This is a genomic window from Salinivibrio sp. SS2 (assembly GCF_001722075.1).
GTDB classification, from domain to species: Bacteria; Pseudomonadota; Gammaproteobacteria; order Enterobacterales; family Vibrionaceae; genus Salinivibrio; species Salinivibrio proteolyticus.
In genome coordinates, this window is the sequence record NZ_MEBP01000107.1 from 1 (window position 1) to 57,671 (window position 57,671).

The window sequence follows — 57,671 nt, forward strand, 5'->3', positions numbered from 1 at the left end:
TATTATCTGAATTCAGGATTGGCTAAGTTCTTTGCACCAAGGGAAAGGGATTGTGAGTCAAGCCGTGGCTAAGCTCATTGAGCTGGCGTTTACCCAGTTTGGTATGGAAAAAGTACAGATATCGGCGGCAACGGAAAACACGCCAAGCCGAAAGGTCTGTGAGCGTTTAGGGTTCACACTCGAAGGCGTAATACGTCGTGCTGAAAATTTAAACGGACGCATTGTCGACCATACCATTTATGGCTTAGACCGTACAACGTGGCTCACACAATAAGTTATGTTTCCGCTTCTAGGATATGAGTGGAGTGAATGGTTTGTTATTATCAAGAAGTGAAATGTAGTTGAATTTCTACGTGTCTATATAAAACCAGTTTTATATCTTGATATGCGCTATTGGGAATGATGTAAATAATATGAATATAAAAATTTTGTCAGTTGCCTTTTTGGGATTTGTTCTAGCTGCCTGCTCTTCAACAACCAGCAAACCAATAGATAGAGACTTGTTTGTTGGTACTTGGCACTGCGCTAGCCCGACTCATGCCGATGAACTAAATTTTGATGGAAAAACGACCTATTGGACTGATGGTTTATTGGATGGGACCGCTATTTTTGATGGACAGATGCCTGATGTTGACGGCCGATTCTTGTTTGAAGTCAATATTCAGGGCACTTGGGAACTGAAGCATAATAAAGTTTATGAGTACATCGAAAGTGTATCGGTTGAACCATTGAACGAGCTGTCTAAGTCGTTTAAACCTATGTTCACTAAAGCAATTGAGAGTAATGACGAATCTGTTTCAACCGTGTTATCGGTGGACTCAGAGTACCTGTTTTGGCATAGCCAAGGAAATGCTAGTGTTGACCGTTGCGAGAGAGTATTAAACTAACGGTATAACGTTTATAATATTATAGGCAATAATCGATGGGTTAATAGATATATTTATTGGCCTATCAATATTTGTTTAGCACTACTCCAACTCACCGCCTACTTTTAAGTTAATTAGGCGATTTGAGCCGCTCGAATATATTCTTTTTTAGAAAACCTACAGGGACAAATATACAGCGTCTCATTTTGGAGCCTCGCTGGTGTGGTGTCACTAATCAAGGATCATGATGAATACAGAACAACAGGCATTTTTAAACGCCTACCTTGCCACCTTAAGTGAAGCAGAACGTCAGGCTGTGCCTGAAACAATTGCTGAGTACTTTTGCGCGGATGAATACAATGCTAACGAATGCGCCCGTTTGATTGATCAAGGCATAAAACGCGCATCGTGCAGCTTAAAAGCTTGCTACGAGATCGAAAACGAACCTTACCCGCAAGTCGGACGTTTAACCGTGGTGCTTAACTGGGCGCAGCAGCCGGTTTGTATTATTAAGGTGACTGAAGTGAGCGAGTGTCCATTTGATCAAGTGACTGCTGAATTTGCCGCTGCGGAAGGTGAAGGCGATAAGAGCTATGCGTGGTGGCGGCAGGCGCATCTGGCATTTTTTGAGCAAGAGGGGCAAGCACTTGGCGTGCCGTTTACAACTCAATCCCCTTTGGTATTAGAGCGTTTTAAGAAAGTCTATCCGCTTGATCACCATGAAACTGAGCAGGGAAGCGCATGATAAAACAAGTCGGTCAAACATCCATCCAACCCGAACACTTGGCCCGCTGTCATTGCGGGACGGTTGTGTTAGCTCTCGCGTTACCCAATGGCATTGAAAACCCCAGACGCTGCGATTGCTCGATGTGTCGACGCCGTGGCGCCATTGTTGGCTCAGTCAAGCTTGCACAATTGCGTGTCGTTGCTGGCAGTGAACAACTCAGTGTGTATTCCTTTAATACTCACACTGCTAAGCACTACTTCTGCTCACGCTGTGGCATTTACACCCATCACCAACGTCGCTCCAATCCGAGTGAGTTTGGATTCAATATCGCTTGTTTAGATGGCGTCAATCCGTTTGAGTTGGAGAATATTCCTGTGATGGATGGGGTTCATCATCCAGCTGATCGCTAGGATGTCGCGGATATCGTTTTGAGGAGTGGCTATGACGAAATTGGCATTTGTATCGGGTGGTTCGAAAGGAATCGGTTTAGGCTGTGTTCTGCGGCTAGTTGAGGCAGGTTATAAAGTGATCACGTGCTCGCGCAACCTAGATGTGTGGCAGGCAGCTGTTACTGAATACCCTGTACTTAAAGCTGTTGATTATCAACAAGCTAATTTAGCCGATCAGGCTTCGCTAGAGCAGCTTTTCCGTTATATCCGCGAGCAATATGGTCAGTTAGATATTGCAATCAATAATGCCTCACCGGCGTTAGGTTCTGGTGGTCTTTATCATCAAGTTGATATGTTTGCGTTGAAAGAAACGCTAAATAATGACTTCTGGGGACACGCTCAATGCTTGCAGTATCAAATTAAGTTAATGGAGACAGGTGGAGCCATTGTCAATGTCAGCTCAATCAATGGCTTGCGACCAACGCCAAATGCAGCGATGTACAGTGCGGCAAAGCATGCCCTCGAAGGGCTAACACAATCCGTCGCGCTAGAAGCAATCAGAAATAATATCCGTATTAACGCTGTGGCGCCGGGCGTAACGTGGACACCAAGGTGGGACGAGCGACAGACACATCAACCGACAATAAAACTCGATGTTGAAGAGCAAGTGCCCGCCAATCGGTTTGCACGCGTGGAGGAAGTTGTTGATGCCATTGAGTTCTTGCTCTCGGATAAAGCCAGTTATATCGTCGGCCATACACTCGTCGTTGATGGTGGCCTCTCTTTGGTGTAGGCCATTTACATAGGAATAGGATTAAGAGAATTATATTAATATGCAAACGCTAGATTAGTGTATTGCCCATCCATCCAACCCGAACACTTGGCCCGCTGTCACTGCGGGGCGGTTGTGCTCAGCGAACAACCACTAGACATGTTCTCTAAGTTGTACATGTCTGGTGTGTTGCTCTATACTTCGATGGTGTACGAATAGGAGCAATCCGATGAAAATCATTTCGTTTACTGAAGCGAGAAATGGCCTCAAAACGGTATTAGATGGTGTGGTTGATGACGCTGATACCGCTATCATCACCCGACGTGATGCGGAAGACGCGGTGGTGATGTCGCTTGACTACTACAACAGCCTTATGGAAACTGTTCATCTGTTGCGCTCACCCGCCAATGCTGAGCACCTAAATCGGTCTATTACTCAGTACAAGATGGGGAAAGCGATGGAGCACGCGTTAGTCGATGACGATGAGTAGTCGCTTACTTTGCTGGACGGATGATGCGTGGCGTGACTACGTGTACTGGCAAAGCCAGGATAGAAAAACACTCAAGCGAATCAACAAGCTCATCCTCGATGTAAAACGAACGCCATTCGAGGGAATAGGTAAGCCCGAAGCACTAAAAGAAAACCTGACCGGCTTTTGGTCGCGGCGTATTGATGATACCAATCGGCTGGTTTACGCCGTGGATGATACGTCTATTACGATCTTATCTTGCCGATATCACTATTAATCAGCTAGCGCCTACGGTGCATAATGGCACAATGAAGGCGCGAGGCGTCATGCTCTCCACCCTCAATACAAAACCACTCCTTATAACGCCTCTGGATAAAATCACCGTCGCCACTGAATAATGGCGATGGGTGAGGTCAGTGCACTGACCGAAAAAGCTGCCAGCAGGGTTAAGCGTAGTAAGCACGTGTATAAATAGTTAACAAGGGGCGCGTAAAATGTTCAGTGTTGTAGGTCACGTTTGCGTTTAGCCCTGCTCGCCCTGTTGACAAAAATAGACATAATAAGCGCCGCAGTGGGATGAGCCCTGTAAAGTGTGAGTCAATAACGCATCTTAGTATGGAAATAAAAATGAGAAAGTCAGTGGTAATAAAGCAAACGCCAACCCATTTATGTGTGAATGATGATTGTTATTCAATGCGCAATATTGTTGACGCCAGCGTTGAAGAACTTACATGGAAAGATCACCTGCTGAGGATGTTAGGGTTAGGGATACTAACCGCGAGCATTTTATTTTTTATGTTAGTGGGTGAACTGCCCTACGCGGAGTATTTACCTGCCGTGGGGTTTGTTGCAGGCGCGTTGTTGGCTTTGCTGACCAGCGCAAAATACGTGCTTCGTATTGAGTATAACCATCAAGACGATACGGGCGTACAGTGGCTGGCTATCGCCAAAAGTGGAAAGAAAACGGATAAATTGCTTTTTGAGCAGCACGTCGCGCAATTAAAGCAGTTGTTGGTCTCGTAGCAACGCTATTGATAGGGCGGATATACAAAGGGCCTGAGATTTAACAGGCCCTTTGTGGTGATTAAACACGTTATTTTTTGATCGGACGCGGCCGGCCGCTTTCATCAATGGCAACATAGTTAAATACGGCATCGCTCACCTTGTAGCGTTCGCCGACACCGTCATGCTTAACCGGCTTTACCCATACTTCGAGCGCGACACTCATCGAGGTATTACCAATGCGACTGCATGTACCATAGCAGCAGACTACATCACCCACGCTAACGGGCGCTTTGAAGGTGATTTCGTTCACTGAAACAGTCACGACACGTCCGCCAGAGATTTCTTTGGCGAGGATCGCGCCGGCTAAATCGAGCTGAGACATGATCCAGCCGCCAAAGATATCGCCATTGGCGTTAGTATCGGCTGGCATCGCAAGTGTACGCAGCAACAGTTGGCCGCGTGGGCAGTTGTTTTTATTGTCAGACATGGCTCTCTTCACATCTTATTCAAAAGGGGCTGGCCCCTTTTTTCAGGATAAGATTAGAATTGTGACCTCTGACACAGCATTTGGGCAAGTTTTTATTGGTCCGAGTTGCTCTCTTTGGGCATATGGCGGTAGATGTAGATACCTGTCGCGATGAGATATAAGAACGTTAAGATCATGGTGCCAAACACTTTAAAGTTCACCCAAACATCAAGCGGCATGCTGTATGCGACGTAAATATTGACCCCGGCTAATACCGAGAAAAAACTCACCCACGCCCAGTTAATGGTGCGCCATACGCGATCGGGTAAGTCCAGTTCATTGCTGAGCATGTTTTTGATTAAGGGTTTACCCATCAGCTCAGAGGTTACCAAGCCCACCGCAAACAACACATAGACGATGGTCACTTTCCATTTAATGAAGTTGTCGTCATGGAAGAAGAGTGTCATTCCCCCAAACACCGCCACTAAAGCTGCAGTGACAACCTGCATTTTCTCCACTTTTCTATAAAGCGCCCACACTAAGGCGACTTGGATTAGGGTCGCGATGATCAATGCGCCTGTGGCGACATAAATATCGTAAAACTTATACAGCGCGAAGAAGATAATGAGTGGAATAAAATCAATCAGTTGTTTCATAAAACGACACGATGCCTTGTGGGCGGATTGAATAAATGTATTGGCAGTGTAACCAATTGCGGCGAGGGGAGGAAATACGAAATGGCTCGAAAAGGGGGAAGAGAAGATACCGCTCAGCACATAACACGTCATGTACTGAGCGGTGCGCGGTTAGATCCAGTCCCAACCGAAGACCAAGATCATTAAGATAGGGCAAATCACCCGCACATAACCCGGCCAGATCTTCCAAAACCAGGTTTCGCCAAGTTCAGGGCTACCTTGCACCAGCTCTTTCAAGATTTCGTTACGGTGCCACAACCAACCGGCGACCAAAGCAAATAGCAGGCCGAGAATAGGCTGTGCGTATTCGGTCGTCACGGTAACCACCAAGCCGAACAGATCGCCAAAGTTATACACAATGGTGGCAGAGGCTAGGGTGATCAAACCACCAATCCACCAAACGGCTTTCTCGCGAGACTGACGCAGTTCTTCGGTTGCACAAGCTACGGGCACTTCAAGCATTGAAATGGCCGATGTAAGAGCCGCAATGACCATCAGTAAGAAGAAAGCGAAGCCGATAAACAAGCCAGCACTGCCCATGGTATCGAACATGGCAGGCAAGACGCTGAACACCAGCGTATCGCTGCTGAGTAGATCCCCGCTTTCACTGTAAATCGCCACCCCGTTATGCTGAGCAACGAACATCGCTGGCATAATCAATAGTCCGGCAATAAAGGCGATACCGGTATCGAGCAGTGCCACTTGGGCGGCAGTTTTGGGAATACTGGCTGACTTTGATAAGTAAGAGCCATAGACCATCATTACGCACACACCGAGGGAGAGCGAGAAGAAAGCCTGCCCCATTGCACTTACCACCAGACTTGGCGAGAGATGAGAAGGATCGGGGATCAGGTACATTTTTAACCCCTCAATCGCGCCAGGTTGGAACAAGATGTACACCACCATCACTACGAAGAGTAAAAACAGTACTGGCATTAAGCGAGACGACCAACGCTCGATCCCGTTAGCAATGCCGTTACGAACCACCAAAATGGTCGGTACCATAAAGCACAGCATGAGGGCGAGGTTACGGGTTTCGCTGAATGACTCTAACCAGTTCGCCGCATTAACAAAACCCAGCGCGGTGAGCAGTGGTGACACCATAAAGCCGACCAGCCAACCGGCGACAATGGCATAGAAGCTAAGGATACCAGTTGCTCCGAGCATACCGACTAAGCCGAGCAAGCGACCCAACCACTTTTGTCCACCTGCCACTGAGGATAAAGACCGAACCGGGTTAGCATTGCCGTAGCGTCCAATAGTGAGTTCTGCTATTAAAAGGGGATACGCTAGGACAAAAACCATGATCAAATAAATGAACAGAAAAACAGCGCCGCCGTTTGAAGCTGTTTGAGTCGGGAACCCCCAAATATTGCCCAGCCCAATCGCTGAGCCGGCTGCCGCCAAGATAAACCCTAATCGGGATGAAAATTGTGCGCGTTGTGTGTTTGCCATATCTACTCGTCAGTTTATGCGACATACCCGTCTGACTCTACGCGAATGCGTCCAGCTGCTTGGGTATAGATGATTGATACTGCTCATAATGCCCATCGCTGATGCGTGAGCGACACCTTATGGTGTGTAAAGTTATAATTACAGAGTGAAGCTAGTGATTCGTTCCTCTAAGGCTCGTAAGTAAAACAGTTTATGCGTAAAATTTGAAGATCTTGCCGCATGTAATACCCCCAAACGAGCCAACTTCCCGATATTCTTTCCGCGTCTGCTTACTTATTCACCGATAGCGAGTGCGATTCACTGTCTATAGTCAGTACCACAGTGGCTTTCTCTGTCGCAATTATTGATTTAACACAATGTTAACAAGGTGATGGTGCGTCACGTATTTATGTGTCGGTTATTCATCTATGACATTTCTACTGTGGGCCACTTCACTTTTGGTGACTTGTGTTGTCATAAATCTAGACAAAACACTGCTTGCACCCAGTGGCAAGCTAGGCAGAATAGGGGAAGACCATGTGGTTGATAACCTGTCGATTCCAACAATAAGGTGTGCGCAAACAAGCATGGAAAAAGTCTACGAGATCCTGACTCTTATTTTGTTACTCGCGTATTGGCTAACGATCGCGGCGGTCACTATTCGTGTGGTCTTTAAGCGTCGTGCGCTCGGGGTGTCGATCGCATGGTTGATGATTATTTACATCCTGCCGATTGTCGGTGTCATCGCCTACCTGCTATTCGGCGAGCTCAATCTCGGGAAGACGCGTGCGGTACGTGCCAAAGCGATGTTTGAACCGTATCGGCAATGGTTGCTCAGCTTACAGGCGTGTCCGGCGCATCGTCCTCAGCACGTGCGCGAGCAATCTCATCATGTTAACCAATTATGCCAAGCGCGGATTGGTGTCCCTGAATTAACGGGCAACCAACTCCACTTGCAAACCGATCCGGCAGATATCCTCAAATCCATTGCCTTTGATATTCGTCACGCCACGCAAAGCGTAAACATGGTGTTTTATATTTGGCATCCTGGCGGCCATGCCGATGAGGTTGCCCAAGCAGCGTGTGATACCGCGAAGCGGGGCATTCCGGTTCGTATCATGCTCGATTCTGCGGGAAGTAAGACGTTTTTCCGCAGCAAATGGCCGAGTGTGATGCGAGAAGCGGGGATAGAGCTGATTGAAGCACTGGCCGTCAATCCGTTTCGGATGTTCTTCCGTCGCCTTGATATTCGCCAGCACCGTAAGGTGGTGATCATCGACAATCATCTGGCATACACGGGCTCGATGAACATGGTCGATCCGCGCTTTTTTAAGCAAAACGCGGGCGTGGGTCAATGGGTTGACGTGATGGTGCGTGTTACCGGCCCCACCGTTCCTGTGCTCAGCAGCATCTTTTCTTGGGATTGGGAAGTAGAAACGGGACTGCGAAATTTACCCGCACAACCCGAATGCTCACTTATTGAAGATCACCAACATGCCAATCACGCTGTGCAAGCCATTCCATCAGGACCGGGTTTGCCGGATGGTATGATCCAACAGGTGTTAACCTTGGCTATCCACCAAGCCCATGACAGCATTACCATTACCACGCCGTACTTGGTGCCGAGTGAAGGGCTACTGTTTAGCTTACAAACGGCAGCGCAACGAGGCGTGAAAGTGACAGTGATTGTGCCGGAAAAAAACGATTCCTTAATGGTTGAGTGGGCCAGTCGGTCCTTCTTTGCCGATTTAATGGCGTCAGGTATTGAGATCTACCGTTTTGGCGGTGGCTTACTGCACACCAAATCTGTGTTGGTTGATGAAAAGTACTGTTTGATTGGCACCGTAAACCTCGACATGCGCAGCTTATGGTTGAACTTTGAGTTAACGCTCACGGTCGACGATCCGGACTTTTGTGCCAGCGTGAACGCGCTACACCAGCGCTATCTCACTCAATCTTTGCGTGTGGAACCCAAAACGTGGCAACAACGACCGGTTTATCACAAGCCGATTGAACAGTTTTTCTATATGTTCAGTCCGTTGTTATGACCGGCGCGCGAACTTGATTGAACATGCATATAGTGGGGTTGGTTATGCTATACCGTATAGGGGGCGTTATCCTAATCGCTTGTCAGCATTAAGATTATTAAGTGCCTCACAATTGGTAACCATTTATTCCCTTATATCCTAAAAATCCGGCGCCTTTCGCTGCCGTTTGAGGACAGAGTTACTACACTTATTAATGCCCCATATCGAGTGACAGGAGGTAGACATGTCTATCCGTTCACGCAGTTATACATTGAACACCACGCCCGCGCGAAAGGCGCACGTGCGGGTTGTGCCAAATGGCAATGTGTTGATTCAGATTGCCAACGAGAAAAAACCGCACCTCGCGGAATTTGACGAGGTGAAGTTTGAGCGTAAGGGAAAAATCACCCAGCTGGTTGCAGAGCATGTCGAGCCGGGAAGACGAGAAAATTGGGCACTGCCAATGCATCATGATGATGCAAACGAGCTGGCGTCCTTGATTGATCAGGCTCAGGAAGAGCTTGAAATATTAATGCGCGATCTTAGCTAATCAGCGTTGTTTGCCTGTCGGTACACAGAGTATCGGCAGGCTTTTTTGTTTATGGCCTATTGCCCCGTCTGCTTTCTAGCCCCTGACTTTTTTTGTGCTGCGAGTTTATCTCAATTGTGAGATTTGTTAATAAATGCTGGCCCAAGCACTATAAATCGTTAACCCCTTTCAAGCACACTAGTCCCAACAGCGTCACATCTTTGACGTAATACAGACACGTGACTTACATTTGTGAGGCCAGCCTCAAGCCCCTTGCTGCTGACCGACAAGTCTCCGGTTGTCGTTGTGATGTAACTGGTGAAAAATGAAAGAAAAACCTCGCACAGCCTTTCTTGCAGCACCCATTGTATTGCTGCGTGGTTTCGTTCAAGCCCCCAATGTCGCGATGGTGGTGATTGGCGTTTTGATTACCTTCAGCGCCGTTGCCGCCTTGCGCGTGCCGATCAATCTCACCGTCAGTGTTACTCCAGAGCACAGTGTGCGATTCAATCGACAGGCGCTCGAGGCCTTACCTTCGGCACAAATCATCACTCAAACCCCATTTACCCAAGGTGAGCAACGTTTTGAGGGTGTGGCGCTATCAAGCGTTTTGGACGCTGCGGGAATGGGGGAATGTGCTGACTTAAAACTGAGCGCGATGAATCGATACCAAGCGATGCTCAGTGCAGACATGGTGGCACGTTATCAGCCAGTGATTGCGATGAAACGCAACGGGCAAGCGATGACACTCAGAACACTTGGTCCACTTTGGTTAGTGTTTCCTCTCGACCAATATCCGGCCATTCAGAATGACCGATTTTATTCGGCAATGGTGTGGCAGCTGACTGACATAGCGTGCCAGCCCTAAGGAGTGACGAATGATGAGAAATGCCCAACTGAAGGTGATGCCGATTAAACGCACTATTTTAGTGGTATGTATTGCGATTATGGCAATCGGTGTGGTGTTAACCACCAATAAGATCACCGCGTTATCAGAGCGCCTAACCAACGGCCAAAGCAAGCTTGTGTGGTATATGCTCAGCTTGTCCAAAGAGTACGATGCGCTGATTACCTTGCTGGAACGCTACCAAGGTGGAAAGAGCAGCTTTGATCAGTTGGCGATTCAGCACGAGATCTTATGGAGCCGCTTTCCGGTTGCGATCACGATGGCGAACCGTGGTGATGCGGAACAAGGGCATCCGACGGCGCTACTAAAAACCCTGTTCACTGATCTTAAAGCGTATGAAAGCCGCTTCTATGCCTTGCGCTTTTCTAGTCAGGGCATGAGCCAGCTGATTGCGCATTATCGCCAGCAGCGTCAATTACTCGATGGCTTTTTTCAGCAATCGTTAGCCATGCCGGGTCATGGTTATCGCGAGCATACGCGGTTACTTAACCAGCTCGGACAACTGACCACCGTGATGACGTTAGGGATGATAGCCGTGGGCGCGACAGTATTGATGCTGCTTGCATTGGATGCCAAACGCTATTATCGCTTAGCGCGCGAAGACCAACTGACAGGATTGCATAATCGCCATTGGCTGTTTGATACGTTAAACGGTCGCTATGTATTCAACACTCATAGTATGGCGATATTGGTAATTGACCTTGATGGCTTTAAGGCGATTAATGATAACTTTGGCCACGATGTGGGCGATCTTTTTCTGTCTGCGTTGGCAGAAAAGCTAGCGATGGCACTCCCGCCGCATGCGGTCATTGCGCGGTTAGGTGGTGACGAATTTGCAGTGGTGATGCCTTATCAGCGCGACGATGAGTCGAGAGTGCTTGCGCGTGTTCTTGTCGACGTGGCGCATCAACCGATCCCAATTGACACATACCTCTGCCAAGTGTCGGCCAGCGTGGGTATCGCGCATGGAAAGGACAAACTGAGCGGGGAGCGTTTACTGACTCATGCGGACACGGCAATGTACGCGGCAAAGCGGGCAGGGAAGAACCAATATCGCATGTATCATGACACTATGCAGCCTCCCAATGGAAAACGACACAGTCGTGAGGAACCGCGGTTTGATGAAGCCACACATCGGTTCAGTGGCCGTTCGCAAGGCGATGCTGAACAGACATCGCCCAACGCTTAGTATTATCAAACTCAGTATTATCAAGCTCAGTGTTATCCAGCTTGATATTATTGGCGTGCTGTCGCCGCTTTCATGGCTTTGACGAAGTCCGTTAATGCCGCCAGCATCGCGGGCACATCATGTTGATGTTGCTCGATGATTTTCACCACCGCCGAGCCAGAGATGGCGCCTGCCGCCCCGGCGCTGATCGCCGCTTTGACTTGCTCAGGGGTTGAGATGCCAAAGCCAAGCAGCGGGCGCGGTGCCTCATGATGATGTAAGGTGCCGAGCAGGTGTTCAACTGGTGCCCCTGCTTTAGCCTCTGCCCCTGTGACGCCGGCGCGCGATACCAAATAAGTATAGCCACGGCCCAGCTCCGCCACTTGGGCTAAGGTTGCATCGTCTGCGTTGGGTGGAGCAATAAAAATCGGGTCAATGCCCTGCGCCAAGGCTTGTTCACGAAATGGCGCAGATTCAGCAATCGGCACATCTGCCACCAGCACCGAATCGACGCCGACATCCGCACACCGGCGGTAAAAAGTGTCAATACCGCGGGCGTAGACTAAGTTGGCATACATCAGCAACCCAATCGGAATGGTTGGATGCTTGGCGCGAATGGCTGCCAACATGTCGAAACAGGTATCGGGTGTGGTGCCAGCGGCCCGCGCGCGTAAGGTTGCGTCTTGAATGGTGGGCCCATCAGCCAATGGGTCGGAAAACGGCATACCGAGTTCCAGTGCGTCGGCACCGCCTTCAACCAAGGCATCGACCACGGCGAGTGATTGTTCTGGGTTTGGATCCCCCAAGGTGACAAAAGGAACAAAGGCACCTTGCTGTTTGGCATCCAGGTTTGCGAACATCGCTTGATATCGAGTTGATGGTGCCGTCATTACAGCTCTCCTTTGCCTTCTAATATGTCATATACAGTGAAGATATCTTTATCACCACGTCCGGATAGGTTGACCACCAAAAGCTGCTCTTTTTCAGGATCAGCGGCAATCATTTTTTGCGCCTGAGCCAGTGCATGGGCAGATTCTAACGCGGGAATAATGCCTTCGTTGCGCGCAAGCGATTGAAACGCTTCTAAGGCCTCATCGTCAGTGACTGCCGGGTATTCGGCACGACCAATGGCGTTAAGGTGCGCATGCTGTGGCCCCACCGACGGGAAGTCCAATCCGGCTGATACAGAATACGACTCTTCGACTTGGCCATATTCATCTTGCATCAATGGGGATTTCATACCAAAGAAAATACCGGGCTTGCCATGCTTTAAGGGCGCGCCGTGTTGATCGGTATCGAGTCCTTTGCCCGCGGGCTCAACACCAATTAAACGCACATCTTTGTCATCGATAAAGTCAGCAAACATGCCAATCGCGTTTGAGCCGCCACCCACACAGGCGATTACCGCATCCGGCAAGCGACCTTCTACCTGCTGAATTTGCGCACGGGTTTCCTCACCAATAATGCGTTGAAACTCGCGCACAATGGTCGGGAAGGGGTGCGGGCCTGCCGCAGTGCCGAGCAAATAGTGGGCGGTATCATAGTTGGCTGACCAGTCGCGCATCGCTTCGTTACACGCATCTTTTAACGTCGCAGAGCCCGCATGCACTGGGATCACAGTGGCACCCATCAGCTTCATCCGAAACACATTAGGACTTTGACGCTCAACGTCTTTGGCCCCCATGTAGATGCGACACTTTAGCCCCAATAGCGCACACGCCAGTGCGGTCGCCACACCGTGTTGGCCGGCTCCGGTTTCGGCAATAATCTCTGATTTGCCCATACGCTGGGCAAGCATCGCTTGACCCAGTACTTGGTTGGTCTTGTGCGCCCCGCCGTGCAGCAAGTCCTCGCGCTTAAGATACAGCTTGGTGTTCGTCCCCTTGGTGAGGTTACGACAAAGCGTCAACGCGGTGGGTCGTCCGGCATACTCTTGCAGCAGGCGGATAAAATCGTCTTTAAAGTTCGGGTCGTCTTGGGCATCAATAAACGCCTGTTCGAGCTGATCAAGCGCAGGCACCAGAATTTGGGGCACGTACTGACCACCAAATTCGCCAAAATACGGGTTAAGCTTGCTCATAATTATCCTTTTACGTCTTTAACTGGGGCCGAGATACGTTGACTGTCTTGGCGACATCTATCCTCTCAGCTAAATTATCTCGGGAAATCAACCATCTCGGAAAATCAACTATCTCGAAAAATCAATAGCGGCGAAGGGCGCGGAACGCCGCGTTTAACTTGTTGGCATCTTTCACCCCGGGCGCATGCTCGACACCGGAGTTAAAATCCAGCCCAAGGCAGCCTTGTTCGGCCGCTTTGGCGGCATTCTCGGGGGTGAGCCCGCCGGCAATCATGACTTTGTCTTTGGCAGTTTTAGGGATCAGGTGCCAATCAAAGGTTTTACCCGTGCCGCCAGATTGTTGGCCGACTCGGCTGTCGATAAGGTGGCGGTCAGCATTCACGCCGTCTAGAGCCGGTGCGACATCAGAGACACCGTGCGCTTTCCAAATTTCACAGTTCTCAGGGAGCTTCTCACGCAATGCTTGTAGATACGCTGCGTCTTCATCCCCATGCAGTTGCACCGCGTGAAGGCTGAGCTGTTGTGCGTACTCAGCCACGGTGTCTAGCGCATGATTTTGGAACACGCCCACATAGCGAAGCGGCGCACCTTGCTGGACGCGCTCGGCTACGGCGGGTGTGACAGCACGCGGAGAGTGCTCAACAAAAATGAGTCCACCGTAGACAGCGCCAGCGTTGAAGGCTGCGAGGGCATCGTCGGCGGTGGTGAGCCCGCAGACTTTATTCTCTCCTAAGATCACTTTACGTAGTGCGAGGGTGAGATCGGGTTCTGCCATTAATGCACTGCCAATCAAAAAGCCATCCGCATGGCGGGCAAGATCGCGCACATGACGGTGGCTATGAATGCCACTTTCTGAAATCACGATCGCTTTTTCGCCCACTTGTGGTGCTAAGCGTTTGGTGCGATCGCGATCGATGCTTAAATCGCGCAAATTCCGGTTATTAATCCCAATCACCACCGCTCCTAGGGCATTGGCACGCGCGAGCTCGTCTTCGGTGCTCACTTCGGTAAGCACGCCCAGCTTTAGCGACTCGGCTAAATCGGCCAGCTCGCGATATTCGGCGTCGTCGAGTACCGACAGCATCAATAAGATTGCATCGGCTTGATAATGACGTGCGAGGTAAACCTGATACGGGTCGATAATAAAATCTTTACAAAGCACAGGCGCATCGACCTGTGCGCGCACGATCGGTAAGAAGTCAAAACTGCCCTGAAAGTGGTCCTCGTCCGTCAGGACTGAAATGGCCGCGGCAAAGGGTTGGTAAGCACGGGCGATACTGGCTGGATCGAAGTCTTCTCGGATCAACCCTTTTGAAGGTGAGGCTTTTTTGCACTCCAAGATAAACTGTGACCCCGGCGCGGCCAGTGCAGCACGAAAATCGCGATCACTGAGCGTCAGTTGGTCGATAAAGCTATCCAGCGGCTGAGCACTTTTGCGCGCGGCTACCCAGCGTTTTTTGTCATCGACAATGCGGCCTAAAATGGTGTCGTTGAGGGCTGAGGTGGTCATACTGCGCTCCTTTGTGCTAACGCTTGCATGATGGTGTAAGGTTTGCCCGACGCCATCACGTCCAAGGCCTGTTGTGTGTTTGCTTTCAAGTCTTCTTGTCCGAATAAGCGTAGCAATAGTGCCACATTGACAGCCACCGCCGCTTGCTGGGCGTCTGTGCCTTTACCTTGCAAAATCGCGCTGATCATCGCGCAGTTTTGCTCCGGTGTGCCCCCAGCAATACTGTCCAGCGGGTATTCGGATACACCAAAGTCGCTGGGGGTTAAGGTGTAATGCTCAATGTGGGTCGGGGTGATTTCTGCCACCGTTGTGGGGCCGTGGATAGCCACTTCATCCAGACCGTCTCCATGAACCACGGCTGCGCGCGTCATGTTGAGGTTTTGCATGGTTTGTGCAATCGGCGCAACTAGGGCTTGGTCGTACACGCCCATCAGCTCAATGCTAGGTTTCGCTGGGTTAATTAACGGCCCAAGCAGATTAAAGATGGTGCGTGTTTTCATTGCTTGGCGCACGGGCATCGCGTGTCGTACGCCGGTGTGGTATTGCGGGGCGAATAAAAAGCAAACGCCCAGATTATCCAAGGCCTCGCGGGCGTGATCGGCAGGCATCGCCAAATCAATGCCAAAGGCAGCGAGTAAATCCGATGAGCCCGATTTGCTCGACACCCCGCGGTTACCGTGTTTGGCCACTTTCACGCCACAGGCGGCGGCGACAAAGGCGGCCGTGGTTGAAATATTAATGGTGTTCGCGCCATCGCCTCCCGTGCCAACGATATCGGCAAACGGATAACTGGGGCGGGGGAAAGGTTCGGCGTTGTCAGTCAGTGCTTTTGCTGCCCCTGCGATTTCTTCAGGCGTTTCCCCTTTAATCTTTAATGCGGTTAATGCGGCCGCTAATCGCGCTGGCTCGAGCTCGCCCTGAATGATTGCACTAAACAGCTGCTCGCTTTGCGCTTGGCTGAGTGACTGTTGTTGGTAGAGCGTCTCTAGTAGTTGATCCATCACTGTACTTAACCTCGGTATTTGTCTGTTCGAGCTCCGTGCTTATCTGGCACGTGTTGTTGTAAGCGCTAATGTTGTTAGCGCTGATAATAGCCACTTGCCCAATCGATGGTGTGGGTGAGCAGGGCAGCACCTTGTGCGGTCAAAATAGATTCTGGGTGGAATTGATAACCGACCACGTAGTCGGTATTACTCACCACGGCCATCACTTTTTGCGCGTCACCATCCAAGGTCGTGGCGATGACATCCAAGCTTGCAGGTACCTCAGTCGCCACCAGCGAGTGGTAACGGGCCACGGTGAGTGGGGATGCCAATGGGCCAAATACCGCATGTTGCTGGTGGTGCATGGCTGAGGCTTTGCCGTGCATGATGGTGCCAGCTCCGGCGACTGTGCCGCCGTAGGCTTCGACGATCGCTTGCTGACCCAGGCAAATCCCCAGCATCGGCACTTGGCCGCGCAGCCTCTCAATCAACGCTGGCATACAGCCGGCATCAGCCGGTGCACCCGGGCCAGGGGAGAGCACCAGTAACGGCTGGGGCAGGGAGCGAATATGACGAACAATCGCCTCGGCCTCTAAATGATTGCGAAACACCGTGACTGGGTAACCAAGTGCGCGAAATTGATCCACCAAGTTGTAGGTAAAGGAGTCCATGTTATCGAGCAGCACGATGTCCATTTGCGGGGTACTCATGATTGGCCTCCTTGGTGGGCAGTTTGAATCGCATGGATCACCGCTTGAGCTTTGCCGCGGGTTTCGTCCGCTTCGGCTTGAGGGTCAGAATCAAACACCACGCCTGCACCGGCTTGCACGGTGGCAAGGCCGTTTTCAACGTAGGCAGAGCGGATCACAATGCAGGTATCCATTTCGCCTGATCCAGTAAAATAGCCCACGGCCCCGCCATAACTGCCACGACGGCACTGTTCAGTATCACGGATGAGCTGCATCGCGCGAAGCTTAGGCGCACCGGTGAGCGTACCCATATTCATACAGGCTTGGTACGCATGCAGCGCGTCTAGATCGGGTTTCAGCTGACCCACTACCCGAGAAACTAAATGCATCACGTGGCTATAGCGGTCGACTTTGAGCAAGTCGGCGACATGGCGGCTGCCGGGTGTGCTAATTCGCGCTACATCGTTGCGAGCCAAATCGACCAGCATCATGTGCTCGGCGTTTTCTTTTTCATCATTGCGCAGTTCAAGCTCGATGCGGCTATCCAAGTCGTAATCAATGTCGCCTTGGGCAGTTTTCCCGCGTCGGCGCGTACCCGCGATGGGATAAATCTCAACCTGATTAGTCGCTTGAGTATATTTAAGGGCGCTTTCTGGCGAGGCGCCAAACAAGCTAAATTGGCTATCACGCAGATAAAACATATACGGGCTAGGGTTGCCACGCTTCAACGCTCGATAAGCATTGAGCGGCGAGGGACATGCGAGGGTAAAGCGGCGCGATGGCACCACTTGAAACACATCACCGGCAATCACGTGCTTTTTCAGCGCGTCGACTTGCTGACAAAAGTCTGAATCAGAGACAGAAACCGCGACGCTGTGATCGGTGACCACGGGCGCTTCTGGAAGCGGCGCAGGCGATAAGCAGGCTTCTTTGATGCTTTGCAAACGACGCGATAAATCCACATAGTGGGCGCGGGCGTTATCACCGCCAAATAAGGTGCCTTGTAAGCGCGCTTGGCGGTGCTGGTGGTCAATCACCAGCAAGCTTTCTGCAACATAAAAAAGGTAGTCGGGGCAGTGCTCGGTGCCCTCCACCGCTGGCAGCGTTTCAGTGCTGGCCACCAAATCATAGGCAAAAAGGCCACCGATAAAGAGCGCGTCGTCAGGTTGGTTATTCAACGCGACACTTTGTTTGATAACACGCAGGGCATCAAACACCGACGCTTGGCGTAGACGGGCGTCTTCATCTAACAGCGCACCATTGTCGTTAGGATGGCGGAACGTCAACGTTAGGGCGGGGAAGTCTCCTTCGTTGGCCTGCGCTACCTCACAGGCGAGGGCTTTCAGCGCTGCGCTCTGGGCGATGCTCTCCAGCAAATGACTGCCATTATGAGTAAGCGCTTGTAAGGTGACGCGCTGCCCGCGGCATTCAATGCGCACGGCGGCATCGATCAGCATCAGGCTTTTAAGGTTGCGTTTGGAGTCAATCTCTGCCGACTCCAACAGCATGCTATAAGGCTTATCTTGGCACACGGCGGCATACAACTCGGTCGGGTCAGCTACATAAGGCACCGAGAGTTGGAGCGTATCAAGCTCGCCATGTTGGGGATCATGAGTGTTCACAGCTTTCTCCCTGCCGCTTGCACAAAGGGGGTGAGTTCTTGCATCAGCTGCGCGAACATATCGCCGGTTAAGGCTTGGTGACCGTCTGACAGTGCTTCGCTTGGGTTTAAGTGGCTCTCCACAATGATGCCATCCGCGCCCACGGCCGCCGCAGCGCGTGATAGTGGCGTCACTAGCTCTCGCACACCCGTCCCATGGCTTGGGTCGACCAACACTGGCAAATGGCTACGTTGCTTCATCAAGGCCACGGCATTCAAATCCAAGGTGTTACGTGTGGCGGTTTCGTAAGTGCGAATACCGCGTTCACATAAAATCACATTGGGGTTACCCGCATCGACAATATATTCCGCTGCCAGCAAACATTCTTCGATAGTGGCGGAAAGCCCACGTTTTAACAAGACAGGTTTGCCAGTTTCGCCTACCGCTTTGAGTAAGCCATAGTTTTGCATGTTACGTGCGCCAATTTGCAAGCAATCAATGTACTCGCACACCGCGTCGACTTGGCTAATTTCCATCACTTCTGACACGGTTGGCATGCCAGTCAGCTCACTGGCTTGTTTGAGTAGCTTTAGCCCCTCAACCCCCATGCCTTGGAAATCATAAGGGCTGGTGCGTGGTTTAAAGGCGCCGCCCCGTAATACACGTGCACCATGGGTTTTAACGCGCTCCGCCACGGATAGCAATTGAGACTCCGACTCCACCGAGCAGGGGCCTGCCATGACCACGAAGTGTTGACCGCCTACAGGTACATTGCCGATATGCACCACGCTGTCGTGCGGCTGCACATCACGGCTCACGCGTTTGTACTTGGTTAAAATTGGTTTGACTTCCTCAACCAGCGGGTTGGCCTCAAAATGACACTGTTGCAACACACGTTCATCACCCAGTGCGCCCAATACAATGCGTTCCACACCCGGCATATAAAGTGGTTTTAACCCGCATTGTTCGATTTGATTGAGGAGGACGTTGGCATCCTGCTCGGTGGCTTGGGGCTTAAGTACAATAATCATCAAATATCCTTTTAAACTATGGTTGCGGGTTACCGTGGTTGAATGCGTAGTGGCACGATAACGCGTGATGGCAAAACTGAGAGACAAAAACGCCCGCATCAGTGGCGGGCGTTGTGAATAAGGTAGCTGTTTATACAGCGCGTCACACCGCCCGTGAGGAGCCGTGCCACCAAATAAGCGCAACAGAGGTCATGGATGTCGCCAACACACTCACGGCCTGTTCGGCAGTGGGTGCAGTGTGAATCGAATGTGATCTAGACGCGGCGTTGAAATACATGCTGCGAGACTCCGTCGTGACTGTTACCCTTAGCGCCATATCGCTCCCCAAGACAGAGAAACGGTGCGCGTTAACTTGTGTACTAGTAAACTGATATTTTGCTTCTGTGTCAACGGGGAAATCGAAAAGAATGCAGAAAAAGTGCGGAGTAAGCACACGATAATAAACAACAAAGATATTCACCGTGCTCGCCGAGCGCTGATTAACTTGGCGCATTCGCATCGACTGAGCCCGCATGGCGCGTACTTAGCCTCAGGCTGATAAGACACAAACCGATAGTGCTAGGGCGCGAGCGCATTAAGGAAACCCGATACACCATGATCATTGACTTACATAGCCATACCACTGCCTCCGACGGCCGCCTATCACCAAAAGATTTGGTGCAGCGCGCGGTCGAGCGTCGCGTGGGCGTGTTGGCGATTACCGACCACGACACCACCGCCGGGCTGGTGGAGGCGCAAGCAGAAATCGACCATCAAAATTTGCCCCTTACGCTGGTCAACGGCATTGAAATTTCGACCTTGTGGCAGAACTTTGATATCCACATTGTGGGATTAAATGTCGATCCCCAGCACCCGGCATTAACCGCATTGATTGCTGAACAAGCTGAGCGACGCCAACAACGGGCTGAGCTGATTGCTGAGCGGTTAGAGCGCTCGCATTACACAGGGGCCCTTGCAGGTGCGCGTGAACTGGCTGGCGATGCGCCGCTCACCCGAGCGCATTTTGCGCGCTGGTTGGTCGAGCAAGGCCACGCGAAAACCATGCAAGCCTGTTTTAAGCGCTTTTTAACCCGAGGGAACACCGGTTATGCGCCGCCCAATTGGTGCTCGATTGCAGAAGCCGTTGAAGCGATCCATGAGGCTGGGGGACAAGCGGTGCTTGCTCATCCGGGTCGATACAAACTCAAAGCCAAGTGGCTGAAACGATTACTGGCTGCGTTTTCTGAAGCCAATGGCGATGCTATCGAAGTCGCTCTTCCTCAGCAGTCGCAACAAGAGCGTCGTTTGCTGGCCGATTACGCGCGAGATTATGGATTGTTGGCCTCGCTGGGATCGGATTTTCATTATCCCTCTCCGTGGACAGAGCTGGGCCGCAATTTATGGCTACCCAAAGACAGTCAGCCGGTTTGGCATGACTGGACATGGTTAGACGCGGCTGAACAAAAATGGCAATCAGTAAATCAACTAGATAGCGACAAGCCAGACGCGTTACAATAGACCTATAAGAAGGATTATCCGGCGCGCTAGCCACTAACGCTGGATCGCGGTTGAGCATCCTAGTGTGGCGGAGCTAAAGCAGGAGGAACCATGAGTCAGTTTTTTTACGTCCACCCAGAGAACCCGCAAGCGCGGCTGATTAATCAAGCGGTGGCGATTATCCGAAATGGTGGGGTGATTATTTATCCGACCGATTCGGGCTACGCATTAGGCTGCCAACTAGAAAATAAACAGGCGCTGGAACGCATTTGCCGGATTCGTGATCTCGACAAAGACCATAACTTTACGTTGCTATGTCGTGATTTATCCGAGTTATCGCTTTATGCTCGGGTGGACAATACCGCGTTTCGCTTGATTCGAAATAACACCCCCGGCGCTTACACCTTCATTTTGAAGGCGACGAAAGAAGTGCCGCGTCGATTAATGAACCCGAAGCGTAAGACCATTGGCATTCGCGTACCGGATAACCGTATCGCTTTGGATTTGCTGGAAGCGCTGGGCGAACCCTTGATGTCGACGTCATTGATTTTGCCGGGTAACGACTTTACCGAATCCGATCCCGAAGCGATTCGTGATCATCTCGAACACAGTGTGGATTTGATTATGCACGGTGGCGTATTGGGTGAGCACCCCACCACAGTGGTTGATTTTAGTGAAGGCAACCCAGAAATTCGCCGCCACGGCAGTGGTGATCCACAACCATTTGAATAAAAAATGAACCAAGTGTCACCATGAGCCGTAATTACTCATACAGTGCGATTGCATTGTGACAATGTGCTAGTTCTGATGTTGTGTCAGCGACATGTTGACCTTCCATTCCCGCCCAGCCGCCTTGCTGGGCGTTTTTTTGTCCTCTTTGAGCCTCTCCGCATTTGTTGTTTCGGCGAATAATGATTTGGTGAGATCGCTTGATAGAAGTGTGCAATAGGTTGCCTACCTACACACTAAAAGTGCCGTGATTGACTCATTATCAGAATATTGCCCAGCAAAGTAGGCATTCCACTCTATGCTTCCATCTTAACTCTCCTGTGTTCTCGCGGTAGAAGAATATGGTAGGAGAGAGGGGTGTGTTAGTGCTGCCTAAGCCAGAATGCCTATGTGGTTAACAGACTGTTTTTATTCCAGTTAGAGGGGAAAAATAATGACGGGTGTGAATACTATCGATACGGGAGATGCTGGTTTGCTAGCAGCCTACTTGAGTGCTGCAAACCGTGGGTTGATAACACAAAAGAACGCTAACTTGCTTCTCAGCCAGCAAAGCTTGGCAGGCTTTGAGCTGAGCTCAGACTTGGCAGTGAAATCTAGCGCGTTTCAAGAGGAGCTGAGGCAGCAAGCCAATCAATATCTACAGATCGTGCTACCTGCTGTTATCACTACCTTTTCCAACGGATCGAATTTCTCTGCGTTAGTCGCGGCTGCACAGCGTGCTCTGCCCAATAGCAACAGCGCATTACTTGCTCAAGCTGATCAGATTGTTCATACCCTAAGTGCTTTAACCACTCAGGCGCGCCTGTACGCCACGCATGCCGCAGGCTTATATGCTCAGGCCGGAGTGATGAATCAAGAGCTCTCCTATTCCAACAAGCAATATGACTTGGTTATCGCTCAGATAGAGCAGTCCGTCTCAGCTGACATTAAGCAGCAAACAGAAGCAATTGAAACGCTTAATCAAAAGATTGCGCAAAACATTCAAGGGATCGTTGACGGTGGCACCAAAGCGGGTGAGGGTGTAAATAAAATTGGTCAAACAATACTGGCCAGTATCGATGTGACAGATAAGAAACAAGATCAAGACAAGGAAAAAGATAAAAAAAACGAAGATGAAAATAAATCGAAAATCGACACGCAATATCTGATTGCAGGCTTGAATGGCATCTCTCAGGGAGCCAGTGAGTCCAGTCAATCAGTGAGAGAGCTTCGTACCAACAACGAAAAATTGGGTGTTTTGTACACACAGCTCGCAAAAAACAACAGCTTGCTGTCTGTCGTAAAGTCTATCCAAGCTCAGAACAACCTGTTTGTGGGGGCATTTTCCCGCACTTATCAGGCTTTGAGTGGGCTAGAAGAAAACTGGCAGAAAGTTGAAAAACAATTTTCGAGTAGCGCAGAAATTGTTGCAACGGCCACCAGTGAGCAACAGGTTCAAGTGATTCGTGAGTCTTTGGAAGTAGGCGTCGCGCAGTGGAACCTGCTTTCAGATCAAATGGACAGTATCAAAGCAATTTATGCCGGTATCCCCATGGTACACGGCATTACTCACCCGTAAAGAGGACGAAAAAATGACAGATACAGCAATTGGCGTTAATCAAGGAATGGCGCATCAAAGCTCACAAGCACTCCAAATTCAAAACTTCTGTAACAGTGTGCTGCAGCAGGTACCCGTTGATTTTTCTCAATTCCCAAATTTGAAGGACAATGAAACGCAAATTAACCATGGACTGGATACGGCAAAAAAACATGCTAACTCCTATCTATCAGATATTCAGCCACAAATCATTACCAATATTTCAAACATTTCCAATTATTATCAGCTACATAATGCCATTCCTGCGGTGCTTCCCAAGGGAGCAACAAAACAAGAGTGGCTGAAACAGTTACAAGCACTTCGAGATCAAGCTTTGGCCTATCAAGAAACGTCCAAAGGGACAAAGTTAATCATTGTTGATCTAAATAATAACTTGATCACGGACTCGAAGAATTTCCAAGCCATTGTGGTTGACCTCAATTCAAAAGTGCAAGGGGACAATGGTGTACTTAGCCAGTTGGACGGGGAAATTGATAAAATTAATGCCGCCATTGATGGTGCGATTGCGGGGATTGTCGCGGGTGGTTTATTGGTGATTGGCGGTGCGTTCGTCACGGCTATCGGGGCAGTGGCTGACTTTGTCACCGCAGGCACATCTACTCCAGTTGTCATCGGCGGTGTTGCCATGATGGTTGCTGGGACTGCTGGTATAACAGCTGGCTCGATTGTGTTGCATAACTCCCTAAACGCACGTCAGGATTTATACCAAAAGAAATCAAATCTGAAAGCTGAAGTTAACTTAGCTAGCCAAATTGGTAGTGGTTACCGAGGTTTACAAGTGCAGGCACAAAATTCGGTAAACGCGGCGACACAAATGGCTAATGCTTGGGACGCACTAACCTCGGACTTGGGTACCATGATTGCTGATCTGGACAAAGGCATTACCAGCACAGACTCACTGCGTGAGCTATGGCTGACGGCTGCCGATGGCACGGTTAAAACTGTGTTGACCGATGTGAATACGATCAAAGCACAAATGGCAGGTGTTAGCGAGCTTTCTGTCCCTAAAAATACCACTATTGCTGACTTTGTCGGTAACTTGGCGGCATAAATCATGGCAAAGCCGGGAAACCGGCTTTTCCCATCGAAAAGGAGACTCTCATGACAACGTCAACCAATGGTATTTTGTCTCAGGCGATTGCCAATATGCAGGCATCGGAGAAAATTATTCGTCAGTTTAGCGGGCTACCTAGTAATGCCATCGCTATTCAACAGAGTGTCGAGCACACAGTTACCAGTATCTTGCCTCAAATTCAGCAAATGCAAACGCAAGTGCTTTCGTTTGCTGAGTCACTTTCAGACAAGCTGCAAAAACAAATTGAATTAGTTGATACGGAGTCGGCGGCGGCACTTCAAGCCTTTGTCAATGACATTCAGCAACAGGCTAAACCGACGCAGCAGTTGGTTCAGGAGAGCTTGCAACAAACTCGCAATGCCAACGCCAGTATTACACAAAACATTCAGGCGCTGGAAAAAATCAGTGTGCAATTAAAAGCGAATATTGCCGGCTTGCAGTCTAATTTGCAGGGGGAGCAACAGGAGCTAGATGCTTTAAATAAGAAAAAATACTACCTTCTCGGACTGGGTGTTTTTGGCGCGCCGGGGCTGATTGCGTTAGGCGTATTAATATCTAAAGCGCAAGACAAGGTACATGGGCTTGAGTCGCAAATAAAAAGCTGTCAGACACAGATAAATCAACAGCAAGCGTTTTTGATGCAGACCCAGCATTTTAATCAAGACTTCAGCGACCTCACAGATAAAGTGAGTAAAGTGGGTAATGCGTTGAGTTTTGTCATTGGTGACGTAAACAATATTGCTGGAGACATCGAACACGATGGTATCACTGATCGCGGCCAAATTAAGTTGTATTTTACTGCGGCTTCTCAAGAGCTAAAAAGTCTCGTCAACGACGCTTCTTAATCAGGAGGAGACAAGCATGGCAAATTATATGGTACAAAGTATGAGTGCCGATAAAACCATACCCATTACTTACTACCGTAAACAGAGTCAACCGCATGTTAGCCACGAAGAGTCCGAAGCCTTTACTCGCGCCGCAATTGATAACTATGCGGAATTTAATCATTTAGATATCAATCAAGTCGTGGCGGGACATTATCGTAGCTCTCAAGGTGTCCCGACTAGCGGTAAGGTTTACGAAATATAAAGGGGCTTACGCTCTCGGCGTTTTTCAAGCCGGTCAGGTTGGTAGCGCTGCCTTGTGACCGGCTTTCTCGAGACCATTCACACTGTAGACCGGTGTTTGGTTACATATCAGGTTGTCTACGAGGCGTATTTAGTTGCTTGCGATACCATATCTTTTCTTCTCCTCATCGTTACTCTGCTTTATAATCTTTGCTGGTTACAAAAGTGGTTACTGACCTAGTTGAATACATGATCTACGCTAGGTGTTCCATACTCACTTTAAGTTGTAAGTGATTGTTTTGTAGGGCAAGAAAGTACGCTTTCCGACAGATAATAGTTTGACGCCTGTGAAGGCGACAGTAAGGTAAGACAAACATGAGCGAAAAATTGCAGAAGGTGCTAGCGCGTGCTGGCGTAGGTTCACGTCGTGAGATGGAAAGCTATATCCAATCAGGACGTGTGAGTGTGAATGGTGTGGTTGCCAAGCTTGGCGATCGTCTTGATGATCCGAGCGCGCTGGTGCGTGTAGACGGTCATCCTGTTCAACTAAGTGCGCCTTCTGAGTCTGTGTGTCGAGTCCTCGCATACAACAAACCGGAAGGCGAATTGTGTACGCGTAGCGATCCAGAAGGTCGTCGTACTGTCTTTGATCGTCTTCCCAAGCTAAGAGACGCCCGTTGGGTTGCTGTCGGTCGTCTGGATGCAAACACATCAGGCTTGTTGCTATTTACCACTGATGGTGAATTAGCAAACCGATTAATGCATCCAAGCCGCCAAGTGCAGCGTGAATACATGGTACGTGTATTCGGTGAGGTGAACGAAGACATGGTGCGTAATCTTGTCTCTGGTGTTGAGCTAGAAGACGGCGTAGCGCGTTTTGAGGACGTTGTTTACGCCGGCGGCGAAGGCATGAATCATACCTTCTATGTGGTGATCACCGAGGGACGCAACCGTGAGGTGCGCCGTTTGTGGGAAACCCAAGGGGTGACGGTGAGCCGTCTGAAGCGTGTTCGTTATGGCGATATCTATCTCGAGAAAGACTTGCCACGTGGTGGCTGGCGCGAGATGGAGCTGAAAGAAGTGAACTACTTGCGAGAAATGGTTGAAATGAAACCAGAATCGCAAACAGTGATCACCCCAGAGGATCAGAAGCGCAAAAAATCGCGCCAGAAGATTCGCCGTGCTGTTCGCCGCTATGAAGAACGTATTGATTCCGATAGCAAACCGAAAAAAGCGCGCCAAGCGCGTCGTGGTAACGCACCCGCTGGTGGGCCGAAAGGCAGTGGACCTAAGTCTAGACAAGGCAACCCTCGAGCAGGCGCGCCGCGTGGCAAAGGTAAACCGCGCACCCGGAAATGACGTTTTATAGAGCGGCATTTAAAAAAGTGTTACCTGAAGCCCGGCACCTGCCGGGTTTTTTATGCGCTATCTTTACCCTTCTTCAACCTGCATTGCCTCTCATTCTATTTTCATTCACATGATAACGATTCTTGTTTGTGATAATGTGCTACTTATCGTTTTATTAGTAAATGGATGTGATGAAAGCGGCCGAGCAGCACATCGCCACACGTTTTAACCGAATCGAACGTGTGTTGGCGTATATTCATGCCAACCTTGATCAACCCTTAAATGTGGCAGACCTAGCCGCGTTAAGTTGCTGGTCACGTTGGCAGTTGCAGCGAGTTTTTTCGGAACAAACTGGGGTCAATGTTGCGCACTACGTACGAGAGCTAAAACTCGGGCAAGCGGCGCAACAGCTTGTCATGGGTCAAAGCCGTGTCATTGATATTGCGTTGATGTATGGCTTTGGCTCCGAGGCGAGCTTCTCGCGTGCATTTAGGCAACATTTTGGTATGACCCCGCGTCACTATCGGCAGCGCGGCGTGATGGATGGTATTCGCACACCGATGCATATTGCTAGTCTGACAACCTCTCAACCATCTTGGCTGTCTGTGCATATTAAAACGCGAGAGCCAATGCACCTGGTAGGCCAGCTTGGCTATATTCGAGGATTATTTTCATCACAGCCCGACTTTACCCATGTCGTGCCTGAGCTTTGGCAACACGTCCATCAGTCATTATGGTACGCCGGTGAGTGTGAGAGTATTGGCGCGATTAACGTTACCCAAGCGGAGACACTGGGTGAGCCTTTACCCTATTTAGCCGGTCAAATCACAATGCATCCGCCTGAAGACAATGCGATTACTCACTGGATAATCCCTGCCACAACCTATGCGGTGATCACACATACTGGCCCGGTGAGTGCATTGCCGGAAACGCTTAAGGCTTTTATCTACCACTGGCTGCCTCAATCTGGCTACACATGTACCGACGGGGTTGAGTTAGAGGTTTATCCTCCACACTATCAGCCTGCCGATAAGCACGCTGTGATGCACTATTGGGTGCCGCTCGACACCACACACTTTGCACCAAATTGAACAGTTTTTATCAGTCCTGTCCTTACAATGCGAATGATTTCGTTTTCCATTTAAGTTGTTTGAGTTGTAAGAAGGACGTTTTAATGCAGGCACCAACATCTCGCGTATTCGCCAATGGTTGGCGACGCTCGCCGTTAGCACTTGTTATCATGGGGACACTTACCAGTGCATTGGCCCATGCTGAGAATGAACAGAGTGATATTGAAACCATTCAAGTGCTGGGCGATACCTACCGAAATACTGCCACTAAAACAGTACTGGCACCAGAAGAGACGCCTCAAGCGGTTACCGTCATCGACCGAGACACTATCGAGCAGCGCCAAGCCAGCTCATTAAGTGAAGTAGTGCGCTACACCCCCGGCGTTAATACGGAGTTGCGAGGTGGGGCAGTGACGCGCCTCGATTTGTTTAATATTCGGGGCTTTATTAACTATCAAAACTTCTTTGATGGTCTCGCAGTGCCTTACAACACGTGGAATTTGCAGCCGCAAATCGATCCGATTGCCATCGAACAAGTCGAAGTTTTTAAAGGGCCGACGTCGGTGTTATACGGGAATATTCCACCGGGTGGCATGGTGAATATGATCGCCAAAACGCCGCAACAGCAAGCTGCACATCGCGTGGCGGTGAGTACTGATTCGGACGCGTTGCGTGAAGTGTCGGTCGACAGTACGGGGGCAATATCAGATACCTCACTGGCTTATCGAATGGTGGCACTGGCTCGGCAAAAAGACGGTCAGGCGGGTGACTCGGAAGAAGAGCGGTATGTGGTTGCCCCATCGTTAGATTGGCGGGTGTCGCCAGATACCTTGGTGAACGTTAACCTTTATTACCAGGCGGATCCGGCGGCGGGGATTTATACTTCATTACCCGCTAAAGGCTCGGTATTGCACAGTGACAAAGGCCGCTTATCGAGCGACAGTTTCTCCGGTGATAATCATTGGAACACCTACGACCGAGAATTCTTGATGCTCGGATACAAGGTGCAGCATCAGCTTTCTGCCGATTGGTCAGTGCTTCACACAGCACGCTACACGGATGCAGATTTACTGCAAAAAAACATGTATCACCAGAAGAGCAGCGATGGTCAGCACTACCCGCGCAATGCCTATCTTACCGACGAATCTATGACGTCTTGGGTTGTCGATACCCAGCTATCAGGAGATTTACGTTGGGGGAAAGCGCAACATTACACCTTATTTGGGCTCGATTATCAGAATATGTCTTCTGATGTTAGCTATGACGACACGTTAGCGGGTGTTGTGCCGGATATTGATATTTTTCACCCCAATAACCATCAGGTTGACCCAAGCGCCCTGACCTTCGTTTATCAAGATCAGCACGATATCGAGGTGGCGCAGACAGGCATCTATGCTCAGGATCAAATCCTTTGGAAACAATGGGTTTTACTTGCCGGTGCGCGGTACGATGAATATGAGTTAAAAGACGATCAACGTACCCTGTATGCGGGGATACCCAGTGGTTCAGATAAAACAATTCGCCATTACAATTTAGCATTTCGTGCTGGGGCAATGTATCAATTTAACAACGGTATATCGCCTTATCTCAGCTATTCAGAAAGTTTTGAACCCACGGATATGGATAATCGCGGTAACGTATTTGACCCATCCACGGGGAAACAATGGGAAGCGGGGCTTAAATATCTTTCACTAGATGGCACGACGGGATTCAATTTGGCGCTGTTTGAGCTCAAAAAACAGGATGCCTTGGTCAATGATCCTGACGACTCCTATGCGAAAATTCAAACCGGTGAAATTCAGTCTCGTGGGATAGAAGTCTCCCTCGATCACGCGCTGAGTGTGGACACAGACGTGTCACTGACTTACGGCTACATGGATATGGAAATTACGGACGACCCTAATCTTGAGGGAAAAACGCCTGTTTGGGTGCCAGAGCAAACTGCCAGTGCCTGGTTGAATCATCAAGTCAGTGCGGGGACTCGAGTTAGTGTTGGTGCGCGTTATGTTGGTGAGTCACAGGGTAACGCCAACAATACCTTTACCGTGCCGGATTATACGGTGTTTGACACCGCGATTCGCTTTGACTTATCGCAGCTTTCCTCGTCGCTTTCGGGGGCAAATGTGTCGCTATCTGCAACGAACTTGTTCGATAAGACCACATATAGCTGTTTTGATGAGTTGAACTGTTGGTATGGCGATGAGCGAAATATCAAGGCCAAGCTCAGCGTCGATTTTTAACCAGTGAAGCACGAGAAGCGCCCCAGTCTTGGGGCGTTATCGATTAGCGTTTCGGTTGCGCATCAATACACTGACCGTGCTCGTTAATACCTTCTGGCGCCATCAGGTAAATATACAGCGGCATAATATCGAGTGGGGTTTTCAGTGTTTGTGGATCCTCGCCGGGGAACGCGCTGGCTCGCATGCTGGTGCGGGTGCCACCCGGGTTGATAGCATTAACACGGACCTTGGTGTCAGACATTTCATCCGCCAGTACTTGCATCATACCTTCGGTCGCAAACTTAGATATCGCATAACTGCCCCAATAAGCACGACCTTGGTGGCCTACCGTTGATGTGGTAAATACAATGCGCGCGTCATCCGACTTTTTCAGCAACGGGAGTAGGGCTTGTGTCATTAGCATGGTCGCTTTGACGTTCACCTGCATGACATCATCGTGCGACTTCTCATCAATTTGGTCGAAAGGGCTGAGTACGCCAAGTAGCCCCGCGTTATGCAATACGCCATCTAAGCGGCCAAACTGTTGCTCGATGGTATCGGCCATATCCATGTAATGCTGACGCGTAGCGCCGAGCATATCCAATGGGATAATGGCTGGCTGTGGCGCGCCCATCGCATCAATTTCGTCGTATACGGCTTCAAGCTTTTTCACAGTACGGCCCAGCAAAATAACCGTTGCGCCTTTTTCGGCGTAACTTAATGCGGCTTGACGGCCAATACCTGCGCCTGCACCGGTCACTAAAATGACGCGACCTGCTAGGGCATTTGAGGTAACTTGATATTCCACGATACAAATCCTTATTTATTGTTAAACGTAGATTATTGTAAGGTTGCGGGTGATGTGTGACAACCAAGCGCGTGATGCGCTGTATTAAGGCATTGCCACCAAAGCGAGACAAAGAGGATACAACATTGGAATTTATTGCGGATTATGGGCTGTTTTTGGCCAAAGTCATCACCTTTTTAGTGGCTGCAGTGGTACTGGTTGCCCTGGTTCGTGCCGCGAACGACAAAGGCGGACAAAAGGGGAGCCTGAAGATCACCGATCTGACTGAGAGCTTTAAGCATCATCGTGAAGCACTGGAACACCACCTTTACAATGAGGCTGAGCTAAAGGCGCGTGATAAGGCAGAGAAAAAAGCCAAGAAGGCGGAAAAGAAAGCCCAAAAAGCCGCGGCGAAGAAAGACAGCGAGCACAACTCGTCACGAGAGCCGCGATTGTTTGTACTGACCTTTAAGGGCAGTATCGATGCCCGTGAAGTGGAAGGGTTACGCGAAGAAATTTCTGCCATTCTCGCGGTGGCGACATCTGACGATGAAGTGTTGGTGCGTCTAGAAAGTGGCGGGGGCATGGTGCATGGCTATGGTCTTGCCGCTTCGCAGTTAGCAAGAATTCGGAAAGCGGGCGTGCGTTTGACCATTTCGGTCGATAAAGTCGCCGCCAGCGGTGGCTATATGATGGCGTGTGTGGCGGATAAAATCATTGCAGCACCGTTTGCCATCATCGGGTCAATTGGTGTGATTGCGCAATTACCAAACTTTAATAAGTTACTGAAGAAGAACGATATCGAGTTTGAGCAACTGACCGCCGGTGAATTTAAGCGCACCCTGACGATGTTTGGTGAAAATACGGATAAAGCACGTGAAAAATTCCAAACCGAGTTAGAAGAAACCCACGACCTGTTCAAAGGGTTTATCACTGAGCATCGTCCGACATTAAATGTGGATACCGTGGCAACGGGTGAGCATTGGTTCGGTAATCAAGCCATTGATTTGGGTCTTATCGATGCGGTGAGTACCAGCGATGAATATTTATTTGAGGCGGCAAACAGCGAGCGTCATGTCCTTGCGGTGAGCTATCATCAGCGTAAAAACATCGCAGAAAAGCTTGCAGGCGCCTCAGCAGAGGTTGCTGATCGCGTGTTACTTAAATGGATCAGCCGCGGCCAGCGTCCCTTGATTTAACGCTTGTTTGGCATCACATCATCACGTTTCACCGTGATGGTGTGGTTTCAACCGTGGAGTGAGCAAAATATTGGCTATGATTGGAGTCAAAACACACAAATATTGTGAGCCAAGCCAAAAATTATCGTTTCTGTTTGGCTATTTATCGGGTCGCAATGGTAATGATTAGCGCGTTTTTTCCCGAATCTGTCTTTAAAAGATGGACCACAATAAATGATCACAATTAACTAACAATTGTGGAAGGGACAAGCAATCAGCGTGTTTTACTGCGAATTTAGTTGATATTCGGTCAGACTCGCTCAATATTGTAAAACAGAAAGCGTCTTACTCACTATCATGAGTTTGCAACGCAACGAATTATCGACAGTTTTTAGCGCAAAGGGCGTACATTAGGTCATTATGGGCAAATCTCTCGTCATCGTGGAGTCCCCAGCAAAGGCGAAAACGATCAACAAATACCTCGGCAAAGACTTCATCGTGAAGTCGAGTGTCGGGCATGTTCGTGACCTGCCAACTGGTTCGACGCAGGGCGGCAAAAAAGCCGCTCCAGTGTCAACGAAAGGGCTCAGCGCCGAAGAAAAAGCGCGAATCAAGAAAGAAAAAGAAAAGAAGGCGCTTATCAACAAGATGGGCGTCGATCCTTACAATGGTTGGCAAGCGAAATACCAAGTCCTGCCGGGTAAGGAGAAAGTGGTTGCCGAACTCAAGCAGCTAGCGGAAAAAGCGGATCACGTTTATCTCGCAACGGATTTGGACCGCGAAGGGGAAGCCATTGCTTGGCACCTGCGGGAACTGATCGGTGGCGACCATGATCGCTTCAAACGCGTGGTGTTTAACGAAATCACCAAAAATGCGATTACACAAGCCTTTGAAACACCGGGCGATATCAATATTGATGGCGTCAATGCGCAGCAAGCCCGCCGTTTCCTCGACCGTGTCGTCGGGTTTATGGTCTCGCCGTTGCTGTGGAAAAAAGTTGCGCGTGGCCTATCGGCGGGTCGTGTTCAGTCGGTGGCGGTAAAACTGCTGGTTGAACGCGAGCATGAGATTAAAGCCTTTATTCCAGAGGAATTCTGGGATGTGCATGCGGATACCCTAACGCCGAACGCACAGGCACTTCGCTTGCTGGTGGCACAACAAAACGGCAAGGCGTTCAAGCCGAAGAACAAAGATCAGGCCATGGCAGCGGTGTCGGCGCTTGAGCATGCAAGCTTTGTGGTACGCGATCGCGAAGATCGTCCGTCAACCAGCAAGCCGTCTGCGCCTTATATCACCTCGACATTGCAGCAGGCGGCCAGTACTCGCTTGGGCTTTGGGGTGAAAAAGACCATGATGCTGGCTCAGCGTTTGTATGAAGCCGGTTACATTACCTACATGCGTACCGACTCGACCAACCTCAGCAAAGAAGCGGTCGAAGCGGCCCGTGGCCATATTGCGAGTGAATATGGCGAGCAATATTTGCCAGAGTCTGCGAATGTGTATGGTGCGAAGGCGAATGCACAGGAAGCGCACGAAGCGATTCGTCCCTCTGACGTGGGTGTGAGTGCGAGTGATCTGCAAGGCATGGACCCAGACGCCCATCGTCTGTATGACTTGATTTGGCGCCAGTTTGTTGCCTGTCAAATGATGCCGGCGAAGTATGATTCAACCACACTGACCGTCGCAGCCGGTGATTTCTCGCTGAAAGCGAAGGGACGCACGCTGCGCTTTGATGGTTGGACACGCGTTCAACGCCCATCGGGTAAGAACGAGGATCAAACCTTACCGGCTGTCGATGTGGGTGAAACCCTCAAGTTAGAGCAGCTTGATCCTAAGCAGCACTTTACCAAGCCACCGGCACGTTTTACTGAGGCCGCCCTGGTAAAAGAGCTTGAAAAGAGAGGGATCGGTCGACCATCGACCTATGCGTCTATCATTTCCACCATTCAAGACCGCGGGTATGTGCGGGTTGAAAACCGTCGCTTTTACGCTGAGAAGATGGGCGAAATTGTGACCGATCGACTCAACCATAGCTTTGCTGATCTGATGGATTATGATTTTACCGCGCGGATGGAAGCGTCGTTAGACAAAATTGCCGTCGGTGATATCGATTGGAAGGCGGTGCTCGATAACTTTTTTGCCGACTTTACGTCGGAGCTGGAAACCGCAGAGCAAGACGAAGACGACGGTGGGATGAAGCCCAACTACATGGTGATGACAGATATCGACTGTCCAACCTGTGGCCGTAAAATGGGTATTCGTACCGCGTCGACAGGGGTATTCCTTGGTTGTTCAGGCTACGCGTTACCACCGAAAGAGCGTTGTAAAACCACCATCAACCTGATGGATGAAGATGGTATTGTCAACGTGCTTGAGGAAGACGTTGAAACGGCCGATCTTCGAGCGATGAAGCGTTGTCCGATTTGCGAAACCGCCATGGATTCTTACCTAATCGACCAGCACCGAAAACTGCACGTTTGTGGTAATAACCCAAGCTGTGAAGGTTATGTGGTCGAGAAAGGTGAATTCAAGCCAAAAGGCTACGATGGCCCGGTCGTTGAGTGCGACAAGTGTGGTAGCGATATGGTGCTGAAAAATGGCCGCTTCGGTAAATACATGGGTTGTACCAACGAGGAATGTAAGAACACGCGTAAGATCCTCAAAAATGGTGAGATTGCTCCACCAAAAGAAGATCCTGTGCATTTCCCCGAGTTACCGTGTGAAAACTCGGATGCGTATTTCGTGTTGCGTGATGGTGCATCGGGCCTATTTATGGCCGCGAGTAATTTTCCGAAATCTCGTGAAACGCGCGCACCTTTGGTTGAAGAGCTTCACCGCTTTAAAGACCGTATTTCTGATAAGTTCAAATACTTAGCAGATGCGCCGCAGGAAGATCCGGACGGACGTCCGACAGTGGTTCGCTTTGCGCGCAAAACAAAAGAAAACTATGTGCGCAGTGAAGAAGACGGAAAACCGACAGGTTGGTCAGCGTTCTTTGTTGATGGTCAGTGGGAAGTCACCGACAAACGTAAGAAAAAAACCAAGGCTGACTAAGCCACAGCGCTTGTGATTCAAACCCGCCAGTACGGCGGGTTTTTTCGTTGTAGGCATGAGTGAACCTTTGCTTGATCCGTCCCAATATCTTGTCGATACCAATTGCTAAAATGCCGCCTTTCATTTCTTCTCTGAGGCCATATGGAGCTTCATCAATTAGTCAATACACTGGGCCAAGACTTAAAATATCGTTATGGCGAACGTGTTCATAAGCTCACATTGCATGGCGGTTTTAGCTGTCCCAATCGTGATGGCACACTTGGGCGAGGCGGGTGCACATTTTGCAATGTGGCTTCGTTTGCCGATGAGCAGGCTCAGCATGGCTCGGTAAGCCAGCAATTGCAGCAACGGGCTAAAGAAGTTGATCGCGCTCGACGCTACCTTGCCTATTTTCAGGCCTATACCAGTACTTACGACGAAGTCACACGCTTAAAAGCCTTGTACGAGCAAGCACTCGCGCGGGAAAATATGGTGGGGCTTTGTGTCGGTACACGCCCTGATTGTGTGCCACAGGCCGTATTGGCGTTGTTGGCAGACTATCACCAACAAGGGTTTGAGGTTTGGTTAGAGCTTGGCTTACAAACCGCTCACGATAAAACCCTAAAGCGCATTAATCGCGGCCATGATGTTGCCGTCTATGAAGCTGTTACCCAGCAGGCGCGTGCGTTGGGGATAAAAGTCTGTACCCATTTGATCGTGGGTTTGCCAGGCGAAGACTTGGCGGCACACCAGCAAACCATTGATCGGGTCGTGGGTGTCGGGACGGATGGGATCAAGCTCCACCCATTGCATATTGTTGAAGGCAGTACCATGGCGAAGGCGTGGCGAGCAGGGCGTCAGTTTGCGATGTCTTTAGACGACTATGTACGCAGCGCGACCATGATGATCCAGCGAACTCCGCCAGAGGTGGTATATCATCGTGTGTCTGCCAGTGCCCGTCCACCCACATTGTTGGCCCCTTTATGGTGCGAGAACCGCTGGCTCGCGATGACGGCAATCGCGAACCAGCTGGACAGATCAGGCGCGCAAGGCGCAGCACTCGGCCGGCCATTTATGCCTCGCTAGCGTGATGACGCTTGGGGAGCAAACGCGTCGCGAGACGGCGAAAAAGGTGGCCAATGTCTTGTAAAATAAGATACAAGCATGGGACCAAGAATAGCGTCAGTAGGGTCGCAAACATCACTGCAAAACCGAGCGCGACCGCCATGGGGATCACGAACCGTGCCTGCAGGCTGGTTTCAAACATGATGGGGAGTACTCCTGCAAAGGTGGTGATAGAGGTGAGCGTAATGGCACGAAAACGCGCACAACCGGCTTCTATTACCGCTTGTTTTATCTCAACTCCCGCTTCTCGAGCACGATTGATGTAATCCGTCATCACCAAGGAGTCATTCACCACCACACCTGCAGCTGCGATCAGACCAAATGTCGACATCAAGCTCAGATCGATATCAAACCAATAGTGCCCCCATATGGCGCCGGTTAAGCTAAAGGGGATCACGGACATAATGATCAACGGCTGCGTGTAGCTTTTTAGCGGCACCGCGAGCAGGGCATACACCACTATCATCCCCGCAATAAAGAACAAGATCTGCTCGTTTTGCTGGGCTTGCTGCTCTTCTATTGAGCCGCTTAGCTCGGTGGTGACATCGGGATAACGCGCTAGAATATCGGGAATAATGTCTTGATCGATGGTGTCGATAATCGCGCCAGGCTCCACTTGCTCTTCGTCGATCGCGCCATACACATACACGGTACGGAATCCTGCCTCTCGTCGTAAACTGTTCACGCCCGGCTGTTGTTTTAGCGCCACCACATCCCCTAGCATCACTTGTTGGCCTGATGGCGTGGTAATGATGGCATAACGCAGTGATGAGAAGGCTTCACGGGTGAGTTTGGGGTAACGTACCATCACTTTCACCTCTTCGCCGTCGCGGATCATCCGTTGCGCTTCGCCGCCATAGAAGCTTCCTCCCACCTGCGTGGCAATGGTGGTCAGATCGAGCCCGAGATCATAAGCGACGGGTGTCAGTGAGATGAGCACCTCTTGACTCCCTGAGTCAATTGACGAGGAGATATCGTAAAGGCCCGGCTGCTGATTAAGTCGAGACATCAGTGCACGCCCCGCTTGATTCAAGGTAGTGATATCGGGTCCGAACAAGAGGTAGCCAAACTCGTCGCCGTCTTCACCGCCATTAACATCATCCTGAATCGTGAGTGTTTTCACGCCGGGAATATCTGGCATTGCTTCGCGCCAACGACGAGACAGCTCAAAGGTGGTGAAAGGACGAACGTCGTCATCGACCAAGGGGATCACCAACTCGCCAGATGTGCGTCCATCGTTAAATACGAGGGTATCTTTAATGATGTGTTGCCCAGTTTCTAACGCGATTTGGTCATCAACGCGATATACCATGCTCTCGATAGTTTTGAGGACGTCAATGGTTTGTTCACTGGACGCATTGTTATTCATGGTCAGATTGATGCTGGGAAAGTCATGCGGGACTTTAGGTGTTGGCACCATACGCACATGGTTCGCAGTAACCAGACCAATCGCAATCGCCAGCAGGGTGATAAAGGAGGCAAGCACCGACCAGCGCCAATGCACGCAGAATGTGACTGCTCGTTGGTACGGACCACGGATAAAACGTTGGAACTGTTGATTGAATCGCTCCCTTATACTGTGGTGCTTGGGGGGCGTAAAATGGGTGTGTGCAAGGTGAGCCGGTAAAATCAGCTTAGATTCAATTAAGCTAAACACCAGACACAACATAACGATCGATGCGATACCGAAGAAGAAGGCGCGCTCTGGGCCGCTGGACATGATAAAGGGGGCGAACACCGCAATGGTGGTGAGTACGCCGAATGTGGCGGGTATCGCGACGCGTTGTGCCCCTTTAACCACGTTATCCACGCCACCGCCGACTTTTTCAACTTGGGTGTAGACACTTTCACCGATCACGATGGCATCGTCGACAACAATCCCCAACACCATAATAAATGCGAAAAGCGAGACAATATTGATGCTCACGCCAATCAATGGCATTAACATCACGGCACCTAAAAAGCACACTGGTAGGCCAATCATTACCCACATCGCGAGCTTGAAACGCAAGAAAACGGTAAGCAACAGCGCAACCAATACCGCCCCTTGGAGCAGGTTTTTAAGCATCATATCGAGGCGAGCGTTTAGGTAGTAGGTCATATCAACGACCGACTTTAGCTTTAACCCTGGCGGTAAGGTCTGGTTTTTGGCGTCAATGTACTGGTTCACCGCATCGGCGACCGTCACCATATTTTCGGACGCTGTCGCTTGTACATTTAAGAAAATGGCATTTTGCCCTGAGTATTTAAAATACAGCTCGCCTTCGGTGAAGCCGTCTTTGATAGTGGCAATATCTTGAAGCAGCAAACGGCTGCCATTGGGGCCAATTTTGATCGGAATCGAGCGGAATTCGTCGCCACGATAACGTTGGTTCTCAACCCGAATGGAGATCATGCCATTGTTTGTGCGCACTTCACCCGCAGAGAAGTTCGCAGAATAACGGGCGATAGCATCACTGACCTGATTCAAGGTCAGATTGTATTTCTGCAGTACCTGTGGAGGGACTTCAATCGCAATTTCATAGGTAGGAGCGCTGAGTTCAACCAGTGTTACGTCTTCAAGTTGGAGCAATTCATCTTCAATTTTCTGCGCCACAGGCTTAAGCTCGGTGAGCGGTTTATCGCCTACCACCGCCATGCTTATCACGGTTTGTCGAAACTCAACTTGCGCGACAGTCAGTGGTTCCATATTGCCGGGTAAGTTAGATAGGGCATCGACTTTTTGTTTGACTCTATCAAGGACAAGGTTGAGATCTTCGCCGACATCGACTTCAATCGCGACGCGGCCATAGCCTCGTCTTGCCGTAGAAACCACCGACTCAATGCCGCTGACATCTTTGATGGCTTCCTCCACTTTGACCAAGATACTCTCTTCGACTTCTTGTGGTGAGGCGCCAGGGTAGTCGGCGGTGATATGGATATAATTGATTTCAATGTTGGGGAACATCTGACGCTGGATAAAAAAGTAGCTAGCGACCCCCATCACAATAATAAAAATCATGATCAGGTTAGCGGCGACCGGGTTATGGGCAAAGTAGGCGATCAGGCCACGTGATTGTGTCGAATCACTCATCATTGGCCTCCGCTACCTGAGAGGCGAGGCGCACCGTCATTCCCTTTTCTGGAAATTCCGGTAAGGTGACGACCAACCTGTCGTTTGGCTCTAGACCTTGGTCGGCAAACATAAATTCGCCTTCCGTACGGACGACTCGTATCGTCCGTGGCATCAGCTCGTTGTTATCGTTTACCACCCAAACTTGTCGATTCTGAATTAACTCCTGAGGCAATTTAAAAACGTTACTCAGTGTGGTGCCTGTAAACGTGACTTCGACATAGCTACCGAACGGAAGAGGCATTGCGTCGCTATTGATGCCATAAGGGTCATCAAGCCTTACGACCACTTGCATCATTCGGGTGCGTTTTTCAACCACCCCTAAATCTCTAACGACCTTTCCTTGCCGAGAAACGGGTTGCGCACTGTTACGTGTAATAGTGGCCCCGATACCAGCCAACTGCGTCGGCAGAAAAGCACTATCAAAGCCGGGAATGGGGAGATGAATCTCCGCTGATTCAATATTGTTGAGTGTCGCGACAGGCGTGCCGATGTTGATGTATTGGCCAACCCCGATTTCGCGAGACACCACTAAGGCATCATAAGGTGCTGTCACCTGACAGTTAGCAAGATCGCGCTGTGCGCGTTTGAGCGCAGCCTGTGCGGATTTGACGCGCGCCTGTGCACTGAGAACTTGAGGCTTTCTCAAGTACAAATCTGTCACTTGTGAGGCGGGGAGTGTCTTCGCTTGTCGCTGAGCGACAGCGGCTTGCGCTTGTTCTTCAATCAGCGCGGCTTTGGCGCTGGCGAGATCCGCTTCAGCGCTTAGCACAGCAGCCTCATAATTATCCGGTTCGATGGCAAAAAGGATTTCTCCACGTTTCACAATACCGCCAGCGACAAAGTTTGGATGCCAACTGACCACTTCACCTGAGACCTGAGCCGCGACTTGAGTGGTCTCAACCGGCATTACTTCACCGTGTGCTCTGAGTACAACTTGGTGTTGCATCGGAGAAATGACTTGGGTTTCTACCACTGGCGCGGCTTGTGAAACAACGTCTGCCTCAGTTTGAGGTTCAGTCGCAGCGATTGCCGTATAGGCGAGGTAGCCAAGGGCAAGAATAAGTGGTGGCGCAACCCAACGAAGTCCTTTCATTTACAGTGGATCCCTTTTTAGCTGGTTGACGTTACATGCGACGTGTCTGATTTCTCTGTTAAGTATTGACCAACTTATCACGCAACACCGCTTGACGGACTACGTTCGCCATGAACCTTTGATGATGGTCTTGTTTTTTATGGTTTAATTCGTTTTGCCTGTCATCCGTAATGTGTTCATGCCCATCGCCATGTTTAGCGATACGTCTCAATTAAGCGGACGATCCTTATTATCGTCTGTTGCACATGGTTGGACGGTTTTGATTAGCTGTACTTATTTTTCGTTTTAAAATTTCATGTTTCATCAATTAGTGCGGGTGATCACGGCTAAAAATCGTTATTAAATAATTTATGTTGTAAATTAACAGAGTTTTAGATCGTTTTAATAAGTCATTTATTTGTAACGTTAAACAAGTTGTGAGGTTTTACGTCAGTTTTTACTGGGTTTTTTGTCAGTTAAGCGGTGAGACGTTGAAGGCTATGCATTAAAAGCCTGAGGTTATGATGACAAGCTCTCAGGAGCGTGAACCCTATGTCATGTTGGCCGTCAATTTATTTTTTGTTCTCTAAATCAGTTATTTATATTCTTGTCAGTGGTTTCATTGAAAGTAAGATCTATGTCATGAAACTGTCAGAATCTTGCCCTCTATCATATTATTCGCACCAAAAAATAAGATTATGTTGATGTTTTTCTCTGCGTATTTAGTCTGGAGATGTGGTTACACGAAATGTGTAAGCAGCGGGGTGAAAACGCGGGCGACAAGCTCGGTTTTCAAATCGGTTTTGAACTCTAAAACACTAAATAACGCACAGAGACAAAACCAAAAATCTTGGAGGCAGCAGGAGTTTTCCATGAATAAGATTTTTAAGCGTTCGCTTATCAGTGCAGTGGTTGCATTAGGATCAACTGGCGCAATGGCCGCCGATAATGAAGGTGTGGTTGGAGTATTAACCGACTATAACGTTGACCTTTATGGCGTTGCCGCTATTTCTGCCTTTTATCAGGAAGATAGTAACGGCTATGACTATGAAAACGAATCTCGCGTCGGGGTTCGCGCAGGCAAAGCGTTTAATGATGATATTTATATCTTCATGCAAATTGAGTCAGGCTATGTTGGCGAAGATGGCACGGGTGCAACACTGGGTAATCGTGATACCTTTATTGGCATGAAAGGTGATTGGGGCCAAGTGCGTTTTGGTCGTATGTTGACGCCTTTGTATGAAGTGGTTGACTGGCCTTACTCGAATCCAGGTCTAGGTCGTGTCTTTGACTGGGGTGCAGACACCAAGTCTCATTATGATCGTAAGGGCGATATTGCCCGTTATGACTCGCCAGACTTTGATGGCTTTAGTTTCGACGTTTCGGTTGGACGCGGTGATAAAGATCGCAAAGGGTCAAACCACTTTGGCGCAGCGCTTCACTATACATTGGCCGATGCATTTACGGTCCATGGTGGCTATGAGTATAACTCTAACTACTCTGGTGACATCGACACGCAAGCATACTTAGCTGGCGTTGAGATCCCACTACCGGGCGGTTTCAAGGTGTCTGCCGCGTATAAATACAATGATGGTGTTTATGATACTGCGGGCGCAAATAAAGGTACAGAAGCAGAGCAAGATCAAATATCAGTGGTTGGTGAATACTGGAACGGTCCTTGGGGATATCGTTTAGGATACGCCGCGAACGGTGACTCTGATCTTGATAATAACGCCAATGTTGATGACAGTGAATCAGTTATCGCGGGTCAGCTGATGTACTCGAAAAATGGTTTCCTACCTTACCTTCGTATTGGCCAACATGATGCATATAATGCGGATGAAAAAAGTGCCTTTGCACGTTTGGGTATTGAATACAATTTCTAGCTGTAGCACTTTGCCTTTCTATTCTTTTTTTACCGGCCAGGATGGCCGGTTTTTTCACTTCCAGTAAGGGGAACGTATGAAAGCAACTTTCCGTCTTATGACCGCATCTAGCTGTTTGCTAGTGGTCGGTTGTACTAGCCTTGATTCGTCGAGTCAGTTTGATGATGTCGCAAGTTCAGTGAAGGAACGTCGTCATTATGTGCAGGTGGTGACAAAATCTATCACGCCAGATATCCAAGTTTTGTCTGGAACGAATGTCGTTAAAGCAAGTGCTAACTATGTGGCTAATTACCCGGTTGATAAGTCGGCAGGCCCCGACGTGGCTCCTTCCAGATTGATGACTGAGGTATCGTATTTCAAAAACTATCAAGAGTATGAAACCGTCACCATCAATGGTGAAACGGTGCCGCTTAAAAATACCCAAGTAACCTCAGAGACTTGTACAGAGCATTGTGTGACGACGCAATATGTATCATTCCCGTTATCCCCAGATACCGTCGCCAGTTGGCCTGAACCACAGGTAGCCTATACCTTTAGCAGTTCTGGGGGCGGGAATCGGGTGCAATTATCGATTCCGAAAGCTTACTTTCTTGCGGCCTACGATGAGGCTTCGCGAGTATTGGGGCAACAAAGCCAGTCCGTTGTATCCGCTAGTCAGCCAATCTCTGTCAAGACTAAGGACGAGAAACCAGAAGAAATGGTAAACTACTGGTATCAGCAAGCGAGTGACGCCGAGCGTCGCGACTTTGCAGATTGGGCGTTTGCGCATCGTGATGGTGGCGGTGTACTGCCAATCACTCAGAGTCAGCCTTTGCAGATGATGGGATATTGGTATCAGCAGGCGGCCCCTACCTCTCGGAAAGCCATCCTTACTTGGTTACTAAACCAGTCTTAGCGCTCAGCTTTTTTTATGTGCTGTGCAATCAAATTACATAAGGTTGCCAGCGCATTTTTATGTGAATGATCGAGCGGGTAAGAGGCATTCAACCGAAAGCAATGGGCAAACTGTGCGTGTGTCGCAAACATATTACCCGGCGCGATACTGATATGGTGTTTGAGTGCAAGGTGGTAAAGCGCGGTAGTATCACTGCCTTTGGGCAAAGTTATCCATAAAAAATACCCTCCTTGGCTGTTAATGACACTAACGCCTTGTGGTAAATGGGCGATCAGAAACTGATAGGTCGCTTTTTTTCGTTCAGCCAGTGTGCGACGCAGCTGCTTTAGGTGGTGTTCATAGTTGCGGTTATGAAGATAATGCGCGACGGCAAGTTGAATGGGGACGCTGGTGGTCACTGTGCTCATTAGCTGCAGCTTTTGTAGTTTCTGGGCTTGATCACCGGCTGCCACCCAACCAAGGCGAAAGGCATCGACCAAGGTTTTTGAGAAAGACGAGCAGTGCAAAACATGACCGCTCTTATCGAACGCTTTAGTCGGGTGCGGTTTGTGTTCGCCATCATAGAGTTCGCCATAGACATCGTCTTCGATTAAATACACCTGATAGCGTTTGACGAGTTCGGCAAGGCGTGCTTTTTTTGCGTCTGACAGCGAATATCCCAACGGATTTTGATGATTGCTCATCAACCAACAAGCGCGGATTGGGTGGGTTTGCAAGGCGCGTTCAAGTGCATCGAGATCAATCCCTTCCGTCGGATGTGTTCGGATCGCCATCGCTTTGAGCCCCCGGTTTTCAAGGGCTTGTAGCGCACCGTAAAACGCCGGACTTTCAACAGCGACCCAATCCCCAGCTTGTGTGACCGCGCGTAAGCTCAGGTTAAGCGCATCCAACCCGCCCGCGGTGATCACGATTTCATCGGGAGAAACCTGCATCCCCTGCGCTGCATAGCGTTGAGCAATCAGGTGACGTAGTTGGGCATTACCCGGGGGAAGATTGTCGACCACACTATGAATTGACATAAAGCGCACCGCAGTGGTGAGCGAACGGTTTACTTGATGGCGAGGGGCGAGCAGGGGATCAACATAGGCATGTCCATAGCTTGCCATCCCCGGCGAGCGGCTGGCTTGCAACACATCGAAAATATAGTCATTGATATCGACAGATTCTGCAGGATGAATCGCACTGTCTGGCTTGTTATCGTCGAGTTCGGCATGGGGAGCGACGCGGTAACCGGAGCGAGACTGAGAAACAATCCACCCTTGGCTTTCTAGCAGTTGGTAGGCTTGGAGTACCGTCATGACACTCAACCCTGAATAAGCGGCCTGTTTTCTCAGCGAGGGAAGCTTTTCTCCCACATGCCAAATGCCGGCTTGAATTTGTTGTTTGATCTGCTCGCTAAGCTGCTGATACTTAGACATCTTCCTACCATAATCGCCGCTAAGTGAACCAGACTATAACACTGAAAATATCAAACTGTTATAGGTTAATCTGAGTCGTCTGTGTATGGGCACATTAAAAATGGGCTTCTACCATGCGTGTTGGTCTAATTACTAAAGTGGACTTCACGTATGTTTGGTCTTGATGCCTTTATGTTGGCCCGTATTCAATTCGCGTTTACGGTTTCTTTTCACATTATCTTTCCTGCAATTACTATCGGCCTTGCCTGCTATCTTGCGGTGCTTGAGGGGCTATGGCTTAAAACTCGCGAGCAGGAGTACAAAACCCTTTATCTTTTCTGGTCGAAAATTTTTGCGGTCAACTTCGGGATGGGCGTGGTGTCTGGGTTGGTGATGGCATACCAATTTGGCACCAACTGGAGCGGCTTTTCCGAGTTTGCGGGCAGTATCACTGGCCCACTGCTGACTTATGAGGTACTTACGGCGTTCTTTTTAGAAGCCGGATTTCTTGGTGTGATGCTGTTTGGTTGGCAGCGTGTCGGTGATCGCTTGCACTTTTTCGCCACGTCCATGGTCGCGTTGGGCACCGTGATCTCTGCCTTTTGGATTTTAGTCTCCAACAGTTGGATGCACACGCCACAAGGGCATGAAGTGGTCAATGGTCAAGTAGTACCTGTAGATTGGTTCGCGGTGGTGTTTAATCCCTCTTTCCCTTATCGCTTAGCGCACATGGTGGTCGCGGCGTTTTTATCCAGTGCCTTATTTGTTGGTGCGTCGGCGGCGTGGCACCTGCTCAAAGGGCAGCGCAGCCCAGCCGTGAAGCGGATGTTTTCGATGTCGATGTGGATGCTGTTGTTCACCGCGCCTATTCAAGCGTTTATTGGTGATTTACATGGCCTGAACACCTTGGAATACCAACCTGCCAAAATAGCAGCGATGGAAGGGCATTGGGACAACAGCCATGGTGAACCCACGCCGCTTATTTTATTTGGCTTACCGGACATGGAGGCGGAAACCACCCGCTACAAAGTAGAGATTCCCTATTTGGGGAGTCTGATCTTGAAACATAGTTTGACCGAGCAAATCCCAGCGCTAAACGAATTCCCTGCGGAAGACAGACCCAATTCGCCCGTGGTCTTCTGGGCGTTTCGTCTGATGGTGGGCTTAGGGCTATTGATGATCACACTTGGACTAGTGGCGGCGTGGCAGCGCTATAAAGGACGTCTGTTTGAACACCAAGGGCTGCTCCGTTTTGCTTTCTATATGGGGCCGGCGGGGTTGGTCGCGATTCTAGCTGGCTGGGTAACCACTGAGGTAGGGCGCCAGCCTTGGGTAGTGCATGGCCTTTTACGCACCCAAGATGCGGTGTCTGCCCACGGTGACTTGCACATGAGTATTAGCTTAATCAGCTTCTTTGTGGTGTACGGCTTGGTCTTTGGGTTGGGGTACATCTATATGATCCATCAAATTAAATTAGGTCCGGATCAGCATGATGATACACCGCATGAACCGTTAACTGTCTCTGGCCGTGTGTAAGGGGGAAACATGGATTTAGCAATGATTTGGTTTGGCATCATCGTGTTTGCCACTTTAATGTACATCGTGATGGACGGATTTGACTTGGGGATCGGGATTCTGATGCCGTTTATCACTGAGCGCGAAGAGCGCGATTTGATGGTTAACAGTGTCGCGCCGGTATGGGATGGCAATGAAACTTGGTTGGTCCTGGGTGGGGCGGCATTATTTGGTGCTTTCCCCTTGGCATATGCCGTGATTGTCGATGCGTTAACAATCCCGCTCACTTTGATGTTGGTGGCGCTTATTTTTCGTGGTGTGGCGTTTGAGTTCCGTTTCAAAGCGCTGCCCGGGCATCATGGCTTTTGGGATACCGCTTTTATGGCCGGGTCTATTTTTGCCACCTTTTTCCAAGGGGTGACTGTGGGTGCGGTGATTGAAGGCTTTCCTGTCGAGGGCCGCGCTTTTGCTGGTGGCGGACTCGATTGGTTGGCACCGTTTCCTCTCTTTTGCGGTATAGGATTGATCATTGCGTACGGTTTACTGGGGGCCACTTGGCTGATCATGAAAACGGAGCATGCGTTGCAAATGCGTATGTACCACTTGAGCCGTCGACTGGTTGTGTTGATGGCGATAAGTATTGCGATAGTCAGTGTCTGGACGCCATTTGCGTATCCGGGGGTTGCCGACCGTTGGTTTAGTCTGCCAAATTTGCTCATTCTCTCCCCAGTTCCTTTATTGACCGCTCTTTGTTTGCTCCGTCTTTGGCGTACCCGTCCTGATCAGGCTCACCATCGTCCATTTATTATGGCGTTGTGTGTCACCCTGCTCGGGTTTATTGGCCTCGGCATCAGCATTTGGCCGCATATCATTCCACCCAGTATCACAATTTGGCAGGCTGCTTCACCACAACAAAGCTTGCAATTTATGCTGATTGGCGCGGTATTTATCATCCCGGTTATTTTGATGTACACCTATTGGAGTTACCGTGTCTTTAGTGGCAAAGTGAATCCGGACGAGGCCTATCACTGATGGCTGGTATGACAAAACCGACTTGGCAGCGTTGGCTTTGGTTAATCGCGATCTGGGGAGCCAGTGTAGCGGCATTGGGGGCTGTCTCTTGGCTATTTAAGCTTTTGATGCACGCTGCGGGTTTGCAAAGCTAACCGCCTTCTATTGTGTAAGAAATCAGTGATAAGGCTCCCAAGCTGATGATAAAACAGTCAGATGTCTTATCACTGACATGGTCCTAACGGCGTTCCTCATTCTAAGATACGTATTATCGGTTTTATTGCTAAAAGGTGATGAACGTATGGAATGGTATTTAAAAGTATTGCGCCAGTACGCTACATTTTCTGGACGTGCGCACCGTCAGGAATACTGGATGTTTTTTCTGGTTAACTTTTGTATCTCGTTGGCGATTAATATTGTCGCTGAGTTCTCGGGGTTAGTTGTATTGAGCATGGTTTATTCGTTAGCCTTGCTGCTGCCAACCTTGGCGGTGACATCAAGACGGCTACATGACACAGGACGTTCAGCGTGGTGGTTACTGCTTTTGTTCATACCTCTGCTTGGGATGGCAGTCATACTGGTACTCTGCGCCCTAGAAGGCGATCAAAACAGTAATCAATACGGTTCTAATCCTAAGCTCGTGGAAGGTGTCTAGCACGGAGGTGTGATTTGTTTGCATGGGAACTGCTGGTACGATAAACACCTAGCTTGATGACAGTCGATAGGCTGCTTGGCGAGTTACACATATTTATCTGCATTCCTCTTTCCAGCAAGGTGCCACATGATCACACTCGAGCCCTACCAATTAGTTGACGCCAGTTTCTCTCCTTGGCGTCCTATTTACTTAGACGTCGCCCAAACCTTGTCTGAACACATCTCGACACCTCGTATTGAGGTACTACACTTTGGCTCTACGTCTGCCAAAGTAGGAGGGAAGGGGATTATTGATTTATCCATTCTCTATCGTTCTGGCGAGCGTGACGATGCTGTCGCTCACCTCTATGCCCTCGGTTTTCAAGATCAGCACAGCGATCAGCCTTTTCCCGAACACCGCCCTCGTAAAGATGCCTCTGTAATCTATCAAGATGAGCGTTTTCTGGTGCACGCCCACGTGATTGAAAAAGACAGTGATGAGCATCACCGTCAAATTGCGTACAAACAGTATTTGCTCGATAACCCTGGTGTGCGCGCTGAATACGAAAACGAAAAGCGCGCAATACTCGCTCAAGGTGTGCGTGATCAAGATGTTTACGTTAAGCACAAAGCCCCCTTTGTGAAAGGGGTGCTGGCGAACTTGTAAAAAACACCGCTCCACGATCACGTTAGCCTGCTCATCATAATCACATACTTTGGTCTTATAAACGTTCATACGCTTGTAGATGAACTACATTTACTGTGGACGTTTTAGCGATATTACTGGGGTACTGACTGGTTATGGTTCATATGCCGGTAGGGATGATGAGGCTTATACGGTTAAACCATTTGTGATGCATGAGTGTTTATTGATCGCTGACGACGAAACGTCTTTCTCTGTCTGCTTTTCAACCATCTGAATCAAAAAGAATAAAAGGACTATTGACCTCGGGTTAAATTTCATTAAAGTACAGTCTCGTTCGCAGCACAGTCTGCGGACTATGGTGCTACCACGCATAACTGCGTTGCCCTGGTGGTGGAATTGGTAGACACAAGGGATTTAAAATCCCTCGGCGTTCGCGCTGTGCCGGTTCAAGTCCGGCCCGGGGCACCATAGCATGCTTATTATCCTATCTATTTTTTAATTCCATTTTTTTATTCGCGCTTCTTCAGTGTCGGCTGTCATATTTTGAAACCTTTCAGTCCAATTCCCTTGTTATAAACAGGGTTGAATAATGGCACATTTGTATAGAAATGTAGGGTAAATGTGCTGATCTTCTAGATGATACCCTTCCTTTTTCTCAGTGAACTCACCAAAGCGCCAAATATTATGTCGTTTGTCATTAACCCGTCATGCTTGTCTAGTTTGCTGACTAATATTGATATGTTGGTTAGTAATGATAATAAAAAGGACGGCGTATGCGTTGGCAAACTCTTTCAATCAGAAAGCGAATTTATATTGTTCTTTCGACTATCTTAGTGCTCAGCACCTTGATTGCGATGGTGCAGCAAGCGATGTTGTCGGCAAACAAGCAGCTCGATGATCTCAAAAATATTATATTACCCAGTCAGCTGAGGGGGCTGGCGTTTGAAATTAGTAATGAACTACAACCTGCGATCACCGGTTCTAACTTTCTTGCCCATCAGTCTGGGCTGATTGATTGGGTGGATAATGGCGGCGACCTGACCAATCTCGCGCCAATTCATCAAGCGCTGTCGAATGCCAAGACGCGTTTGGGGGCAGACAACGCATTTGCAACGCTCGATAGCAGCCAAGGGAAGTATATTTTTACTTATGATGGCGAGCATCGCAGCGCCTCAATGACTACCTATCCGTTCAAAGACTTTTATCCGAATTTTCTGAGTAAGAATCAGCCCTATGAGCTGAACATGAACAAAGATCCCAATGGCAATCAGTATGTGATTTTTATTAACTATCGCAGCGTGCCAGAAAACCCTGCGACGGGTCAGCCGTATGTGGTAGCTGGGGTAGGGTTTAATGTCAGTAGCTTGGTGAATCTGGTACAGGGGTTTCGCATTGGTGAGCAGGGAAGAGCCATGCTTGCCGCGCGCGACGGCAGTGTGCAGGTCGCACCGACAGATTCGGCACTGAATGCGGACAATGCGAGCGCATTTCGCCAAGCGGTAACCAAGGGGACGGATAAGCCGGTGATTAGCGAAGTGACCATCGGTGATGAAGCGTTTCTGCTGGGGTCTTATTGGCTCGCAGACTTGGACCGTTTCGTGGTGGTTGAGATCCCCAAAGCACAAATTACAGGGCCCATCCTGGATCAATTTATCCAATCTTTATTAGTGACCTTGGTGTTTATTGCCATTGCACTCCTTGTTACCCATTGGGTAATCAGTAGTTTGACGCAGCCGATAAAAAAGCTTTCCGCCGAGGTCGATGAAATTGCTAGTCGACTCGACTTGAGCCACCAGATAGCAGTGAACGATCAAGCGGAAGTCGGTCGCCTAGCAAACAAAATCAATGGCTTGCTAGCGCGTATTCGAGATGCATTGCAAGCGGTAAACCAGACGGTGGACGAGTCACAGTCTGCATTTGGTGTCCTCAAGCAGCAAGCTTATGAGGTGAATCAAGCCGGTATGGTGCAGCAGCAGTCGCTACAAACGATCTCTGCCGCGAGTCAAGACATCACCGAAATCACCACCGAGGTGACGGATTCGGCCAATTACGCCGGCGAGCTGTCTCAGGCTGGGAATGCGGCGCTTAAAGAGGCTTTAAATGGCATGAATACCAGCCTGCGGCACATTGAGCAACTGGGTGAAAACATGGCTTCGAGTCAGAGCAGTTTGGATGAGTTGAATCACCATATCGAGAATATTCTTCGCGTGCTTGAGGTGATTAGCACCATCTCGGAACAAACCAATTTACTCGCACTAAACGCGGCGATTGAGGCAGCGCGAGCGGGCGAACATGGGCGTGGCTTTGCGGTGGTAGCTGATGAAGTGCGCTCGCTGTCGCAGCGCACCGGTGAGTCGACCAGTGAGATCCAAGAAATTATCAATCAGCTGCGCTCGGCATCGGATAATGTGACTGGGCAAATCAACCAAGTCAGTCAGGATAGCCAGCATAGCCTCGATACTCACCAACAAGCGGTAGAAAATATGCGCACCTTGGATAGTCATTTGCAGCAATTGTTTGAGCATAATGGGCGGATTGCCGAGGGGGCCAACACGCAAAGCGGCGCGGTGAATGAAATCAATCAGAGCATTGAAGAGCTTGCTCAGCAGGGTACCCGCACTCAAGAAGTGTTTGAGCAAAGTGAACAGGCGGTGAGTGGGTTTGATTTACGCATGAAAGAACTCACTAAAAAAGTCAGCGCGTTTAAAGGGTTGAATGCGTAATCGCCGCGCGACCAAGAGTGCTGACAAGCGGTAATAGCGCTTTGTGTCTTTGCCGCACTCCGGTAGGATAGCGTGAGGAGGGCGGCATGAATCTAACCCAAATTGATGCGTTTTGTGCAGTCGCAGAGACCGGCTCAGTGTCTGAAGCTGCACGTCAGCTGGATGTGAATCGTTCACGATTGAGTATGGCGATTAAAGCGCTAGAACAATCACTTAACGCCGAATTGTTCTATCGCACCGGTAACCGTCTAACCCTGTCGGAAATCGGCAAAGCTGTGTACAAAGATTTCGAGAGCATATCGGTCACGGCGGCACGTATTCGTCGTACGTGCGAGCAAGCGAATGCGGGCTTTAATGCTGAAGTGTGGATTGCGCGTGATGATGCGATCCCCGATCAACTTTGGCAGGACTGGGCGCACCAGCTAAACAAGCGCTTTACGGCGACGTCCTTTAACCTCGTGTTAGCGTCGAGCGGTGATCTGGCCAATTTGGTTGAAACACAACAAGTCGATTTTGCGTTTGGAGTAGACTACGAGCGGATTGACGATCCGCGCATCAACTATCAGCCGCTGGGTAAAATTCGCATGATGTCGGTGTGCAACAGTGAGCATCCGTTGAGTCGATTGCGTCGAGTCAGTGATGATCAATTGCGTAATGCCATGCAAGCGGTCATGGTTTATCTCAATGAAAAAGACAATCCCGAGCTGCAACCTTTCTCACGCCGCTACATTGGCTTTTCGAGCTTTGAATATATGCTCAATACCATCTTACAAGAAGAAGCGTGGGGCGTGTTGCCTGAGCCGCTGATCCGGCAATACTTACGAGAACAGCGCTTAGCAGTGATCAAACATACCTACGGTTTGACCCAAGAAGACTATTGTCTATTCACTGCCTCAGGGATGGCCGAGCATCCGGGAATCCAATGGCTGAGTGATAGCATTACCAACTACTTGTTTGATTTCTAAATACGCGGCTCGATAAGTGGTTTTTCAATAGGTTGCCATATAGGTTAAGCAAAACTTAACCTAGGTTAAAAAGTTTAAGATTTTCTGAACACCTACCGAGCGCTACAATGCCGTCACTGATTTTTACTGAGCATCATTATGACCGCATACACGCGTTATCTTCCTTTTTCATTGGCTGTGTTAGCCTGTTTAACCCCTTGGGTAAGCTCGCCGATCGCTCTGGTGCTGGGCTTTTTGTTAACCTCCTTGGGCTGGGTACCAAGCGCAATCCCCCTCACCAAAATCACCAAAAAATTGCTGGCTTATTCGATTGTGGGTCTAGGGTTTGGTATCCCACTGCAAGAGGCTCTCGCCGTGACAGGCGATGGGATAGGGCTGATTATTGCCACCATTGCAGGCACGCTGGTTTTTGGCACATTACTGGCCAAACTTATGGGACTGGATAAAAAGACCGGTCACCTGATTGCCTCAGGCACTGCGATTTGTGGCGGCAGTGCAATCGCAGCTGTCTCGCCCGCTATCAACGCGGATGATAAACAAATTGGTCTCGCGTTAGGCACGGTGTTTGTGTTGAATTCATTGGCGCTGTTTGTGTTTCCTATGGTAGGACATGCGCTGGGGCTAGATCAGCACACGTTTGGAACCTGGGCGGCGATCGCGATTCATGATACGTCATCGGTGGTGGGCGCGGCGTCCGCTTATGGTGAGCAAGCACTAACGACCGCGACCACCCTCAAACTTGCGCGCGCATTATGGATTGTGCCTGTGGCGTTTGTCAGTGCACTCATGTTTCGCAGCCACGCTAAAAAAATCACGATTCCGTACTTTATTGTTTTCTATTGTCTGGCGATTGGTATCAGTGATGTCTTTGTCCAAGCGCAACCTATCTATGAGTTTATTTTCGCCATCTCAAAGCAAGTATTAGTGGTGTGTTTATTCTTAATCGGCTGCAGTATTTCTGTCACCCAGCTACGTACGGCAGGCCCTAAGCCTTTACTGTTTGGTGTTGCGCTGTGGGTGATTATCTCCTGTACATCGCTTGCTTGGCTGCTGCTCGCTGCCTAGCCTCCATCGTTGCCTCAGGTTCACTCATGCGGCGTGTCCTGAGGTAAACGTAATACCGCGACCAACAGAAACGCACTGAGTGCCGCACCAAACTGCCACCATCCTGTGCTGGTCATCGCGAGGAAAAGCTGCAAGCTAATTGCCGCGAGTAACACGCCTTTTCTCATCTTCTTAGTCCATAAAGAATCTAAATCTAGATTTAGTATGCGTAAAAGTTATATACAAGCAAAATGCGATTTAGCGCTATCTCATAACTAAAATTTGTTTAGAACACTCACTGTCAGAAATATTGACAGTTGTTTTTGCTTGTAAGTGATTGAAATAATATGGCTTTTATTGAACTCTTTACAGGGTGATGAAAATGTCAGCAAGTTCGTGTTTGTAAAGCGGCGCAGTAGCACCAAGAATATGTGCGTGTTTTCTACTTTTGGTGTTTTATGTCTCCTCAAAACGTGATCAATGAAAAGTCAGTATTAGTGTTTTCGGCCCTTCTCGCATTGGGGTTTGCCATCGCCGGCCTTGCCGTTGGATGGATTGCTGGCTCTTTAGTGATTATGTTCGACGGTATCTACTCGTTGATTAGTCTAGTGTTAACTTTGTTGTCACTGGGAGCGTCATGGTATATCCACTCGCGTTACGCACGGCCGATCACACGTGCGCTGCTTACTCCGCTTGTTGTCGCCATCAAAGGCGCTGTGATTATGTTGTTGGTGAGTTATTCTCTGTATGAAGCGGTCTCCTCCTTGGTCGAAGGGGGACGTGCGGTTAACCCGTCATTGGCGGTGCTATTTGGTATTGTCAACGTTGTGGGTTGTGGCTACGGATGGTGGATGATTGCACGTAAAAACCAAGCAGGGCAAAGCCAGTTAGTAGAGGCGGAATCGCGCCAGTGGCAAATGGACACCTTATTGAGTCTGGCGGTCACCTTGGGCTTTCTAGGTGCTTGGTTAGTGGCGCATTCACCTTGGTCGGATTATGCGGTTTATGCAGATCCTATGATGATGGTGTTGATGTCGTTCTACTTCATCAAAGTGCCATTTGTCATGGTGCGTAACGCGTTAAAAGAGCTCGCGCCTGTTACAGTAAAGTGGTATCGCACCCGCTCAATGGCGTAATCGGAACATGACGCAATACGGACCTACCCAAACGATCCTATATCCGTGCAGGGGTCGATAGATGCTGAGGCGGCGTTTAGCCGCCTTATTTATGTCACCTTATGCACTATAACTTTTTGATTGGCTTTCATATCAACCTAGATACTGTGAACAATTTCAACGTAGTGTGACGGTATACATTTTGTTCTTTATGCTCGTCTGTTGAGGTGTTGACAGCAGAACGTCGCGACGGCGCTTACACTGAAAAGTAACCATAGCGCTGCGATAGAGAGAGAATGTTGCATATAGCAAAAGCGGAGTTAAATAATCTAGACGCCCTCATGGTATTATTTGACCAGTACCAGCGCTGGCTCGCGATTCGTCCTCCGCTCAGCCAAACAAGGGCGTTTACTGAGCAACGGTTGCGCGAGCAAGATACGTGTATATTGACCGCTTCTTACCAATCCTCCATGGTGGGATTTGTCCACCTAACGCCTTTGTATTCATTGGCGAGGGCGCGCCGTGGCTTAATTATTAACGATTTGTACGTGCAGCCGGATTCACGGCGACAAGGTGTCGCGCGGGCGTTAATCTCGCACGCTCTCAAGGAGGCTCGTGCCCGCCAAGCTGCTTGCTTATTGCTACAAACCCATCAAAGCAACCATGCTGCTCATCATCTTTTTGAATCTTTTGGTTTTATTTGCGACGTTAGCCAGTATTATTTTCTGGACGTGACCGATTAACGGGTGACGAAAGGAGTAGCTAATGGCGTACGATTTTGTGGTCGTTGGGGGCGGTATCGTCGGCGTAGCCACCGCTTGGCAGTTGCAACAGCGATATTCAAACAAACGCACTCTATTGATAGAAAAAGAGCCTGCTTTGGCCCAGCATCAAACGGGCCATAATAGCGGCGTAATCCATGCTGGCGTGTATTATCCGCCCGGTAGTTTGAAAGCGGATTTTTGTAAGCGTGGGGCTGCTGCCACCAAAGCTTTTTGTGAGCAAGAGGGCATTCCTTATAAGCAGTGTGGCAAGTTAATCGTCGCGACCACAGAGACAGAGCTGGCGAGGATGCATGATTTATATCAACGTTGTTTGCTCAATGAGATCGAGTGTGAGTGTTGGGATGCCCAACAACTCGCCAGCGCTGAGCCGAATGTGCGTGGTTTAGGCGCGATCTATGTCAAAGCGACCAGTGTTGTGGATTATGCTCAAGTGACAGAAAAAATGGCCGGACGCTTTGTCGCAGCTGGTGGGCACCTCGTGCTAAATACTCAAGTGACGAAGCTACACGAAGACCACGACGGTGTGGTGATTGATACCCAATCGCAGGGAGAGTCGCACCGTTATCACGCGGAATTTTTGGTTGTTTGTGCCGGTTTGATGGCTGATCGCATGGCGAAGCTGCAAGGGTTAGCGACATCGTTTCAAATCATCCCCTATCGCGGCGAATATTATCAACTAGCGAAAAAGCATCGGGAGTTAGTGTCGCATTTGATCTATCCAGTGCCGGATCCAGATTTGCCTTTCTTGGGTGTCCATGTCACGCGGATGGTTGATGGTGGTTTGACGGTAGGCCCAAATGCCGTTCAGGGCTGGAAACGCGAGGGGTATGCCACATACAATTTTAGTTGGCGTGATACGCTTGATATGCTGCGTTTTCGCGGATTTTGGCGAGTCACTGCAGCGAATCTGCGCACCGGTATAAAAGAATGGTGGAATGCGCATTATAAACCGGGATACCTCAAGCAGGTTCGTAAGTATTGCCCGTCAATTCAATTGGATGATTTACACCCTTATCCAGCCGGTATTCGTGCCCAAGCGGTGTTGAATAGCGGTGAGCTGGTGGGCGATTTCCTCTTCGTTCGATCTGCACGCAGTCTCCATGTGTGTAATGCCCCATCGCCAGCCGCGACCTCAGCCATGCCAATTGCCGAACACATTTGTCAGACTATCAGTACGCCACCCAGCGATTAATCGGCGGAGTATTGTGACTATCTCGTCCAGATGATTTAATGCTAGGGAGATTAAAAATCAAGGATGACAATATGTTACTGCCACCATCTCTTAAAAAAGGCGAGACAATTGGCTTTTTCTCGCCATCATCACCAGCCACCGTATTTGCGCCCCAACGATTTGAACGCGCGATGGACTATGTCAACGCACAAGGCTTTGAACTGAAGGCGGGAGCATTGACAGGGCAATCGGATCACTATCGCTCAGGCTCGATCAAGGCGCGTGCAGAAGAGCTCAACCAGCTGATCCGTGATCCGAATGTGCGCTGCATCATGTCGACGATTGGTGGAATGAACAGCAATGCTTTACTTCCCTATATCGATTATGCCGCTTTGGCTGATGATCCTAAGATTATCGTGGGTTATTCGGACCTCACTGCTTTACTGCTGGGTATCTATGCCAAAACGGGATTAATCACGTTTTATGGGCCTGCATTAGTGGCGTCTTTAGGGGAGTTTCCGCCACTGGTTGATGAAACCTTTGATGCGTTTCGAGCCGTAACAACTGAGAATGTAACGCTGCCGATGACCTATAAGATGCCTGCCCAATGGACGGATGTCATGATTGATTGGGGCGAACAGACAGAGGCAAAACCGACCTATGAGAATGCATGGCAATTTATGGGTAAAGGTCAGGTAAATGGGCGTATTATCGGTGGCAACCTCAATACGCTGAGTGGGATCTGGGGAACGCCTTATATGCCAGCGATTGAAACAGGCGATATTCTGCTGATTGAGGACTCTTTGTTGGATATTGCCACGGTTGAGCGCTCACTCGCACACCTAAAACTGGCTGGGGTGTTTGATACGGTAGGCGCGGTGTTACTTGGTAAACACGAGCTGTTTGATGACAAAGGAACGGGACGTTCAACCTATAACGTTCTTGAAGAAATACTCGATGGGAAGCCGCTCGCTGTGGTTGATGGTTTTGACAGTTGCCATACGCATCCGATGTTAACCATACCTTTGGGGGCTCAAGCCTGTATTGATTTTGATGCCCAGACGGTCTCACTCACGCAACCTTGGTTGGCGGGTGAGCACGCTGGGCAATGAGCTTGGATTAGTAAGCCACACCGATACGTTGGCGACGGTGGGCGCCACTTTCCAATTCGTCGATCATCGCGATAGCATAGTCAGCAACGCTGATTTTGCTGTCACCATGGTCATCGGTAAGCAAGGTATCCGCGCCAACGCGATAGCGGCCTAATTTGTCGCCCGGGAAAATCTCCGCAGCAGGGCTGACGAACGTCCAATCTAGGGTATGGGCGTGTTCACGGAATACCTTCAAAGCGTCGCCTTGAGCGAGCGCTTCTGCTTTATAAGCGTCAGGGAAGTCGGGCAGGCTGACCAGCTCGACTCCCGGTGAAACTTCTAGTGAGCCAGCACCGCCGACCCAGAGTAAACGTTTGACGTTAGCGGCGGGTAACTCGTTAATTAAGCGCTTAGCGCTGTTTGCCACCATCTCATGGTTGCCTGCAGCGCGCCCGCCCACGGCGGCAATGACTGCATCAGCGTCAGCAACGGCCTGTTGTACAGAGTGATGGTTATTCAGCAAGTCGAATTGACGCACCTCGACATCGTTGCGGGT

Annotated in this window: 54 protein-coding genes, 1 tRNA gene, 2 pseudogenes and 1 other annotated feature (1 of these 58 running past the window's edge); of the genes and pseudogenes, 40 read left to right on the forward strand and 17 right to left on the reverse strand. The window is 49.6% G+C overall.

Annotation, left to right across the window (positions count from 1 at the left end):
• Positions 1-19 precede the first annotated feature (19 nt).
• From BGK46_RS13545 to BGK46_RS13580, 8 genes and pseudogenes are all read left to right on the forward strand, one after another.
• Positions 20-274 (forward strand): annotated as a pseudogene (locus BGK46_RS13545) (GNAT family N-acetyltransferase); the annotation flags it as partial.
• Between the two features lie 139 nt (positions 275-413).
• Positions 414-887, forward strand: a complete 474-nt coding sequence (locus BGK46_RS13550) for a hypothetical protein (protein ID WP_069590085.1) — start codon at positions 414-416, stop codon at positions 885-887.
• A 226-nt stretch (positions 888-1,113) separates the two neighbouring features.
• On the forward strand, positions 1,114-1,611 hold the full coding sequence (locus BGK46_RS13555; protein ID WP_069590087.1) for an ASCH domain-containing protein: 498 nt from the start codon (positions 1,114-1,116) through the stop codon (positions 1,609-1,611).
• Positions 1,608-2,003 (forward strand): GFA family protein, encoded by a 396-nt coding sequence (locus BGK46_RS13560; RefSeq protein WP_069590089.1) that lies wholly within the window; start codon positions 1,608-1,610, stop codon positions 2,001-2,003. Before BGK46_RS13555 ends, BGK46_RS13560 begins: the two co-directional genes overlap by 4 nt.
• Before the next feature lie 31 nt (positions 2,004-2,034).
• Positions 2,035-2,775 (forward strand): SDR family NAD(P)-dependent oxidoreductase, encoded by a 741-nt coding sequence (locus BGK46_RS13565; protein WP_069590091.1) that lies wholly within the window; start codon positions 2,035-2,037, stop codon positions 2,773-2,775.
• Between the two features lie 208 nt (positions 2,776-2,983).
• Positions 2,984-3,244: a type II toxin-antitoxin system Phd/YefM family antitoxin gene (locus BGK46_RS13570; RefSeq protein ID WP_069590095.1), complete on the forward strand. Its 261-nt coding sequence runs from the start codon at positions 2,984-2,986 to the stop codon at positions 3,242-3,244.
• Entirely contained in the window at positions 3,231-3,500 is a 270-nt protein-coding gene (locus BGK46_RS13575) for a Txe/YoeB family addiction module toxin (RefSeq protein WP_021024592.1), read from the forward strand. The genes BGK46_RS13570 and BGK46_RS13575 overlap by 14 nt, the downstream gene beginning before the upstream one ends.
• Positions 3,501-3,850: 350 nt before the next feature.
• The gene (locus BGK46_RS13580) at positions 3,851-4,246 is read left to right on the forward strand and encodes a DUF6232 family protein (protein ID WP_136588377.1); all 396 of its coding nucleotides are present in this window, start codon (positions 3,851-3,853) and stop codon (positions 4,244-4,246) included.
• A gap of 70 nt (positions 4,247-4,316) precedes the next feature.
• Here BGK46_RS13580 and yciA read toward each other — a convergent pair whose 3' ends face one another.
• The 3 genes from yciA to BGK46_RS13595 all read right to left on the reverse strand — a co-directional run bounded on the left by yciA (position 4,317) and on the right by BGK46_RS13595 (position 6,844).
• Complete coding sequence (yciA, locus tag BGK46_RS13585; protein ID WP_069590096.1) at positions 4,317-4,715, reverse strand: acyl-CoA thioester hydrolase YciA; 399 nt, start codon at positions 4,713-4,715, stop codon at positions 4,317-4,319.
• 92 nt (positions 4,716-4,807) lie between these two features.
• A complete protein-coding gene (locus BGK46_RS13590; protein ID WP_069590099.1) occupies positions 4,808-5,350 on the reverse strand; it encodes a septation protein A in 543 nt (180 codons plus the stop codon).
• 150 nt (positions 5,351-5,500) lie between these two features.
• Positions 5,501-6,844, reverse strand: coding sequence for a sodium-dependent transporter (locus BGK46_RS13595; RefSeq protein ID WP_069590100.1), 1,344 nt, complete (start codon positions 6,842-6,844; stop codon positions 5,501-5,503).
• A gap of 566 nt (positions 6,845-7,410) precedes the next feature.
• Here BGK46_RS13595 and cls point away from each other — a divergent pair.
• The 4 genes from cls (at position 7,411) to BGK46_RS13615 (ending at position 11,475) form a co-directional block, all read left to right on the forward strand.
• The gene (cls, locus tag BGK46_RS13600; RefSeq protein ID WP_069590102.1) at positions 7,411-8,871 is read left to right on the forward strand and encodes a cardiolipin synthase; all 1,461 of its coding nucleotides are present in this window, start codon (positions 7,411-7,413) and stop codon (positions 8,869-8,871) included.
• Positions 8,872-9,094: 223 nt separating this feature from the next.
• Positions 9,095-9,400, forward strand: coding sequence for a hypothetical protein (locus BGK46_RS13605; RefSeq protein ID WP_069590104.1), 306 nt, complete (start codon positions 9,095-9,097; stop codon positions 9,398-9,400).
• A 304-nt stretch (positions 9,401-9,704) separates the two neighbouring features.
• Complete coding sequence (locus tag BGK46_RS13610) at positions 9,705-10,247, forward strand: hypothetical protein (protein ID WP_069590106.1); 543 nt, start codon at positions 9,705-9,707, stop codon at positions 10,245-10,247.
• Between the two features lie 10 nt (positions 10,248-10,257).
• Positions 10,258-11,475, forward strand: coding sequence for a GGDEF domain-containing protein (locus BGK46_RS13615; protein ID WP_069590108.1), 1,218 nt, complete (start codon positions 10,258-10,260; stop codon positions 11,473-11,475).
• Between the two features lie 47 nt (positions 11,476-11,522).
• On the opposite strand, the gene trpA is transcribed toward BGK46_RS13615, so the two are convergent.
• The 8 genes from trpA to BGK46_RS17480 all read right to left on the reverse strand — a co-directional run bounded on the left by trpA (position 11,523) and on the right by BGK46_RS17480 (position 19,841).
• On the reverse strand, positions 11,523-12,344 hold the full coding sequence (gene trpA / locus BGK46_RS13620; protein WP_069590110.1) for a tryptophan synthase subunit alpha: 822 nt from the start codon (positions 12,342-12,344) through the stop codon (positions 11,523-11,525).
• Positions 12,344-13,534, reverse strand: coding sequence for a tryptophan synthase subunit beta (trpB, locus tag BGK46_RS13625; protein WP_069590112.1), 1,191 nt, complete (start codon positions 13,532-13,534; stop codon positions 12,344-12,346). The genes trpA and trpB overlap by 1 nt, the downstream gene beginning before the upstream one ends.
• 121 nt (positions 13,535-13,655) lie before the next feature.
• A complete protein-coding gene (trpCF, locus tag BGK46_RS13630; protein WP_069590114.1) occupies positions 13,656-15,044 on the reverse strand; it encodes a bifunctional indole-3-glycerol-phosphate synthase TrpC/phosphoribosylanthranilate isomerase TrpF in 1,389 nt (462 codons plus the stop codon).
• Positions 15,041-16,045: an anthranilate phosphoribosyltransferase gene (gene trpD / locus BGK46_RS13635; protein WP_069590115.1), complete on the reverse strand. Its 1,005-nt coding sequence runs from the start codon at positions 16,043-16,045 to the stop codon at positions 15,041-15,043. The genes trpCF and trpD overlap by 4 nt, the downstream gene beginning before the upstream one ends.
• Positions 16,046-16,122: 77 nt before the next feature.
• Positions 16,123-16,737, reverse strand: a complete 615-nt coding sequence (locus BGK46_RS13640; RefSeq protein ID WP_069590117.1) for an aminodeoxychorismate/anthranilate synthase component II — start codon at positions 16,735-16,737, stop codon at positions 16,123-16,125.
• On the reverse strand, positions 16,734-18,338 hold the full coding sequence (locus BGK46_RS13645) for an anthranilate synthase component 1 (RefSeq protein ID WP_069590119.1): 1,605 nt from the start codon (positions 18,336-18,338) through the stop codon (positions 16,734-16,736). Before BGK46_RS13645 ends, BGK46_RS13640 begins: the two co-directional genes overlap by 4 nt.
• Complete coding sequence (gene aroF, locus BGK46_RS13650; RefSeq protein ID WP_069590121.1) at positions 18,335-19,348, reverse strand: 3-deoxy-7-phosphoheptulonate synthase; 1,014 nt, start codon at positions 19,346-19,348, stop codon at positions 18,335-18,337. Before aroF ends, BGK46_RS13645 begins: the two co-directional genes overlap by 4 nt.
• Before the next feature lie 83 nt (positions 19,349-19,431).
• Positions 19,432-19,526, reverse strand: a sequence feature (Trp leader region).
• Positions 19,491-19,841, reverse strand: coding sequence for a hypothetical protein (locus tag BGK46_RS17480; RefSeq protein WP_139130789.1), 351 nt, complete (start codon positions 19,839-19,841; stop codon positions 19,491-19,493). Its footprint overlaps the feature before it by 36 nt.
• A 101-nt stretch (positions 19,842-19,942) precedes the next feature.
• On the opposite strand from BGK46_RS17480, the gene rnm reads away from it, so the two are divergent.
• The 9 genes from rnm (at position 19,943) to BGK46_RS13695 (ending at position 29,949) form a co-directional block, all read left to right on the forward strand.
• Positions 19,943-20,845 (forward strand): RNase RNM, encoded by a 903-nt coding sequence (gene rnm, locus BGK46_RS13655; RefSeq protein ID WP_069590123.1) that lies wholly within the window; start codon positions 19,943-19,945, stop codon positions 20,843-20,845.
• 90 nt (positions 20,846-20,935) lie between these two features.
• On the forward strand, positions 20,936-21,556 hold the full coding sequence (locus tag BGK46_RS13660) for an L-threonylcarbamoyladenylate synthase (protein ID WP_069590125.1): 621 nt from the start codon (positions 20,936-20,938) through the stop codon (positions 21,554-21,556).
• A 430-nt stretch (positions 21,557-21,986) separates the two neighbouring features.
• Positions 21,987-23,111, forward strand: coding sequence for a hypothetical protein (locus tag BGK46_RS13665; protein ID WP_069590127.1), 1,125 nt, complete (start codon positions 21,987-21,989; stop codon positions 23,109-23,111).
• A gap of 13 nt (positions 23,112-23,124) precedes the next feature.
• Positions 23,125-24,201, forward strand: a complete 1,077-nt coding sequence (locus BGK46_RS13670) for an HBL/NHE enterotoxin family protein (protein ID WP_069590129.1) — start codon at positions 23,125-23,127, stop codon at positions 24,199-24,201.
• 50 nt (positions 24,202-24,251) lie between these two features.
• The gene (locus BGK46_RS13675) at positions 24,252-25,070 is read left to right on the forward strand and encodes a hypothetical protein (RefSeq protein ID WP_069590131.1); all 819 of its coding nucleotides are present in this window, start codon (positions 24,252-24,254) and stop codon (positions 25,068-25,070) included.
• A 16-nt stretch (positions 25,071-25,086) separates the two neighbouring features.
• Positions 25,087-25,314, forward strand: a complete 228-nt coding sequence (locus BGK46_RS13680) for a hypothetical protein (RefSeq protein ID WP_069590133.1) — start codon at positions 25,087-25,089, stop codon at positions 25,312-25,314.
• 353 nt (positions 25,315-25,667) lie between these two features.
• On the forward strand, positions 25,668-26,651 hold the full coding sequence (gene rluB / locus BGK46_RS13685) for a 23S rRNA pseudouridine(2605) synthase RluB (RefSeq protein ID WP_069590135.1): 984 nt from the start codon (positions 25,668-25,670) through the stop codon (positions 26,649-26,651).
• Positions 26,652-26,830: 179 nt separating this feature from the next.
• Positions 26,831-27,730, forward strand: a complete 900-nt coding sequence (locus tag BGK46_RS13690) for an AraC family transcriptional regulator (RefSeq protein WP_206744523.1) — start codon at positions 26,831-26,833, stop codon at positions 27,728-27,730.
• An 83-nt stretch (positions 27,731-27,813) separates the two neighbouring features.
• Positions 27,814-29,949, forward strand: coding sequence for a TonB-dependent siderophore receptor (locus BGK46_RS13695; RefSeq protein ID WP_069590139.1), 2,136 nt, complete (start codon positions 27,814-27,816; stop codon positions 29,947-29,949).
• Positions 29,950-29,992: 43 nt separating this feature from the next.
• Here the strand turns inward: BGK46_RS13695 and BGK46_RS13700 are convergent, their stop codons facing one another.
• Entirely contained in the window at positions 29,993-30,736 is a 744-nt protein-coding gene (locus BGK46_RS13700; RefSeq protein ID WP_069590141.1) for a YciK family oxidoreductase, read from the reverse strand.
• Positions 30,737-30,861: 125 nt separating this feature from the next.
• Between BGK46_RS13700 and sohB the strand changes: the two genes are divergently transcribed.
• The 3 genes from sohB to BGK46_RS13715 all read left to right on the forward strand — a co-directional run bounded on the left by sohB (position 30,862) and on the right by BGK46_RS13715 (position 36,012).
• Positions 30,862-31,914 (forward strand): protease SohB, encoded by a 1,053-nt coding sequence (sohB, locus tag BGK46_RS13705; RefSeq protein WP_069590216.1) that lies wholly within the window; start codon positions 30,862-30,864, stop codon positions 31,912-31,914.
• 399 nt (positions 31,915-32,313) lie between these two features.
• The gene (topA, locus tag BGK46_RS13710) at positions 32,314-34,947 is read left to right on the forward strand and encodes a type I DNA topoisomerase (RefSeq protein WP_069590143.1); all 2,634 of its coding nucleotides are present in this window, start codon (positions 32,314-32,316) and stop codon (positions 34,945-34,947) included.
• Between the two features lie 141 nt (positions 34,948-35,088).
• Positions 35,089-36,012, forward strand: coding sequence for a TIGR01212 family radical SAM protein (locus tag BGK46_RS13715; RefSeq protein ID WP_069590145.1), 924 nt, complete (start codon positions 35,089-35,091; stop codon positions 36,010-36,012).
• Here BGK46_RS13715 and BGK46_RS13720 read toward each other — a convergent pair.
• Positions 35,999-39,127: an efflux RND transporter permease subunit gene (locus BGK46_RS13720; RefSeq protein WP_371440496.1), complete on the reverse strand. Its 3,129-nt coding sequence runs from the start codon at positions 39,125-39,127 to the stop codon at positions 35,999-36,001. The two genes, BGK46_RS13715 and BGK46_RS13720, sit on opposite strands and share 14 nt — an antisense overlap.
• Positions 39,117-40,259, reverse strand: coding sequence for an efflux RND transporter periplasmic adaptor subunit (locus tag BGK46_RS13725; RefSeq protein WP_069590148.1), 1,143 nt, complete (start codon positions 40,257-40,259; stop codon positions 39,117-39,119). Before BGK46_RS13725 ends, BGK46_RS13720 begins: the two co-directional genes overlap by 11 nt.
• A gap of 851 nt (positions 40,260-41,110) precedes the next feature.
• Between BGK46_RS13725 and BGK46_RS13730 the strand changes: the two genes are divergently transcribed.
• Positions 41,111-42,124 (forward strand): porin, encoded by a 1,014-nt coding sequence (locus BGK46_RS13730; RefSeq protein ID WP_069590150.1) that lies wholly within the window; start codon positions 41,111-41,113, stop codon positions 42,122-42,124.
• 76 nt (positions 42,125-42,200) lie between these two features.
• Positions 42,201-43,019, forward strand: coding sequence for a DUF2057 family protein (locus BGK46_RS13735; protein ID WP_069590151.1), 819 nt, complete (start codon positions 42,201-42,203; stop codon positions 43,017-43,019).
• Here the strand turns inward: BGK46_RS13735 and BGK46_RS13740 are convergent.
• Entirely contained in the window at positions 43,016-44,437 is a 1,422-nt protein-coding gene (locus BGK46_RS13740; RefSeq protein ID WP_069590153.1) for a PLP-dependent aminotransferase family protein, read from the reverse strand. The two genes, BGK46_RS13735 and BGK46_RS13740, sit on opposite strands and share 4 nt — an antisense overlap.
• Positions 44,438-44,587: 150 nt before the next feature.
• Between BGK46_RS13740 and BGK46_RS13745 the strand changes: the two genes are divergently transcribed.
• The 10 genes from BGK46_RS13745 to BGK46_RS13780 all read left to right on the forward strand — a co-directional run bounded on the left by BGK46_RS13745 (position 44,588) and on the right by BGK46_RS13780 (position 52,974).
• On the forward strand, positions 44,588-45,952 hold the full coding sequence (locus tag BGK46_RS13745; protein WP_069590156.1) for a cytochrome ubiquinol oxidase subunit I: 1,365 nt from the start codon (positions 44,588-44,590) through the stop codon (positions 45,950-45,952).
• Positions 45,953-45,961: 9 nt separating this feature from the next.
• On the forward strand, positions 45,962-46,963 hold the full coding sequence (gene cydB, locus BGK46_RS13750; protein WP_069590157.1) for a cytochrome d ubiquinol oxidase subunit II: 1,002 nt from the start codon (positions 45,962-45,964) through the stop codon (positions 46,961-46,963).
• 8 nt (positions 46,964-46,971) lie between these two features.
• Positions 46,972-47,097 (forward strand): DUF2474 domain-containing protein, encoded by a 126-nt coding sequence (locus tag BGK46_RS17205; RefSeq protein ID WP_077668667.1) that lies wholly within the window; start codon positions 46,972-46,974, stop codon positions 47,095-47,097.
• Between the two features lie 146 nt (positions 47,098-47,243).
• Positions 47,244-47,597: a DUF805 domain-containing protein gene (locus tag BGK46_RS13755; protein WP_069590159.1), complete on the forward strand. Its 354-nt coding sequence runs from the start codon at positions 47,244-47,246 to the stop codon at positions 47,595-47,597.
• A 126-nt stretch (positions 47,598-47,723) separates the two neighbouring features.
• A complete protein-coding gene (locus BGK46_RS13760) occupies positions 47,724-48,242 on the forward strand; it encodes a GrpB family protein (protein WP_069590160.1) in 519 nt (172 codons plus the stop codon).
• Between the two features lie 79 nt (positions 48,243-48,321).
• Positions 48,322-48,495 carry a hypothetical protein gene (locus tag BGK46_RS17640; protein WP_175418665.1) on the forward strand — a complete coding sequence of 58 codons (174 nt, stop codon included), beginning with the start codon at positions 48,322-48,324 and terminating at the stop codon, positions 48,493-48,495.
• Positions 48,496-48,602: 107 nt separating this feature from the next.
• Positions 48,603-48,689, forward strand: a tRNA-Leu gene (locus BGK46_RS13765).
• A gap of 305 nt (positions 48,690-48,994) precedes the next feature.
• Entirely contained in the window at positions 48,995-50,944 is a 1,950-nt protein-coding gene (locus BGK46_RS13770) for a methyl-accepting chemotaxis protein (RefSeq protein ID WP_069590162.1), read from the forward strand.
• A gap of 86 nt (positions 50,945-51,030) precedes the next feature.
• On the forward strand, positions 51,031-51,909 hold the full coding sequence (locus BGK46_RS13775; protein ID WP_069590163.1) for a LysR family transcriptional regulator: 879 nt from the start codon (positions 51,031-51,033) through the stop codon (positions 51,907-51,909).
• A 138-nt stretch (positions 51,910-52,047) separates the two neighbouring features.
• Positions 52,048-52,974 carry a YeiH family protein gene (locus BGK46_RS13780; RefSeq protein WP_069590165.1) on the forward strand — a complete coding sequence of 309 codons (927 nt, stop codon included), beginning with the start codon at positions 52,048-52,050 and terminating at the stop codon, positions 52,972-52,974.
• Between the two features lie 20 nt (positions 52,975-52,994).
• Here BGK46_RS13780 and BGK46_RS17645 read toward each other — a convergent pair whose 3' ends face one another.
• Entirely contained in the window at positions 52,995-53,141 is a 147-nt protein-coding gene (locus tag BGK46_RS17645) for a hypothetical protein (protein WP_157891195.1), read from the reverse strand.
• A 270-nt stretch (positions 53,142-53,411) separates the two neighbouring features.
• On the opposite strand from BGK46_RS17645, the pseudogene BGK46_RS13785 reads away from it, so the two are divergent.
• The 4 genes and pseudogenes from BGK46_RS13785 to BGK46_RS13800 form a co-directional block, all read left to right on the forward strand.
• Positions 53,412-54,044: pseudogene (locus BGK46_RS13785) on the forward strand (cation transporter); the annotation flags it as partial.
• A 320-nt stretch (positions 54,045-54,364) separates the two neighbouring features.
• Entirely contained in the window at positions 54,365-54,811 is a 447-nt protein-coding gene (locus BGK46_RS13790; protein ID WP_069590169.1) for a GNAT family N-acetyltransferase, read from the forward strand.
• Between the two features lie 22 nt (positions 54,812-54,833).
• Positions 54,834-56,045 (forward strand): L-2-hydroxyglutarate oxidase, encoded by a 1,212-nt coding sequence (gene lhgO, locus BGK46_RS13795; protein WP_069590171.1) that lies wholly within the window; start codon positions 54,834-54,836, stop codon positions 56,043-56,045.
• 71 nt (positions 56,046-56,116) lie between these two features.
• On the forward strand, positions 56,117-57,136 hold the full coding sequence (locus BGK46_RS13800) for a S66 family peptidase (RefSeq protein WP_069590173.1): 1,020 nt from the start codon (positions 56,117-56,119) through the stop codon (positions 57,134-57,136).
• A 7-nt stretch (positions 57,137-57,143) separates the two neighbouring features.
• On the opposite strand, the gene BGK46_RS13805 is transcribed toward BGK46_RS13800, so the two are convergent.
• Positions 57,144-57,671, reverse strand: partial view of an NAD(P)-dependent oxidoreductase gene (locus BGK46_RS13805; RefSeq protein ID WP_069590175.1) — the 3' portion only. Its footprint extends 111 nt past the window's final position; 528 of the gene's 639 nt are visible here — the last part of the coding sequence; its start codon lies off the right edge, out of view; the stop codon is at positions 57,144-57,146.

Excerpts from the sequence above, each read along its gene's own strand:
- BGK46_RS13550 (WP_069590085.1), top strand. The coding sequence starts at position 414 with ATGAATATAAAAATTTTGTCAGTTGCCTTTTTGGGATTTGTTCTAGCT.
- BGK46_RS13555 (WP_069590087.1), top strand. The coding sequence starts at position 1,114 with ATGAATACAGAACAACAGGCATTTTTAAACGCCTACCTTGCCACCTTA.
- BGK46_RS13560 (WP_069590089.1), top strand. The coding sequence starts at position 1,608 with ATGATAAAACAAGTCGGTCAAACATCCATCCAACCCGAACACTTGGCC.
- BGK46_RS13565 (WP_069590091.1), top strand. The coding sequence starts at position 2,035 with ATGACGAAATTGGCATTTGTATCGGGTGGTTCGAAAGGAATCGGTTTA.
- BGK46_RS13570 (WP_069590095.1), top strand. The coding sequence starts at position 2,984 with ATGAAAATCATTTCGTTTACTGAAGCGAGAAATGGCCTCAAAACGGTA.
- BGK46_RS13575 (WP_021024592.1), top strand. The coding sequence starts at position 3,231 with ATGACGATGAGTAGTCGCTTACTTTGCTGGACGGATGATGCGTGGCGT.
- BGK46_RS13580 (WP_136588377.1), top strand. The coding sequence starts at position 3,851 with ATGAGAAAGTCAGTGGTAATAAAGCAAACGCCAACCCATTTATGTGTG.
- yciA (WP_069590096.1), bottom strand. The coding sequence starts at position 4,715 with ATGTCTGACAATAAAAACAACTGCCCACGCGGCCAACTGTTGCTGCGT.
- BGK46_RS13590 (WP_069590099.1), bottom strand. The coding sequence starts at position 5,350 with ATGAAACAACTGATTGATTTTATTCCACTCATTATCTTCTTCGCGCTG.
- BGK46_RS13595 (WP_069590100.1), bottom strand. The coding sequence starts at position 6,844 with ATGGCAAACACACAACGCGCACAATTTTCATCCCGATTAGGGTTTATC.
- cls (WP_069590102.1), top strand. The coding sequence starts at position 7,411 with ATGGAAAAAGTCTACGAGATCCTGACTCTTATTTTGTTACTCGCGTAT.
- BGK46_RS13605 (WP_069590104.1), top strand. The coding sequence starts at position 9,095 with ATGTCTATCCGTTCACGCAGTTATACATTGAACACCACGCCCGCGCGA.
- BGK46_RS13610 (WP_069590106.1), top strand. The coding sequence starts at position 9,705 with ATGAAAGAAAAACCTCGCACAGCCTTTCTTGCAGCACCCATTGTATTG.
- BGK46_RS13615 (WP_069590108.1), top strand. The coding sequence starts at position 10,258 with ATGATGAGAAATGCCCAACTGAAGGTGATGCCGATTAAACGCACTATT.
- trpA (WP_069590110.1), bottom strand. The coding sequence starts at position 12,344 with ATGACGGCACCATCAACTCGATATCAAGCGATGTTCGCAAACCTGGAT.
- trpB (WP_069590112.1), bottom strand. The coding sequence starts at position 13,534 with ATGAGCAAGCTTAACCCGTATTTTGGCGAATTTGGTGGTCAGTACGTG.
- trpCF (WP_069590114.1), bottom strand. The coding sequence starts at position 15,044 with ATGACCACCTCAGCCCTCAACGACACCATTTTAGGCCGCATTGTCGAT.
- trpD (WP_069590115.1), bottom strand. The coding sequence starts at position 16,045 with ATGGATCAACTACTAGAGACGCTCTACCAACAACAGTCACTCAGCCAA.
- BGK46_RS13640 (WP_069590117.1), bottom strand. The coding sequence starts at position 16,737 with ATGAGTACCCCGCAAATGGACATCGTGCTGCTCGATAACATGGACTCC.
- aroF (WP_069590121.1), bottom strand. The coding sequence starts at position 19,348 with ATGATTATTGTACTTAAGCCCCAAGCCACCGAGCAGGATGCCAACGTC.
- BGK46_RS17480 (WP_139130789.1), bottom strand. The coding sequence starts at position 19,841 with ATGCGCCAAGTTAATCAGCGCTCGGCGAGCACGGTGAATATCTTTGTT.
- rnm (WP_069590123.1), top strand. The coding sequence starts at position 19,943 with ATGATCATTGACTTACATAGCCATACCACTGCCTCCGACGGCCGCCTA.
- BGK46_RS13660 (WP_069590125.1), top strand. The coding sequence starts at position 20,936 with ATGAGTCAGTTTTTTTACGTCCACCCAGAGAACCCGCAAGCGCGGCTG.
- BGK46_RS13665 (WP_069590127.1), top strand. The coding sequence starts at position 21,987 with ATGACGGGTGTGAATACTATCGATACGGGAGATGCTGGTTTGCTAGCA.
- BGK46_RS13670 (WP_069590129.1), top strand. The coding sequence starts at position 23,125 with ATGACAGATACAGCAATTGGCGTTAATCAAGGAATGGCGCATCAAAGC.
- BGK46_RS13675 (WP_069590131.1), top strand. The coding sequence starts at position 24,252 with ATGACAACGTCAACCAATGGTATTTTGTCTCAGGCGATTGCCAATATG.
- BGK46_RS13680 (WP_069590133.1), top strand. The coding sequence starts at position 25,087 with ATGGCAAATTATATGGTACAAAGTATGAGTGCCGATAAAACCATACCC.
- rluB (WP_069590135.1), top strand. The coding sequence starts at position 25,668 with ATGAGCGAAAAATTGCAGAAGGTGCTAGCGCGTGCTGGCGTAGGTTCA.
- BGK46_RS13690 (WP_206744523.1), top strand. The coding sequence starts at position 26,831 with ATGAAAGCGGCCGAGCAGCACATCGCCACACGTTTTAACCGAATCGAA.
- BGK46_RS13695 (WP_069590139.1), top strand. The coding sequence starts at position 27,814 with ATGCAGGCACCAACATCTCGCGTATTCGCCAATGGTTGGCGACGCTCG.
- topA (WP_069590143.1), top strand. The coding sequence starts at position 32,314 with ATGGGCAAATCTCTCGTCATCGTGGAGTCCCCAGCAAAGGCGAAAACG.
- BGK46_RS13715 (WP_069590145.1), top strand. The coding sequence starts at position 35,089 with ATGGAGCTTCATCAATTAGTCAATACACTGGGCCAAGACTTAAAATAT.
- BGK46_RS13720 (WP_371440496.1), bottom strand. The coding sequence starts at position 39,127 with ATGATGAGTGATTCGACACAATCACGTGGCCTGATCGCCTACTTTGCC.
- BGK46_RS13725 (WP_069590148.1), bottom strand. The coding sequence starts at position 40,259 with ATGAAAGGACTTCGTTGGGTTGCGCCACCACTTATTCTTGCCCTTGGC.
- BGK46_RS13730 (WP_069590150.1), top strand. The coding sequence starts at position 41,111 with ATGAATAAGATTTTTAAGCGTTCGCTTATCAGTGCAGTGGTTGCATTA.
- BGK46_RS13735 (WP_069590151.1), top strand. The coding sequence starts at position 42,201 with ATGAAAGCAACTTTCCGTCTTATGACCGCATCTAGCTGTTTGCTAGTG.
- BGK46_RS13740 (WP_069590153.1), bottom strand. The coding sequence starts at position 44,437 with ATGTCTAAGTATCAGCAGCTTAGCGAGCAGATCAAACAACAAATTCAA.
- BGK46_RS13745 (WP_069590156.1), top strand. The coding sequence starts at position 44,588 with ATGTTTGGTCTTGATGCCTTTATGTTGGCCCGTATTCAATTCGCGTTT.
- cydB (WP_069590157.1), top strand. The coding sequence starts at position 45,962 with ATGGATTTAGCAATGATTTGGTTTGGCATCATCGTGTTTGCCACTTTA.
- BGK46_RS17205 (WP_077668667.1), top strand. The coding sequence starts at position 46,972 with ATGACAAAACCGACTTGGCAGCGTTGGCTTTGGTTAATCGCGATCTGG.
- BGK46_RS13755 (WP_069590159.1), top strand. The coding sequence starts at position 47,244 with ATGGAATGGTATTTAAAAGTATTGCGCCAGTACGCTACATTTTCTGGA.
- BGK46_RS13760 (WP_069590160.1), top strand. The coding sequence starts at position 47,724 with ATGATCACACTCGAGCCCTACCAATTAGTTGACGCCAGTTTCTCTCCT.
- BGK46_RS17640 (WP_175418665.1), top strand. The coding sequence starts at position 48,322 with ATGAACTACATTTACTGTGGACGTTTTAGCGATATTACTGGGGTACTG.
- BGK46_RS13770 (WP_069590162.1), top strand. The coding sequence starts at position 48,995 with ATGCGTTGGCAAACTCTTTCAATCAGAAAGCGAATTTATATTGTTCTT.
- BGK46_RS13775 (WP_069590163.1), top strand. The coding sequence starts at position 51,031 with ATGAATCTAACCCAAATTGATGCGTTTTGTGCAGTCGCAGAGACCGGC.
- BGK46_RS13780 (WP_069590165.1), top strand. The coding sequence starts at position 52,048 with ATGACCGCATACACGCGTTATCTTCCTTTTTCATTGGCTGTGTTAGCC.
- BGK46_RS17645 (WP_157891195.1), bottom strand. The coding sequence starts at position 53,141 with ATGAGAAAAGGCGTGTTACTCGCGGCAATTAGCTTGCAGCTTTTCCTC.
- BGK46_RS13790 (WP_069590169.1), top strand. The coding sequence starts at position 54,365 with ATGTTGCATATAGCAAAAGCGGAGTTAAATAATCTAGACGCCCTCATG.
- lhgO (WP_069590171.1), top strand. The coding sequence starts at position 54,834 with ATGGCGTACGATTTTGTGGTCGTTGGGGGCGGTATCGTCGGCGTAGCC.
- BGK46_RS13800 (WP_069590173.1), top strand. The coding sequence starts at position 56,117 with ATGTTACTGCCACCATCTCTTAAAAAAGGCGAGACAATTGGCTTTTTC.